Annotated in this window: 31 protein-coding genes (1 of these 31 only partly in view); 17 read left to right on the top strand and 14 right to left on the bottom strand. The window is 47.7% G+C overall.

Annotation, left to right across the window (positions count from 1 at the left end; genetic code table 11):
* Positions 1-144: 144 nt before the first annotated feature.
* The 3 genes from B4E62_RS18420 to B4E62_RS18410 form a co-directional block, all read right to left on the bottom strand.
* Positions 145-1,857, bottom strand: a complete 1,713-nt coding sequence (locus tag B4E62_RS18420; RefSeq protein WP_331353087.1) for a hypothetical protein — start codon at positions 1,855-1,857, stop codon at positions 145-147.
* Between the two features lie 484 nt (positions 1,858-2,341).
* Entirely contained in the window at positions 2,342-3,070 is a 729-nt protein-coding gene (locus tag B4E62_RS18415; protein ID WP_331353086.1) for a nucleotide-binding protein, read from the bottom strand.
* Between the two features lie 49 nt (positions 3,071-3,119).
* Positions 3,120-3,818: a hypothetical protein gene (locus B4E62_RS18410; protein WP_331353085.1), complete on the bottom strand. Its 699-nt coding sequence runs from the start codon at positions 3,816-3,818 to the stop codon at positions 3,120-3,122.
* 788 nt (positions 3,819-4,606) lie between these two features.
* Here B4E62_RS18410 and B4E62_RS18405 point away from each other — a divergent pair.
* The gene (locus B4E62_RS18405) at positions 4,607-4,924 is read left to right on the top strand and encodes a hypothetical protein (protein ID WP_331353084.1); all 318 of its coding nucleotides are present in this window, start codon (positions 4,607-4,609) and stop codon (positions 4,922-4,924) included.
* 83 nt (positions 4,925-5,007) lie between these two features.
* On the opposite strand, the gene B4E62_RS18400 is transcribed toward B4E62_RS18405, so the two are convergent.
* Positions 5,008-5,934, bottom strand: a complete 927-nt coding sequence (locus B4E62_RS18400) for a LysR family transcriptional regulator (protein WP_331353083.1) — start codon at positions 5,932-5,934, stop codon at positions 5,008-5,010.
* Between the two features lie 151 nt (positions 5,935-6,085).
* On the opposite strand from B4E62_RS18400, the gene B4E62_RS18395 reads away from it, so the two are divergent.
* The gene (locus B4E62_RS18395) at positions 6,086-6,343 is read left to right on the top strand and encodes a DUF2798 domain-containing protein (RefSeq protein WP_331353082.1); all 258 of its coding nucleotides are present in this window, start codon (positions 6,086-6,088) and stop codon (positions 6,341-6,343) included.
* A 75-nt stretch (positions 6,344-6,418) separates the two neighbouring features.
* Positions 6,419-7,081: an SDR family oxidoreductase gene (locus tag B4E62_RS18390; RefSeq protein ID WP_414633271.1), complete on the top strand. Its 663-nt coding sequence runs from the start codon at positions 6,419-6,421 to the stop codon at positions 7,079-7,081.
* Positions 7,082-7,137: 56 nt separating this feature from the next.
* Here the strand turns inward: B4E62_RS18390 and B4E62_RS18385 are convergent, their stop codons facing one another.
* Positions 7,138-7,701, bottom strand: a complete 564-nt coding sequence (locus B4E62_RS18385; RefSeq protein ID WP_331353080.1) for a RebB family R body protein — start codon at positions 7,699-7,701, stop codon at positions 7,138-7,140.
* Positions 7,702-7,957: 256 nt separating this feature from the next.
* Between B4E62_RS18385 and B4E62_RS18380 the strand changes: the two genes are divergently transcribed.
* The 5 genes from B4E62_RS18380 (at position 7,958) to B4E62_RS18360 (ending at position 15,213) form a co-directional block, all read left to right on the top strand.
* Positions 7,958-8,950, top strand: a complete 993-nt coding sequence (locus B4E62_RS18380) for a Gfo/Idh/MocA family oxidoreductase (RefSeq protein ID WP_331353079.1) — start codon at positions 7,958-7,960, stop codon at positions 8,948-8,950.
* A gap of 132 nt (positions 8,951-9,082) precedes the next feature.
* On the top strand, positions 9,083-11,332 hold the full coding sequence (locus B4E62_RS18375) for a DUF3857 domain-containing protein (RefSeq protein WP_331353078.1): 2,250 nt from the start codon (positions 9,083-9,085) through the stop codon (positions 11,330-11,332).
* Positions 11,333-11,342: 10 nt separating this feature from the next.
* Positions 11,343-12,800, top strand: a complete 1,458-nt coding sequence (locus B4E62_RS18370) for a hypothetical protein (protein WP_331353077.1) — start codon at positions 11,343-11,345, stop codon at positions 12,798-12,800.
* A 59-nt stretch (positions 12,801-12,859) separates the two neighbouring features.
* Positions 12,860-14,176, top strand: a complete 1,317-nt coding sequence (locus tag B4E62_RS18365) for an NAD(P)/FAD-dependent oxidoreductase (RefSeq protein WP_331353076.1) — start codon at positions 12,860-12,862, stop codon at positions 14,174-14,176.
* A 107-nt stretch (positions 14,177-14,283) separates the two neighbouring features.
* Complete coding sequence (locus B4E62_RS18360; RefSeq protein ID WP_331353075.1) at positions 14,284-15,213, top strand: prolipoprotein diacylglyceryl transferase; 930 nt, start codon at positions 14,284-14,286, stop codon at positions 15,211-15,213.
* 54 nt (positions 15,214-15,267) lie between these two features.
* On the opposite strand, the gene B4E62_RS18355 is transcribed toward B4E62_RS18360, so the two are convergent.
* From B4E62_RS18355 to B4E62_RS18335, 5 genes are all read right to left on the bottom strand, one after another.
* A complete protein-coding gene (locus tag B4E62_RS18355; RefSeq protein ID WP_331353074.1) occupies positions 15,268-15,783 on the bottom strand; it encodes a GNAT family N-acetyltransferase in 516 nt (171 codons plus the stop codon).
* A gap of 190 nt (positions 15,784-15,973) precedes the next feature.
* Positions 15,974-17,554: a S41 family peptidase gene (locus tag B4E62_RS18350; protein WP_331353073.1), complete on the bottom strand. Its 1,581-nt coding sequence runs from the start codon at positions 17,552-17,554 to the stop codon at positions 15,974-15,976.
* 126 nt (positions 17,555-17,680) lie between these two features.
* Positions 17,681-20,140 (bottom strand): glycoside hydrolase family 3 N-terminal domain-containing protein, encoded by a 2,460-nt coding sequence (locus B4E62_RS18345; RefSeq protein ID WP_331353072.1) that lies wholly within the window; start codon positions 20,138-20,140, stop codon positions 17,681-17,683.
* Between the two features lie 223 nt (positions 20,141-20,363).
* Positions 20,364-21,695, bottom strand: coding sequence for a xylose isomerase (gene xylA, locus B4E62_RS18340; protein ID WP_310067235.1), 1,332 nt, complete (start codon positions 21,693-21,695; stop codon positions 20,364-20,366).
* Positions 21,696-21,767: 72 nt separating this feature from the next.
* Complete coding sequence (locus tag B4E62_RS18335; protein WP_331353071.1) at positions 21,768-23,252, bottom strand: xylulokinase; 1,485 nt, start codon at positions 23,250-23,252, stop codon at positions 21,768-21,770.
* Positions 23,253-23,653: 401 nt separating this feature from the next.
* On the opposite strand from B4E62_RS18335, the gene B4E62_RS18330 reads away from it, so the two are divergent.
* The 8 genes from B4E62_RS18330 to B4E62_RS18295 all read left to right on the top strand — a co-directional run bounded on the left by B4E62_RS18330 (position 23,654) and on the right by B4E62_RS18295 (position 35,924).
* Positions 23,654-24,385: an NUDIX hydrolase gene (locus B4E62_RS18330; protein ID WP_310067238.1), complete on the top strand. Its 732-nt coding sequence runs from the start codon at positions 23,654-23,656 to the stop codon at positions 24,383-24,385.
* A gap of 249 nt (positions 24,386-24,634) precedes the next feature.
* Positions 24,635-26,050, top strand: a complete 1,416-nt coding sequence (locus tag B4E62_RS18325; protein ID WP_310067240.1) for a sugar porter family MFS transporter — start codon at positions 24,635-24,637, stop codon at positions 26,048-26,050.
* A gap of 176 nt (positions 26,051-26,226) precedes the next feature.
* Complete coding sequence (locus B4E62_RS18320; protein WP_331353070.1) at positions 26,227-28,071, top strand: endo-1,4-beta-xylanase; 1,845 nt, start codon at positions 26,227-26,229, stop codon at positions 28,069-28,071.
* 81 nt (positions 28,072-28,152) lie between these two features.
* Positions 28,153-29,811 (top strand): glycoside hydrolase family 43 protein, encoded by a 1,659-nt coding sequence (locus B4E62_RS18315; RefSeq protein WP_331353069.1) that lies wholly within the window; start codon positions 28,153-28,155, stop codon positions 29,809-29,811.
* Positions 29,811-32,663, top strand: coding sequence for a glycosyl hydrolase 115 family protein (locus B4E62_RS18310; RefSeq protein WP_331353068.1), 2,853 nt, complete (start codon positions 29,811-29,813; stop codon positions 32,661-32,663). Before B4E62_RS18315 ends, B4E62_RS18310 begins: the two co-directional genes overlap by 1 nt.
* Positions 32,664-32,701: 38 nt before the next feature.
* Complete coding sequence (gene manD / locus B4E62_RS18305) at positions 32,702-33,910, top strand: D-mannonate dehydratase ManD (RefSeq protein WP_310067252.1); 1,209 nt, start codon at positions 32,702-32,704, stop codon at positions 33,908-33,910.
* A 51-nt stretch (positions 33,911-33,961) separates the two neighbouring features.
* The gene (locus B4E62_RS18300) at positions 33,962-35,092 is read left to right on the top strand and encodes a glycoside hydrolase family 43 protein (protein WP_331353067.1); all 1,131 of its coding nucleotides are present in this window, start codon (positions 33,962-33,964) and stop codon (positions 35,090-35,092) included.
* A 181-nt stretch (positions 35,093-35,273) separates the two neighbouring features.
* Positions 35,274-35,924, top strand: a complete 651-nt coding sequence (locus B4E62_RS18295) for a putative glycoside hydrolase (protein WP_331353066.1) — start codon at positions 35,274-35,276, stop codon at positions 35,922-35,924.
* Between the two features lie 22 nt (positions 35,925-35,946).
* On the opposite strand, the gene lipA is transcribed toward B4E62_RS18295, so the two are convergent.
* From lipA to B4E62_RS18275, 4 genes are all read right to left on the bottom strand, one after another.
* The gene (lipA, locus tag B4E62_RS18290) at positions 35,947-36,978 is read right to left on the bottom strand and encodes a lipoyl synthase (RefSeq protein WP_310067260.1); all 1,032 of its coding nucleotides are present in this window, start codon (positions 36,976-36,978) and stop codon (positions 35,947-35,949) included.
* Positions 36,979-37,103: 125 nt separating this feature from the next.
* Positions 37,104-37,709 (bottom strand): lipoyl(octanoyl) transferase LipB, encoded by a 606-nt coding sequence (lipB, locus tag B4E62_RS18285; protein ID WP_374725247.1) that lies wholly within the window; start codon positions 37,707-37,709, stop codon positions 37,104-37,106.
* Positions 37,710-37,779: 70 nt separating this feature from the next.
* On the bottom strand, positions 37,780-38,052 hold the full coding sequence (locus B4E62_RS18280) for a DUF493 domain-containing protein (RefSeq protein ID WP_310067263.1): 273 nt from the start codon (positions 38,050-38,052) through the stop codon (positions 37,780-37,782).
* A 104-nt stretch (positions 38,053-38,156) separates the two neighbouring features.
* Positions 38,157-40,058: a PKD domain-containing protein gene (locus B4E62_RS18275; protein WP_331353065.1), complete on the bottom strand. Its 1,902-nt coding sequence runs from the start codon at positions 40,056-40,058 to the stop codon at positions 38,157-38,159.
* 338 nt (positions 40,059-40,396) lie between these two features.
* Between B4E62_RS18275 and B4E62_RS18270 the strand changes: the two genes are divergently transcribed.
* Positions 40,397-40,453, top strand: partial view of an RDD family protein gene (locus B4E62_RS18270; RefSeq protein ID WP_331353064.1) — the 5' portion only. Its footprint extends 621 nt past the window's final position; 57 of the gene's 678 nt are visible here — the first part of the coding sequence; it begins with the start codon at positions 40,397-40,399; its stop codon lies off the right edge, out of view.

Raw genomic sequence — 40,453 nt, 5'->3', positions numbered from 1 at the left:
GAGTTTTTCTACAATTTCAACGCCTCGATAAGCAGTGGCTTTTAATTTTCGCTTATACCAACAACAGAAGTTAGTAGCAGAAGGTTTAAGTCAAGTACATAATTTTAACGACAGTCTTGTCTACTTCATTACCACAATCACATGTTATTTTGCTAAGTGATCTAAAATACTTTTTTGTAAGCTTTCTGTATATTGACGCTGATTTACTAGGACTTTAGCAACTGTTCTTGAAACTTGAACAAAATCATTGTCTTCAATAATAGCTTCGACATCAAAATGTTCTCCTTCTACTGGCAGCCAAATTAAGCATTTAATCCAGACATAAAAGGCGTGCAAGTCTTTGAACTGTTTTATTCCCTTACAAAAAACATCTACCGTTACGATCGGAATATCCTCTTGAGGTGATGAAGTTCCTGCATAACCTTGAATAAGGACAACTCCCTTCACCTTCCACTCAGATGGTTGTGATATGTCAATATGATCACCAAAACTTCGAACTATAATTTCTGAAAAATTATCCTTAACAAAGTCTATCTTTCTCGACAGCTGATCAACTTTTGATAAGACTGATTTGATTTTATTGTATACTTCCCGGGCATCTCCAGGTTGCAAGATCCAACGGAGTTCCATCAAAAGAATAGTTTTATTGATCTCATCTAGTATAAATCCGTCTATTTCTTCTTTCTTTTCACCAAACTTGAACTCTTTGTTAAGATTTTTATATTTCCACTCATTTAATGAATTTTCAATTTTTGATGTCATATCTTTTTCAAATAATGAGCTTTGAGAATCAAAATTATTGGGGTTAATTTTAGCTAAAAGTGTTAGTAGATTTCTTTGAATGTTGGTATTCAATACCTGGTAACAGGGAATCATAAAAAATCCAGATTTGGATAAAAACAACGGTTGCAATGCAATATCTGGAGTTTTTGTGTTACGACCATAAGTCAACATGTTAATAAATTCGTAGACTTCTTTATCTGCGAAATCTGCAAGTTCTTGTATATCTGCACACAGCTGCTGTTTAGTAACAATTAGTAGCAAACTAGATTCAGCACCGCCTTTTATACCAAATTTTCTTGCAGCAATCTCAATAGCTAAAACATGATAGAAACAGCGTATTAGTAAAGAGTTTATCAAAGCATGGGTTTTATAATCTTTACCCCACGAAAATGAAAATTCATCCGGTATTATTTTATCTCTTTGCGGGATTCTCCTAGACACTTCATAAGCAACTTGCCCTTGGTAATAATAAGTTACTCTTCCTTTGCTTAACCTTACCGAATCATAAATTGAAGAAGCTATAAGCCGCTCCTCTTCCAATGAAGAGTTATTGGTTAACCAATAATGCAAAACTCCTGTTATATCTGGCGTTGGATCAGCACCATGACCAAGTCCTTCAAGCACACTATACCTAATGTCAACAAATTCACTATTCTCTAGCTTGTAACCATCATTAACTTTTACAAAAGTTCCTCTCTGGTTATAGGTTGAGGCGATTAATCTACTAATGCTCTCGTACTTTTCAGAAGCTGCGAGCAGGAGAGCTGCTTTTTTGTAAGCATCAGGAATAGTTTTTTGGGGTAAGGTTATTTTTTCATGGATCGATTTCTTATAAACATGAGTTATCGAATGTTTTAATGAATATTTAAAACCGTCAACAATATGGAAAAATGCCTTTTCATCAATCTCAATCCAACCAGCAAAAATCATCCTCACTTGATCTTCAGCGACTGTTAACAAATGCCATACAGAAATATCCAATAGAGCATGAGGGGCGACAATGCTATCAAGGGCTTTATCAGCTAGAGCATCAATATTTGATCTATTTTCCTCAAACTCTTTGGTCATTTTCATTCAACTCATTCGTCTGAATTTTACTTCATTTGTCATCGATATTTATTTATATAGAAGACACCTCATCTCTATGGGTAACAGAAGGAAAATATTAATAGTTCGTTTTTTACACTAGTACTTCTCTTTAAATACTTAAATATTATTGGTTATCGATGCCTGCCAAATTACGAGGCATTCTTTTATTTCAGTCGTTTTTTAACAAAGAAAATTACTGATTTTTCCTTGGTAAGAGTTTGCATAAGTAGTTAGATGATTTCACCATTGTAACTTTAAGTATTGAAATTTCCGCTTTAGGTATACGACGACCTCTTCCAAATGCCCGCTTTGGGCACAACTGAGTCGGTATGGATATGTAAAATTGTGGATCGAGTCAATTACATCGCATAACGGCCAAAAGCGGAAGTTGCTCACGGCTCTGCCGACTTGGCAACTGGAGGTGGTTGCATAAGGGGATTTTTTTACCGCAGTCGCTTGTTATAAATATTTAGCCCCAATTTCTGTCTACGTAAAACTTAAATACATTACCGCCTGAAATGTTCATTTTATATGTAGAATTTCGTTGAAAGACTCTCGGCAGAAGCTCTTTCGTAGAACCCAACTCCAATCGTAATATATTGTCGACTTCTGTGTATTTGATGGCAACGTTCTCGGTGGCTTCGTTAGTTAGCCATGCTTCTAATACCGCAATTTTATCGTTTTCATCGTAATTGTCGTGTTCGTTGATCGGTATTTTTTTAAGAGATGCGGTTGATTCGTTATATAGACCCTGTAATTTCATTGCTTGACGGATTTCATGACATGCGGGTCCTAAAGCAGCTGCCGCCTCCGATTTAGCTCGGGTTCCTGAATACTTAGCCGGTGAAACACCAACTAAATCTGTAGGAATATGTAATTCAATATTATCGGGCATTACTATAAAGCAACGCCTTTTTCCAAGTTTGCCAATGAATAGACCAAGTTCGAAGATAACATTGTCGCGAACGGTATCACTAACATTACCGCGCATTCGAGTCTCATCATCTCCACTAAAAACAAATATGCCAAAATCAGATGCTCTCAAAGCTTCAGTGATAGAATCTAAAGGCGTTATCGACAACGAAAAAACACCTTGGCTCCAGACCGTTATATCAGCATCATGTTGTAAATTCACTTGAAGTGGATAGGCGATATCTAAACCTTCTACAGATGACGCTACAAATACTTTTGGCTTCAACTTCCACCTCGCTTATGCAACTTAAAATACCACCCGTTTGATTGCTTCGTTACGCTGCTTTTAGCGCTTTTAACATTATTTTTCCGTCTGGCTTACCATATGCACCGAATAAAACATCTTCTTCTATATCTTCAAAATGCTCTATATAAGAGAAATGCTCAAACCCAAGCTCTTTTGCTAAGAGTAATATTTCATTCACTGTGTTTTTTGGCAGATTTTCTGCAATAGCTACGATCAAATTTTCAGGCTCACCACCATTTACTCCAAATGTTCTAATTGCCGGAACGCCAAGCTCTGCTAATTTTGATTCAATTTTATTCTGATTATTAATGTTGGCATTAACAGCATACGAAAGAGTGGAGAGAGATGAATTTTCTTCATCGTTATTATTTATTTTACTAAGTTTGTTTTCTAATAACTGAATTTTTGAGTTTAACTGGTCATGAAGAATGTCTATTTTTGAAACCTTCATTATTTCGTTAGTACGGCTATTTAGGTAAGTTGAATAGTAAGAATCTTCTTGCAACTCAGGACGAAACTTAGTTTGCAGAAGAAAAAGGGCACCAATAAAAATAGGAACATTTAATATTGCAGCTATTGTGAGTGCCCCTGACTGCCAGGAATTCAAATCCATTTTTGCAGCCGCCATTAAAAATGCCGTATCAATGGTTAGCAGACCCACAAGCCACGCGCCTAGTAATTGAATAGGCTTAGTGATCCGGTCGGGTGAAATGTTGTGTTTTTCCATTGCGATAATTCATCCTTCGCTTAAAAGTTTATTCAACGCCCCAATGCCTTATGGGCAGATTAACCCTACCCCTTTCAAAATACTAGATGCAGTAATATCTTAGCAATCAACACAAATAAAGTTGGAAGTGTACGGTTTAATAAATTAGGAGATATACGGCCTCTATTTTTAAACTTCCGCTTTGGGCACCTTACTGACCTTAAATCCGTTGCGGTTCGTAACCTCACCAGCAACCTACATTATTCACAACTCAGAAATGAGTTCTCAGATTACTTTGGGCACGTTGTTGCCCTTCAATCTGTTGCGGCTCGTAAACACATTGACCCGCACCAAACTACCGGTGCACAGCCACTCTTCAAAAATAAAATGAATCAAGAAAACGCATTCCATTTATCCATGTTGAGAAGGGAAAACACCCAGTACACCTGAGCCGATGTGGCTCACCTTGGCAATAGAAACATTAAAGACTATTGCAGCATTTAACGCCAATTTGAATTACAGCCCATTACTGCGCGCGCGTTGACAGCACTACCCTCATCCTCTAACCTGCCCCCGCTGCGGTAAATCCCGCAGCCGGGACTACGACCCCCGCAGTAGATCGGCACAAAATGTGTGAACATTTTGTGCCCTGCCACAGCTTTGCCTGTTTGTTATGGCGGCTGGGCGGGGCCACCTTCGGGTGGGCCGGTGTGATCTGCTGCCGGTGGTCGTAACCCTGTCCAGTCCGCCTCCATGAACTACGACTTCATGCGGCGGTTACATAACAGCAGATTAGCGAGATTTTTATTATGGATAATGCAACCTCTTCCCCCACTTTCCCCAATTCCTGCGCTATCAAACTCGACCGAACCCAATACGCGTTTTTTCAACAATCCCGACTTGAAATTCATTCACCCGAAGGCAAAGTTCTTACCGTGATTAGTAAGCCTCTGCCGAATAAAACCGATGCCGATGCGGTTTATCGGCTGTGGTGTCAGGCGTGTCTGTTGGAAGTATTGTTTGACGATGTAGTGGACAAGATAAAATTACCGCAGACCGCAATTAATTGTATTGCGCATGTGGTTGAGAGGATTGATTTGCATCTTAGTAAACAGTCGCGCATGTAAAAAAATAAAGGCGGTTTTTTTGACCGCCTTTATTTATTGTTATCGTTTTTAGAATCACACACAGGCTTACCCAGTGACGACGATTACCCCACCCGCCATTCCGCAGGCAGCGCCTCCACCAAATAATCCATAAACGCGCGTACTTTCGGCGTTAATTGGTGGCGGTCGCGCACGCAGGCATAAAAATCCAGAGGTTCAATTTCTGCATTAAAACCGGTGCACTCGTCGCAGGTAAATAATTCCTTCAATTCTCCACTGCGCAAATAGTCGTTGGCGACAAATGCAGCCAAACGGGTAATGCCGCCGCCCGCGAGTGCGAGGCGGGCGAGCACATCTATGTCGTCGCTGATAATCGCCGCGCGCACTTCTGCATCAAAACGCAAACCGTTTTCGACAAATCCCCAGCGCAAAAATCGGCCGTCGGCTGCGAGGCGAAACACCAAACAATCGTGCTCGCGCAAATCCGCCGGGGTTGATGGCCGACCTGCGCGCGCAATGTAGGCAGGTGATGCGCAAAAAATGGTGGGGACGGTCGCGATCTTGCGCGCGACCATTCCGTCATCCAGCTGCTGTTTAATGCGGATGCTGACATCTACCGATTCCTGCACGTGGTCCACACGCCGGTCAGTTGAGGTGAGTTCAATTTCCAAACGGGGGTAGCGCTGGTTAAACGCGGGAATGAGCGGCGCCAGCACATGGCGACTAAAGGCGGCGGTGGAGGCGATACACAAGCGCCCCTGCAATTCTTGCTCTGTATCCGTCACCGCCGAACGCGCCAGCTCCAACTCGTGGATCAGGAGTGCGACTTTGTCGTAATAGACTTTGCCTGCATCGGTTGTAGCGAGGCTGCGCGTTGTACGCGTGAGCAAGCGCACGCCCAAATAGGATTCCAAACGGGCGATATTCTGGCTGGTCGCCGCCGCGCTGATTCCCACTCGCCGCGCTGCTGCCGCAATACTGCCACCTTCAACAGCCCTTACAAAACACTCAATACCGCGCAGAGTATCCATAGCCTTAGCTTCCGAATAGTTGATGAGATTATCAAGCTTTGCTTAATACAGCATATACCGCCAAGCGTCTACCGAAGCGGAGGGCTGCGCTTTAGAGTGCACCCTGTCAGGTCGGGTTAGCCCGGCTAAAATCATCCTGAAGGTATCAATCATGCAAGAGCTCACGGTTCAATCCGGCAGCAAAAAACTGCCCGCCAAATTCACGCCCTTTGTGTTCGCATTTTATATGTCAGCGATCATGGCATTCCTGATGTCACTGATTATCGTGGCGGCCAACAGCGGCATTGCCGACCACTATCTGGCACAGGTGATTCATGCCTATAGTATCGCCATGCCTTCGGCCTTCTTTTGTATTTTGCTGGTGCGCCCGCTGGTGATGCAGTTGGTCAAACACACGGTAAAAAATTAGCCAGCAACGGCCGCAAATCAGTTACGCTCTCGCCCATAAATGACTGGCGCAATTTCAACAATGGAGCGAACCACTATGAAAACAGCATTGATTACCGGCGCGAATCGCGGCATTGGCCTGGCTTTGTGCAAAACCTATCTGGCGCAAGGCTGGAAAGTGATCGGACTGTGCCGGACGGCATCACCAGAATTAACCGAATCGGGCGCGCGCGTCATTGCCGGTGTGGATGTAAGTGATGCGCATGCGCTCGCGCAACTCGCCGATACATTGGAGGGTAAATCGATTGATTTGCTGATCAACAACGCGGGAATTTTCCAGCATGAAATGTTGGGAAATATTGATTACAACTCCATCCAGCAACAATTTTTGATCAACGCTGAAGCACCTTTGCGTGTGACTGAAGCGCTGCTCGGTAATTTAACTGCGGGGGCAAAAATCGCGTTTATTACCAGCCGTATGGGTTCAATTGCCGATAACAGTTCCGGCGGTTATTACGGTTACCGCATGTCCAAGGCTGCACTGAACGCGGCAGCTATGTCACTCGCGCGGGATTTAAAACCGCGCAGTATTGCCGTGGCAATACTGCACCCAGGTTATGTGCAAACGGCGATGGTGAATTTTGGTGGCGATATTTCTGCGGATGAAGCTGCCCAGCGATTAAACCAGCGCATCGCTGGATTGACGCTGGAAAACAGCGGCACATTCTGGCATTCCAATGGTGAGGTATTGCCCTGGTAATGGCGCACGCGGGCATCGTTTTTTAACAGATGCCCGCGCAGCCGATGGCACAACATTTACATTCGTTTTATTAACTCCAACACTTTTTCGTAGTTGCCTGCATTTTCCGGAGACTTAATCATCGCAGCCAAGGTGGTTGCAGTGGCAGCAGCACGAATCACATCCATTGAAGTGCGGTGGGTGTTAGCCGACAACTGCGCTAATGACGATGCAAAAGCATCCATCACTGCGCGTGTGCCATAGCTAAAGTCGCCCGCTGAACCCAGCACATTTTGCAAAGCCGCGTGCACTGCTTCATCAACCCGCTCCGTGACATTCGCAGCCGCCAAGGTTTGGTCAAGGCTCGCTTTTGCGTTGTCGAGATTGGCTTTGATGCCATCGGCACTGCGATCCGTATCCACAGAACAAATTAACGCAACACACATGGTGGTTGCAGCCTGCACCGTTACCGCGAACTGCTGCTGCGCATAGGTCGCATTGAACGCTGCACTGGCAAGTGCTTGCGAGGTTGATTGAAAGAGATTGCCCATCGCAATAGCGGGCGACTCACCGATAGTTTTGGTGTTGGCTTGGGTCACTGCATCGGTGATTTGAGAATTAACTGCTGTTGGAAAAGCCATATCAGGCTCCTGTTGAATGTGAAAAAACATACCTTGTAATAAAGCCCGCCCGGATAATTACAGGCGGACCAGTGTAGCCTAGCCAAACACAGGGCTATCGCCAAGTTACACGCCATAACAGCGGAGGTACACGCTATAACAGCGCAGGTAAAAGACAAATCAATACCGCATTTACAGCCAAATAACAGGCAAAATCATCTACACTGGGCTTCTGTTATCCATCCGGCCACTCAGGCTTTTACGCACAGGATCATCCATGAAAAAACTCCGTTGGGGCGTGCTCAGCACCGCCAAAATCGGCCGTGAAAAAGTCATTCCCGCTCTGCAAAAATCTGCCCACAACCAAGTGCTCGCCATTTGCTCGCGCGATGAACAAAGTGCACGCAGGGTAGCCGATGAATTACATATCGAGCGCGCTTACGGCACCTACGAGGAAATGCTGGCTGATCCGGATATCGATGCGATTTACAACCCGCTGCCCAACCACTTGCACGTGGACTGGTCGATCAAAGCACTGCAAGCGGGCAAACATGTTCTCTGCGAAAAACCCCTGGGTTTGAATACTGCCGACGCACAGCGTCTGGTCGATGCTGCCAGCGCCCATCCACAACTGAAAGTGATGGAGGCGTTTATGTATCGTTTTCATCCGCAATGGCAACTCGCCAAACAACTGGTTGATGAAGGCCGGATCGGCAAATTGCATGCGGTGCATTCGCACTTTTCTTACAACAACCGCGAGCCGGATAACATTCGCAATAAAGCTGAATGGGGCGGTGGTGCTCTGCTGGATATTGGTTGCTATTCCATTTCACTGTCGCGCTGGTTATTTAACGAAGAGCCAACACAAGTGCTCGGCCACATCACACCTATGCCCGGTGAAGAAGTGGATTGTTTGACCTCCGGTTTGATGGAATTTTCTGCTGGTAGCGCGAGCTTTACTGCCGCCACCAAAATTGAACCGATTCAATATGCCGAGGCAATTGGCGATGAAGGCAGCTTGTACCTTGAGCGCCCCTTTTACAACGATAGCAGCGAGCCAGTGCAGCGCGTACGCATTACCCGCAACCGCGTGCAGGAAGTGATTGAAGTTCCTGATAGCAATCATTACGGCACTATGGGCGATGCCTTAGCACTCAGCGTTTTCAACAACAGCCCTGTACCAACATCGCTGGATGATGCTATCGCCAATATGCGCGCGATCGATGCAATTTTTAAAAGTGCCGCCGAGCGCAAATGGATTGCACTGTAATTTAAGCGCCCTCAAGTTAGAGTAGTAATAGATAAAAAGTAGCGATGGGACTACAACAAAATGTACTACAGCCAATCACAATAAAAACAATCGCTACTGTTTTTTAAATTCGTATCGTTTTGGAGAGAATGCGTGTCAGATTTTTTAAGCAAGATGTGTTGCCTGCGTTATCTGTTGGCATTTAGCCTGCTAATCACTGGCGGGCAAGTATTGGCGGACGATCACAAAATTGAACCTAAAAAAATTGAGCGCATCGCCCCTGCATTAAAAACGCTGGCACGCAGTGTCAAGGCAGATGACAAGAGTGAAGCGCAAGTCCTCTTGCGCAAAACCCAGGTGCATATCGACGAACAATTGATGAGCCATGCCACTTCTTATGTGGCGGTCTACATTAACAGCGATGAAGCCGTGCGCGACTACAGCCAGATCAGCGTAAGCTTCAACAGCTTTTACGAAGACATAGCACTTGAGTTCGCCAATGTGCGCACACCGGACGGCAAGATGGATAGCATCAAAGCCGATGCCACCCAAATCCAAAGCCCGACTGACGAAAATTTTTATCACGACCGCAAGGAATTATTATTTTCGCTACCTAATGTGCGCAAGGGTTCGATTATCGAATTCCAGTATCGCTATACCGACACCAAAAAAATGGTTCCCGACCAATGGTTTGACAGTTTTAGTTTCCACTGGTGGGAAGATCGTGCTGCGGGGCAAGGCTCACGTGCCGATGCGATTGTGATGAGCGAATTACACATTACTGCACCGATCAATATTAATCTTGTCAGCAGCGATACCAGCCGCTATCAGATTAGCGAGAAGCGTAGCACCAAGGGCGCGCAGCAGACCATTATCTGGACAGGAAAAAATCTCGCCAAAATTGAATTGCAAAACGCCATGACGCGCGAACACAACTACGCGCCCTACTTGCGCGTATCCACCACCGCAAAATGGAATGACGTTGCACGCTGGGCCGACAATTTGGTCGAACCACACTTGGTGAGCGACGCCAAACTCGATGCATTAATTGCAGAGATTAAAAAAACTGCACTGACACCGGAAGCAAAAACCAAAGCGGTTTACCGCGCAATACAGGATCGCGTGCGCTATGTATTTGCGCATGTAGGGCGCGGAGGCTATGAACCGCACGATGCATTTGAAGTGCTTAAAAATGGTTACGGCGATTGCAAAGACCAAACCGTACTAGCAGTGATGTTATTACGCAAATTAGGTATAGCAGCTGACCCCGCATTAATTATCACGCGTGGGCGCGGCATTCCGGACATGCAAGTACCTGGGGTGAGTTTTGACCATATGATTGTGCATATCCCCGCACAAAATGGCCTGCCAGAAATCTGGATGGATACCACCGGCGAAACCAGTTTGTACCCAGGGTTTTCAGTGGGCATAGAAGGTCAACCCGCACTGGTTGTAAATAACGAAACACAAGCAATCAGCGTGTTGCCCTCACTGCCAGCCAAAGACCATTTTGCTGAACTGGAACTAGTGTTTGATAAATTTAGTGGCCGCGATGCGCAGGCGAGCTTCAAATTACATTTTGGTGGATTGTACGAACAGCGCCTGCGCAGCATGTGGCAGTATTCCAGTGAGCGCGACAAATATTTCCGCGAATTGATCGGCCAAATTTACAACTCCGCTGAGGTCACTGAACTCACAGCAAGCAATGCCGATAATTTGTGGCAGCCATTCACTATTAGCGGCCGCTTTAACTTTACCAATGTGTGGGGCGGCGAAAAAGATCCCATCAATTACAGTTTCAGCATTACCCAACTCACCAATTTATTCGCCGATTTACGCAACCTGCACAAAGTGCAAGACCGCAAGCAACCCTACGTGGTGGATCCGGGTTACAGCCTGCGCTCGCGCGTGGTATTTACCAGCCCCGATGGCGATCACCATTTGCGTTTGAAAACCCAGGGCGAAAATATTGATAACACCTATTACACCCTGACCCAAACCGGCAAGCAGGAAAACAATCGCTATATCGTCACTCAGAATCTCACCGTAAAAGCGGTAAACGTTGCGCTGAAAGATTATGGCGATTTTTATCAAAAAACCAACGAGCTGAACGAATCCAATGATTGGACGCTGAGTTATGAATACAATAAAACTGCAGCAGAATTAATCGCACTGGAAAGTAATGGCAAAACGGATGTAGCCAGTTTAATTGCACTGACTAAATTGCACATTAAAAACGGCGCCTATGAAAAATCCTTGGCGACCGCACAGCAAGCGGTAAAAGCATCACCCCAAACAGCGGAGGCCTATTATGTGTTGGGGCTGGCGCAGGGTTACAACCAACTGCTGCCGGAATCCGATGCCTCATTTAAAAAAGCAGAAGCCTTAGGCTACACACTCTGAGACTGATGCAATGAATTTTTTTCAACCAACACAACAAAAATCTACACAGCGGCAACGCCCGCAGTTACTCAGCGCAGGATTATTAGCAGCAATGCTGCTGGTTAGCGGCTGTAGCCAACAGCCGCACACTGGGCAGGCAGCAACCACAAAATCCACCATTACCGCAGGCGCCAGCGCATCAACAGAAATTGCCGCTCTCGAAGCAGACGTAGAACGAACACCCAACAATGCTGAGCTGTACTATAAACTCGGCCTTGCGTATATCGTCGACGCCGAAAAAAATAAATCGGCGCGCAGCCGCGAGCTGGCGATAAAAAATTTCCGGAAAGTATTAAAACTGGTGCCCGGCAACCCCGCCACACTCAAACTGCTCTATAACATTTATTACGAGGATGTTGTTGCAGGCAATGAAAAGGCCTTTATCAAAGCCAGCAATATTTTTAACCAGTTGTCCGCAGCCACCCAAACAGAAGTCAATGCGCCTTCGCTGGGAGTTTTCCTACATCGCTACGTAGCGCAAAATAAATCCGGCAAAAAAAATCTGCCCGAACTCTATAGCGCACTACTCGCCGCCATTCACGAACAACCCGCGAGCGATAAAGCCTATATCCAACTCGCCAAAATGTATCGTGAGGGAAATTACTTCCCTCTGGCGCTCGCCACTTTGAAACTCGGCGCAGAACAGATTGCTGGCTCAGGCGATTTATACGAGGCCATCGCCAACACCTATGAAGCGCGCGCCGAAGCCAGTGGCTGCAGGTACGAAGCAGCTGATTATGTAGGCGATGCAATTCACTTTTACCAACAGGCAGTACCTCTGGCACCTGAGAGCGCTGAACTTCACTACGCTCTGGCGCGCTTGTATCTGGATAAAAATCTGTACCAACTGGCGCTGCATGAAGCCAGCATTCTGGTCGAGTTGGAACCTACTGCCGAGAATATCGCGTTTAGCGCGCAAAACTATTCCATGTTGGGCAAAGAGCCAAGAGCGCAGCAGCTGCTCGAGCAAGCCAAAGCCCAGGGACTCACCACAAGCGATTCGGCCTATCACGAAATTTATATGAACTCGGGTGAATGGATGAAAGCAGCCTTGAGTTTTACAGACTATTTACAAGCCAAAAAAAAAATCAGTGTTTATGATGCCATCAAGGCAGACATTATCGGACAGCAAGCTGATTTAGACTTTTCCGCGCTGATCCAAAAGAAGCAACTGGCTTTCAATAGCGAATGGGAAGCGGCCGTTTATGCGTTTTGGACCGGCAAATTAACACGCACTCAATTTGGGCAAACCGCGCAGAACCGCTGCGAGCGTACTGAATACTTTTTTTATTCCGGTTATCGCGACTATCGCGCAGGAAACATATCGGCAGCCAGAAAAAATTTTTCTGCTGCACTACAACAAAACACTTACCGCTTTATCGAGCGGCCGCTCGCGCGCCATTTTTTAACCGGTTTGGGAGCAAAATAATCCCACAGTTGCGCGCCGGACATTGAGAGAGATTTATCAACTTACCTGCAGGTATCGCTATGCAAACACAACCCCCAAGTAATCCGCCGCGCATTGTTGTTGTCGGCGGCGGCGCGGGCGGCCTTGAGCTCGCCACCAAACTGGGCGACAAACTCGGGCGCAAAAAGAAAGCAGAAATTACGTTGATCGACCGCAACACTACGCACTTATGGAAACCCTTGCTGCATGAAATTGCAGTGGGCACTATGGATGAAGATGTCGATGCAGTGAGCTACCGTGGCCACGCCAACGCCCATCATTTTTTCTTTCGCGTCGGCAGTATGATCGACCTAGATCGCGAACAACGTGAAGTGGTATTGGCGCCGATGCAGGATGAAGACGGCGTAGAGTTTTTACCATCAACGCGCATCCCCTACGATTACTTGATCCTTGCGCTAGGCTCCATATCTAACGATTTCAATACGCCCGGCATTAAAGAAAACTGCATTTTTCTCGACAGCCCGGCACAAGCACATAGATTCCACACCAAATTGCTCAACCGTTTTTTACGCATCCAACGCTTAACCGGTGCAGATGATTATGTACGTATTGCGATTGTTGGTGCAGGCGCAACCGGTGTCGAACTCTCCGCTGAATTGCACCACGCCGTACACGAAATTCACAACTACGGTTTTAATGCAATCTCCAATGATCACCTGAAAGTTACCATAGTAGAAGCCGGCCCCAGAATTTTGCCTGCACTACCCGAGCGTATTTCCGGTGCCGCACACAGCGAACTGATTAAAATTGGTGTCGATATAAAACTCAACACCATGATCACCTCTGCCACCAAAGAAGGTTTACACACTAAAGATGGGCAATTGATTGAAGCGGATTTAATGGTCTGGGCAGCGGGAATTAAAGTGCCGGATTTTATGGCCAACCTTGCAGGGCTTGAGAGCAATCGCATCAACCAATTGCATGTAAATGAATTTTTGCAAACCACCCGCGACGCCAACATTTTTGCCATTGGCGACTGCGCCCAATTCACCAACGCCGACGGCACCCGTGTACCACCGCGCGCGCAATCCGCACACCAAATGGCGAGCGCCTGTTACACAAACATTGTTGCACTGCTCAACAACAAACCACTCAAAGCCTACAAATACACCGACTACGGTTCACTCGTTTCACTCGCAAGTTACTCCACCGTCGGCAACCTGATGGGTAACCTGAGCAGTGGCAGCGTCTTCATCGAAGGCCGCCTCGCGCGTTTGGTTTACATCTCACTCTACCGCATGCACCAAATCGCCATTCACGGCTTAATTAAAACCGGATTAGTGATGCTGGGTGGAAGATTGAATAAATGGTTAAGACCAAGATTGAAGCTGCATTGATTTATTATTGTTAACTGTAGTGTGGAGTCGCGCAGCACTCCACCATAACTAACACCACCTAGCTCCCAAGCTCCGCTTGGGAATTCATCAATAGGGAAATTAACCCCATGTCCTACCCTTATCTAAGTGATCTAATTAATCACCTGTTCGGCACCAACATCCAACTTCCCATCGCAATGTTCGGCGCATTTGTTGCGCTAGCAATTATTACTGCGGCCTGGGTTGGCAAAAAAGAAGTAATGCGCTTTGAGCGATTAGGTAAGCTCCCCTCAACAGTCATATCGGGCAACAAAAGCATAACTACTCACTTGCTCGTTTCTGATCTTGCAATGATATGCGCAATATTCGGCGTAATTGGCGCACATATTTTTCATCTGCTCGAATATCCACGCGAATTGCTCCAAGATCCAATCGCGATGATTTTTTCACTGGACGGCCTTTCTATTTACGGCGGACTTATTTTAGGTGCTATCGCTGGCGCAATATTTTTAAATAAACGTGCCGTGCCCATTATCCCCATGCTGGATGCATTAGCACCTTCAATTATTTTAGGCTATGGCATAGGCCGTTTGGGCTGCCAAGTATCAGGCGATGGCGATTGGGGCACAGCGGCCAACATGGCTATCAAACCCAACTGGTTGCCCGATTGGTTCTGGACGCAAACTTACGAAAATAATGTAGTAGGCACAATCATCCCCGCACCCGGCGTCTACCCAACACCACTCTATGAAGCATTGGCTGCTTTTTTAATTTTTGCGTTCTTATGGAGCATCCGCAAAACACATTACAAAACCGGTTTTCTTTTTTCCGTGTATCTTTTACTGAGTGGTTTTGAGCGTTTACTGATAGAAAAAATTCGCATCAATAGCGAATACCATTTATGGGGAATGAATTTTACGCAGGCAGAGTTTATTTCTACGGCGTTAATTATTGCGGGGGTTGTGGGAATTATTAAAACTACAAATGCAAGGCTGCTACCTAGAATTGTGTTTTCAGTTGTGGTGTTTGGGGCTCTGTCGGCTTGTGCACAGCTTTAACACATACAGCTGAAAGCTAACACTGCTTCCTTAACTTTTCAAACGAATGGGATACTACAGCCCCACCCGCATCACATTAACCGACCTACCACCCAACTTTGTACGGCGCACAATTTCCCAGCCGCGTTTTTGGTAGTAATCCGTGTAATCAGTAGCGGACAACCAAAGCTCTTCCAACTCCAAAGTCTGCGCGTAATTTTTTGCCGCATCAATCAATGCGTTGCCGATACCTTGGTGGCGCACGTTTCCCAGTACAAATAAATTGCTTAGCCAGACAGGGCTTTCGCTTGCGACTTTGGGCATGCGTTCGCTGCTGCGGTAGGTGTAGTTGACGAGGCTGACGCAGCCGACCAATTGGTTGCCGCGCAACGCAATGAGGGTTTTGGGAATGAGATTTTGTTGCACATGCAACACCAACCGTTGCTGACGCAGCGCGACAGAAGATTTCAACCCCTGACGCTCGCACTCCTGATGATGCCAGTGTGCGACCTGCGCAAAAAATTCCGGTTTGGATTCCAGGGTGACAATTTCAATTGGAACAACAGTGGGACGAGCTAGATTCACAATCATTTAACACAACAGCAGATGGATGGGGATATACGTTGGATTTTGCTTGGTTGCCGAGGCTAATCCTGCGGCGTAACAGGCGCAGCCACTATACCGTTTTCATGGCATGGCCGCCACGAGCGAAGGTTTGATGTATTTGCACTAGAAAATAAATGGCTCCAGCCGAGGAGCCATTTAACCCAAATACCGCGATTTAGCGATCAAGAATCAGCAATTTGCGGGTTTCGGGTTGCATAAGCTCCCCCGTATATTGCTCCGCTGATAACTTTTGCTGACGCCCACTCGCCACGGCAGGACAGGCACCCGTTGCACGCAACTGCAAGGCCGCGGCAAGCAATGCCTCATTGGGATCACCTAACTCGTGTTGCAAATCATCCGCGACCGTACAGCCTTTTACTTTATCCAGTCCGTTATCGGTGGTAGATGGAATAAAACCATCACTGTATTCACCAAAGCCTTTTGCGTTAATTGCTTTAAACTGGATCGTATAATAAGTCGTTCCACAATTAGGTTGCGGAAGGAAACCGTAGGGTTTACCGCAAGTGGTGTCGCCGATCAAATACACACTCACACCAATGCCGCGCAAACTATTGATAACCAACTCACTCGCAGAGCAAGTTCCACTTGTTGCCAACACATAAACTCGTTGTAAATTGAGTGTAGGTAAGGCTAGGGATTTATTTAAACCGTACAGCCCTGTATCCACAAATCCCCAGGGTTGCTCTTTAGGCATTTTTGAATTGGCGACATCTTGATAAAACACTTTGTTAGTAGTGTTACTACCTGCGATCATATAACCCACTTGGGCCGCGACAGAGATGTAACCCCCGCCGTTGTAGCGCAAATCCAATATTAAATCACTTACACCTGCCGCTTTAAGCGAGTTGATAGCCTCCACCCATTGATCTTGCGCATCGGGAATAAAGGTATTGAATTGCATATAAGCAGCCTTGCTGCCGTTATGGGTAATTGCTTTGGCCAGCGAGACAGCTGCAGTCGGTAAAGAGACCGACTCGAGGGTCACTTTGCGTGTATTGGTTGTGCCCAAATCCTGAATTTCGAATTCATGCACATCATTAATTCTGCTGGGATAAAACCACTCCCTTAATTTGGTATCACTGGCATTTGCAACACTCTGCCCATCAACAGCAATAATTTTTGCGCCGCGCTTAATATTTTTTGCAGCAGCAGGTGAATATTGATCAACATAAGCAACCTGAATACTAAATGGAGCATCCCACTTAATTTTTATATGCAGGCCGTAGCTGTAACTTATACCTGCGCTCCATGCCTCCTCCTCTTCCGTCGATTCATACCAATGAAAATTATCTTTATAGGAACCTGAGGCAGTTTTTTTATCGGATACGAGACGATTGAAATAGGCTTGTGGGGTATCGCTATTACTTGGATTTACGTCAGGTAAATCTTCAAACCACAAATAGGTTTCATAACTCCAGGAGCGCAAAAAATTCTTTTCCTGGAGTGCGCTGCCTTTTTTATCGGGAAAGGGAATGCCGGTAATTTTACTGGCGCCCGAGCGAGGAGCAGCGCAATAATTACCAAAGTTGTCGGACGATCGATAGACACCCGCCTTCCAAACATTGGAGTCACCACCGCCAATCAACGAGCCACCGCCATCTCCCCCGCCGCCGCAGGCAGTAAGCATCAGCGCTGTAGCGCTAAGGAAAACACCCAAGATAGACGGTTTTAACAATGAGCTACAACTGGGAAATAAAATCTTGGCTTGTATACAGGAGAGGTATGATTTATCCACAATAGACGTCCTTAAATATCCTATCAACAGCCAGCGATATGCTGACTGGGATGCCAAGAGTAAAAGAAAGTCGGCGCAAAAACCACGACGGACTTATCGTCCGCCGTCTTTTTCAGCACAAGGTATTTACATCAGTTTAACTGTAACCGGTGTCAGATAGCCCTTATTTTTGCTGATATCTATTGTTTTACCCACCACATCCAGCTCGCCCTTGAGCCGAATATCCGCCGATGATGCTCCCAACAATAAATTGATCTTGCCCGGCTCCAACACGAAATCCATTTGGCGATCATAGAATCCCAATTGATTGGCAGAGAGGGTAAAGGTAACGCGCGCAGATTGCTGCGGAGCGAGACTGACGCGCTTGAAGCCGCGCAATTGTTTTACTGGTTGGGTTACGCTCGCAACCGGGTCACTCGTGTAGAGCTGCACAATCTCATCACCAGCGCGCTTGCCGGTATTGGTGATAGTTACACTGATATCAACTGTGTCATTTGCACCAAGTTTGGTTTTGCTCCACTGCATATCTGCGTAAGCAAATTGGGTGTAACTCAATCCAAAACCGAATGGATAAAGTGCATCGGTTTTATCAAACGCATAGCCGCGCTTGGCAGAGGGCTTGTGATTGTAATAGACAGGTAAATGGCCTGCAGAGCGTGGGACGCTCACCGGTAATTTGCCCCCGGGATTAACATCGCCAAATAAAACGCGCGCAACGGCATGGCCAGTTTCTTGCCCCAAATACCAACCCTGTAAAATAGCTGGCGCTGTTTCGGCAAGTTTAGTGATGGCAAGTGGACGACCACCAATTAACACCACCACCGTGGGCTTACCTGTCGCAAGCACAGCATCAACCAGCTCTTGTTGCTCGCCGAGCAATTCAAGGCTGGTGCGATCACCTAAATGGCTATCAGCCCAAGCTTCACGCGAGGTCGCTTCGCTGTCACCGACAACGACAATCGCCACATCGCTTTTTAGTGCAGCGGCAACGGCTTTCGCAATCATGCCTTTAGTATCGGCTTTGGTGGCCAACACAACTTCATCGGTATGCCAGCGCTGTTTGGAACGGGTATTGGCTGCGGCTGAGTCCACATCGGATGCCCATTTTTCAATTGTCAGCAGAGTGCCTTTTTCATAATTAAGTACAACATCATCACCCAGATATTCTTGCAAGCCTTGCAAGATACTGACGGTTTTTTTGGGCACATCGCTATAGCCGCCAATTAATGTTTCATTTACATGCGGGCCGATAAGGGCAACCGATTTAATCGCAGCCTTATTCAGCGGCAAAATGTTTTTGTCGTTCTTGAGCAGCACCATGGATTTTTCTGCCGCTTGCAGTGCAACAGCGACATGCTGGTCATTACCAACAAATGCATCTATATCAGTGACATTGGTGTAGGGATTATCAAATAATCCCAATGCAAACTTTTCATGCAATACGCGCGCTACCGCCTGATCAATTTTTTTCACACTGATTTTTTTATCGTTGACTAACTGGATAATTGTTTTATAGGCATCACCATCCGGTGTTTCTACATCGACACCGGCAGCCAGCGCCAACTGCGCCGCTTCGGATTTATCCGCTGCGAGATGATGACGATTGATCAATTCTGCAATCGCAAAATAATCGCTGACGACAACGCCATCAAATCCCCACTCACCGCGCAAAATATTTTGTAGCAAATCCACATTGGAGTGCGAGGGAATACCATCAATTTCATTGTAAGACGCCATTACACTGCGCGCACGTGCTAACTTCACTGCTGCTTCAAATGGTGGCAAAAAGTTTTCGCGCAAACTGCGCTCACCAATAGGTGCCGGTGCGGTATTGAGACCACCGGTAGGCTCGCCATGGCCAGCAAGATGTTTTAGCGTAGCGATTACTCTATCTTTACCAATCCCATCTCCCCGCCCCTGAAAACCATTGACCGCCGCCACACCCAACTCAGACACCAAATAAGGATCTTCACCGAGTGTTTCCTCAATGCGCCCCCAGCGTGGATCGCGAGCAACATCAAGCACTGGCGCTAACGCCTGGTGCGTACCTATCGCACGCATTTCCTGTGCTGCAATGGTATAAACCTGTTCGATTAATTGTGGATCCCAGCTGCTTGCAAGACCAATCGCCTGCGGAAAACTGGTGGCATTGCGTCCGGCATGGCCGTGCAATGCTTCTTCATGAAAAATCGCCGGAATACCCAAGCGGGTATTTTCTACCAAATATTTTTGTACCGCGTTGGTAAAGGCCAGTGTTTGCGCGGGTGTTTTATTGGGCGTAATGACCGCTTTGTTTTCAGCAGGGCGCGCGACTTGGCCGATCCCCAAACCTAACACCTCTATTGCGTGTTCGGCCGTGAATTCACCTTTGTCTGTTTCAAGCTTCTGCCGTGCAACCCAAACGGTTTGCAACTGCGCAACCTTTTCCTCCAAAGTCATCCGCTTTACCAAATCGTTTACGCGTTTCTCTATGGGCTTATCGGAATTTTTATACAGCGGCTCGGCAGCCATGCTTGCCGTGCAAACTGACACCAGACTCGCGACCACAAGCCAGATGTTTAGACGATTAGATCGCGGAAATTGCATTGTGTTTTACCCCTTAGTGGATTGGTTTTTATTATGAAACTTAGAAGATTGTTTTCCGTACAGATCACTCTAGCCGATTGAAAAAGGTTCGGCAGAGGTTTTACATTTTTTTTGTGAGAGATAGAGCGGAAATAAAAAAGCCGCCAAGCATCTCGTCATAAACGATTTGATGATTGGCGGCTAAGGCTTTGCTAGAAAAAATTGGTTAATTCAAATAAGAGAATTAACGGATATAACGGTTAATTACATTTTCGTAGAGTTCTTGACGACCGCTTTGCAGAGTGATTTCGCCACCCTTGTTACCTAAATCAGCCAATTGTTGCAGAGTCAATTTGCCTTGCTCGTACGCAGCGCCGTTACCTGAATCGAATGATGAGTAACGCTCTTTGCGCATACCTTCCAGCGGTGATTTTTGCAACAGACTGTCAGCGATCAACAATGAACGGGCAAAGGTATCCATGCCGCCGATATGACCGTAGAACAAATCGATAAAGTCAGGTGAATTGCGACGCGCTTTTGCATCGAAGTTCACACCGCCACCCTGCAAACCACCACTGCGCAACAACACCAACATCATCTCAACAGTTTCGTTGATGTTGTACGGGAACTGGTCGGTGTCCCATGCGTTTTGGTAATCGCCACGGTTAGCATCCAGTGAGCCTAACATGCCGGCGTTTGCTGCTGCTTGCATATCGTGGCACATGGTGTGACCAGCCAAGGTTGCGTGGTTGGTTTCCAGATTCAATTTAAAATCTTTATCCAAACCGTGATGACGCAAGAAGCCAATTACAGTTTCAGCATCGAAATCGTATTGGTGCTTTGAAGGCTCCATTGGTTTTGGCTCAATGAAGAAATAACCTTTAAAACCTTGTGCACGTGCGTAATCGCGAGCCATAGTCAGGAAGCGCGCCATATGCTCTTGTTCGCGTTTCATATCGGTATTGAGCAAGCTCATGTAACCTTCACGACCGCCCCAGAACACATAGTTCTCGCCGTTCAAAGCGATAGTTGCGTCGATTGCGTCTTTCAATTGCGCACCGGCGTAAGCCACTACATTGAAATCAGGATTGGTAGAAGCGCCGTTCATGTAACGTGGGTTAGAGAACAGGTTTGCAGTCCCCCACAACAATTTCACACCAGAAGCCGCTTGCTTCTGTTTCGCGTATTCAACGATGGTTTGCAACCGCTTGGATGTTTCAGCGCGAGTCGCACCTTCATCGATCAGATCGATATCGTGGAAGCAGTAGTAAGGTGTGCCGAGTTTGGTAATGAACTCAAACGCTGCATCCATTTTTTCGTGGGCGCGCGCGACTGCATCAGCAGTAGATGACCAAGGGAATACTTTGGTGCCTGGACCAAAAGGATCGTGACCAGCGCCGCAGAAAGAGTGCCAATAGCAGGTGGCAAACTTGAAATGCTCTTTCATGGTTTTGCCAGCAACAACACGATTTTCATCGTAGTATTTAAATGCTAATGGATTATCTGAATCAGGACCTTCGTAGCCAATTTTGCCTACGCCGGGAAAGTATTCTTTGCTACCAATAACAATACTCATAATTTTCACCTTGGGATTTTCACTAAAACGCTATTCAAAAAAACTGTTTATCGCAACGCGAATTGTTTTGCCTTAACGGGGCAAAAGTGCAACCCAGGTTTGATAAGCATCCTGATACTGCGCAAACAACGCCGCCTGAGGCTCAACCACACTCAAGCGGGTCAAACCGGTAAAGGCTTCTGTTGCCGACGCGTAATAACCACTGCCCAACGCCGCCGCGCGCGCTGCACCTTCGGCGCCGTCGGTTTCAAACATTTCTACTGCCGCTTGCGTGGTATTGGCGAAGGTTTGTGCGAACACTTCGCTTAAAAACATATTCCCTTTACCGGCACGCACCACTTCGCAACTGCCACCCAAGGATTTCAAAACATCAAAACCCTGGTAGAGCGAAAACACTATACCTTCTTGCGCGGCGCGCACCATATGGCCTAAGCCGTGACGATTAAAATCAAGATTGCGCAACTGCGCACCCAAATTTTTATTTTGGAAAATACGTTCAGCACCATTGCCAAACGGGTGGAACAATAAACCTTCGCTGCCCACTGGCATAGCTTGCGCCAGCGCATTCAACTGTGGATAGGACGGAGTTGCTCCCGCCTCACCCAATGTTTGGCGCAGCCAGGAGTACAAACGACCACAGCCGTTCACGCAGACTAAAACACCATTGCGCTTTTTTTCTTCAGTGCTGGTGACATGCAAGAAAGTATTTACACGCGATTCCACATCCGCAGCGGGTTGATCAGTCACACCGTAAATCACGCCCGATGTACCTGCTGTTGCCGCCACTTCGCCCGGCTCCAACACATTCAAACTAAATGCATTGTTAGGCTGATCGCCAGCGCGGTAACAAATTTTTACACCGTCGCGCAAACCTAACTCAGCCGCAATGCCTGCACTTACATGTGATTGCACACCAAAACTTGGAACGATATCGGGAATCAAACTACTATCAATTCCCCAGTGCGCCAATAATTCGGTAGCGACACGATTTTCTTTGAAATCCCACAGCGTACCTTCTGACAATCCGGACGCGGTGGTGTTAATTACGCCGGACAATTTCATCGCAATAAAATCACCAGGCAACATAATTTTGTGGATGCGCGAAAAAATGTCCGGTTGGTTTTGTTGCACCCAGCGCAATTTCGCCGCAGTGAAATTACCGGGCGAATTCAGCAGGTGACCAAAACAATAATCGGTACCCAATTCTGCTAAAGCGGCATTACCCAATGGCACAGCGCGGCTGTCGCACCAAATAATCGAAGGGCGCAATACCTTTTGGTCTTTATCGACCACCACCAAACCGTGCATTTGATAGGAAATACCAATTGCGTCGATTTGCTGCGGATTAAAACTGCCACGCGCAACCAAACGCGCAAAACCCTGACGCACACAATCCCACCAAGTATCAGGGTGCTGCTCGGCAAAACCCACCGCAGGGCTATCAATAGATAATTCAGAATCAGGATAAGACAGCGCGCCCAGACTCTTACCCGTGTGGCCATCCAACACCGATAACTTGACTGAAGAACTACCGACATCAATACCAAGAAACAACATAGAAGCTCGCTAATCCAAAGAATAAATGCATCCGGTTACATGCGCCGGCCCAGGGCTTATAGGGTCTGGCACATTTTTATGTTTAAAAAGTATGCACCACTACAGAACATGCTGATAGCATAGCTTATTGTCCATCTGACAACAAGATAAAAGAGTGTAAATTTTTAGGGCGAAAGTCACACTGGCACCAGAAGCTGGCAGCAGATGACGGGCAAATCATCACCCAACCGCTATAGTGCAAAGGCAACTGGCAGGCAGCGCACTTCAAAAAGGCGCTCGCATGCCCCCTCTCGACCATTGTTTGACGGGCTTATACAATGCCGATTAAATGAGCCTATCGGTTAACGCTCTATCAACCAACAGAAACAATCACTCCAGCGCAAGCTCTGAGGACATTGCACGTGCCCAACACCCATATTCCCGGCAGCCAACACTCTCCCAATGCATTAAGCCTAGCGGAGAATGTCATCAAAGCACTTTCTATCGACAACCTTGTTTTTGGGTTGGACGACGACGACCTTAAAATCCTGTTGGTCAAACAAACTGACCCGCTGCATCAGGGCAAATGGGCGCTGCCCGGGGGTTGGATTCGCTACGACGAAAACCTGCGCGATGCCGCCTATCGCCTGCTGGAGGAATTGACCGGTGTGCGCGACCTGTATCTGGAGCAGCTCAAAACGTTTGGGCGCGTCGATCGCTTTCCGAGTGAGCGCGTGGTGACCATCGCCTATTACGCGCTGGTAAGCGCGGATAAGTTTTCGCTGGTGGCTGGCCAAAGCGCGGCCGATGTGAGTTGGCAAAGCGTGAATAAACTGCCGGAATTGGTGTACGACCACGCCGAAATTATCGAGCACGGCCTGAAGGTGTTACGTCATCAGGTCTGCCATCAACCGATTGGTTTTAATTTATTGCCGGAGAAATTCACCCTGCTGCAGTTGCAAGCGCTGTACGAGGCAATCCTCAATACCACGCTGGATAAGCCCAACTTTCGCCGCAAAATCATGAAGATGAATCTGCTCAGCCCCTGCAATGAAAAACAGCAGGGAGTGCCGCATCGCGCCGCCAGCCTGTATCGTTTTGATGCGGAAGCCTATAAGCATTTGAGCGAATCGGGTTTTGCCTTCGAGATTTAAGGAAATAGATTTAACTGGCAGTTTACGAGATGCCATATAGTCAATAGAACCATATTGCTTTAGTATTCTCTCCACCCTGAAACGCCGGTTCACGAGACCGGCGTTTTGCTTGTTCCAAGACCTCCAGCACCTTTCTACAACTGCCCGCAACCCGGCAACTGTGATATGGTCGCGCCGTCGAACCAGCGGCAATAACAAAGCTGGCCGCAAGGCTAGCGCATAAAGATAATTTCAATAATAGGTATCACCATGAACGAGACCTCAAGCACAACCCAGGCAAACATGTCGTTTGTCATTTTGATTAGTTTGATCGCCACTATCGGTGGCTTCCTCTTCGGTTATGACAGCGGCGTAATTAACGGCACTGTCGATGGACTACAAAAAGCCTTCAACTCAGACTCCATGGGCACAGGTTTCAGCGTGTCATCCATGTTGCTCGGCTGTGCTGTCGGCGCCTTCTTTGCTGGCCAATGGGCTGACAAATACGGCCGCTGGTGGGTACTAATGGTGTCCTCCATCCTCTTTATTATTTCCGCGTGGGGCTCAGGCATTGCGACCGGCTCGGTCGAATTTATTATCTACCGTGTAATTGGCGGTTTGGCAGTGGGAGCAGCTAGTATTATTTGTCCCGCTTACATTAGCGAAGTGGCGCCAGCTAAATACCGCGGTAAACTCAGCTCCATCCAGCAGATCGCCATTATCAGCGGCCTGTTTTTCTCCTTCCTCAGCAACTACCAACTGGCTGAAACTGCTGGTGGTTCTACCGCAATTCTGTGGTGGGGCTATGAGACTTGGCGCTGGATGTTCTGGATGGAATTAATTCCTGCTGGCGTGTTTTTCCTCGCACTCTTCCTAATCCCCGAAAGCCCACGCTTTCTGGTGGCAAATGGTAAAAATGACAAGGCCAGAGTGGTATTGGCAAAGCTTTATGGTGAAAAAGGCGCCGATGCAAAAGTGAGCGAGATTTACGGCACCTTGGCGCACGACCACAAACCCAGCTTTGCTGACCTGCTCGACAAAACTACGCGCAAAATCCGCCCGATTGTCTGGGTCGGTTTTGGTTTGGCAGTGCTACAACAATTTGTCGGCATTAACGTAGTGTTCTACTACGGCTCGGTTCTCTGGCAAGCTGCTGGCTTTTCGGAAAGCGATGCACTCTTCACCAACGTTATTTCAGGTGCAGTCAGTATTGGCGCCTGCTTTATCACCTTTTTCCTGGTCGATAAAATCGGCCGCAAGCCCCTGCTGTGGTTCGGCTCAGTGGGCATGACCATCACTCTGGCGCTGGTAGCCTACGCATTTGCCAATGCCCCTGTTGATGAAGCTGGCAAACTGCAACTGTCTTCCAGCGATGGCTTACTGGCGCTGATCGCCGCCAACGTTTACGTGGTGTTCTTCAATATGTCGTGGGGCCCCGTCGTGTGGATCATGCTGGGCGAGATGTTCCCCAACCAAATGCGCGGCTCGGCGCTGGCGATTGCCGGTTTGGCGCAGTGGGGCGCGAATTTCCTGATTACTTGGACCTTCCCGATGCTGCTTGCCTCGGCGATTGGTTTAGCGGGCGCTTACAGCATCTACACCTTCTTCTCACTCTTCTCCGTGTTCTTTGTTATGTGGTACATCAAAGAAACCAAGGGCAAGGAATTGGAGCAAATGGAGGGGTGAGCACCCAGCAAAGCAAGTAGCTTTATCGGCTAAAACAAAAAGGCGAATCCATAGTGATTCGCTTTTTTGTTTAGCGGCAAGCCGTTTACATTTCTAAATGCGGGCATTGGTGTACAACCCCTTCATCTTATGGTGTAATTGACTACAACAATAAACCATAATGATGAGACCACACCATGAGACATTTTCAACGCGCCGTTTATCTGTCGCTAATTGCTATCGGGCTTACTGCATGCGGCGGAGGCGGAGGCGGCAAATCAACACCTGCGTCATCGACACCTGCATCGTCAATGGCACCTGGCTCAGTTGCGGCATCCTCTGTCGCTGTATCATCAACACCAGCATCGTCCACGCCTGCATCATCTGTAGCGCCAAGCTCCGTCGCTGCCTCCTCGATTACGCCTTCGTCTACCCCGGTATCATCTATCGCTGCCAGCAGTTCCAGCTCAGCCGCAAACACCGTTATTACGTTAGGCATGACCAGCGGTTGGCGTGGCAACGGTAACGGCAATACCGGTATTACCTACAACAGCGATGGTGTCAGCTTTAATGCAAGTGGTGACGACATAGGTGCAGTGACCGACATCCCCGCACCAATCCAGCTGGAAGATGCCATCATCACTATGGTGGTTAATGTGAGTAGCGAATTCAAAGCCAGCGGCGCCAACCTGCAACCTTTCGCACAAATAAAAGGCGGAAGCTGGGCGGGTGAGTGGAATTGTTGGGCAGGTAACGAATTGTTCACTGCCGGCACCGATGTCACGATTACCTGTACCGTTGCAGAAGCCGACAAAAAATTCGACCAAACCGCAAGTGATGTGCAAATCGGCGTACAAGCCAAAACTTCAACGACAGGTGTCGTTACCATCAAAAGCGTCACTGTCACACTCAAACAAAGTGCAAGTAGTAGTTCCAGTGTTGCTTCATCCAGCGCGACCAGCGTTTACTCAGCGAATGTAAACAGTTTGCGCGAATTGGCAACTTTTCCAATAGGCGCAGCAGTGTCTAATACGGATTCACCTACCTACAACATTTTGACGAATGCGTCTGAAAAAACTGTGGTGGAAAAACATTTTGACCAGATGACTGCTGGCAACATTATGAAAATGAGTTACCTGCAACCAACACAAGGTAATTTTTCATTCACCAATGCTGATGCATTTGTCGATTATGCTGTGAGTAAAAATATCAATATCCACGGCCATGCCTTGCTGTGGCATTCGGATTACCAAGTGCCCGGCTTTATGAAAAACTGGAGCGGTTCTGCTGCCGATTTCATCACTGCCGTAGAGACCCATGTCACTACCATCGTTGATCACTATGAAGCTAAAGGCGGTGTAGTGAGTTGGGATGTAGTGAACGAAGCACTCAATGACAACAGCCCATCCAACTTCCGCACTGACTCGGCGTTTTATACCAAGAGTGGCAATAGTGCCGTCTATATCGAAAAAGCGTTTCAAGCAGCGCGCGCTGCTAACCCCAACGTAACGCTCTACTACAACGACTACAACATCGACCAAAACAATGCCAAAACCACCAAGCTGGTAGAAATGCTGACCGACTTCCAGGCGCGCAGTATTCCAATTGATGGCGTGGGCTTCCAGATGCATGTGTTTATGGATTACCCGAGCATTGCCAGCATCAGCGCCGCGATGAAAAAAGTGGTTGATAAAGGCCTCAAGGTAAAAATTACTGAATTGGATGTTGCCGTTAACAATCCTTACAGCGGTGGCTGGCCGGGCAGTAAAATCAGTACCTTTACCCAGGACGTTGCGCTTACTCAGAAAAAACGTTATTGCGAAATTGTAAAAGCCTACTTGGACACAGTGCCCGCCAATTTGCGTGGTGGTATCACCGTGTGGGGCACAACCGATGCAAGCACCTGGTTAACAACCGCAACCTCACAATACAACGGTGAGGCCATTGCATGGCCCTTGTTATTCGATAATAACTACAATGACAAACCTGCACTGCGCGGTTTTGCCGATGCCCTGCAAGGCAACACTTGCACCAATCTGTAAGCGCTTGTAGTAAACACAGACCAACACTATGGGTAGCTACGCAAGTAGCTACCCATTTTAATTTTAAGAGTGAGGAAAAAAATGAAAGCCACCCAATCAATCGCACTTTTATTCGCAAGCTGCTTAACGATCAGCAACACCAACGCAACAAGCGTCGATTTTTATCAGTTTACTTATGAAGGCAAAGATGCAGTCTTTGCACAAAAACCTGCGCAAGGCCAATTCCAAAACCCAATCATTGCAGGGTTTTATCCTGACCCGAGTATTACCCGCGCAGGTGATGATTACTATTTGGTGACCTCTTCTTTTTCCTATTCACCCGGTGTACCGATTTTTCACAGCAAGGATTTGGTCAACTGGAAATCTCTCGGCCATGTATTGGTTACCCCCAAACAATTGCCGCTATATAAGCAACAAACATCGCGAGGCATTTACGCACCGACTATTCGCTACCACGATGGAACATTTTATTTGATCACCACACTGGTGGATGTGCGCGGCAATTTTATTGTCACAGCCAAGAATCCCGCTGGCCCCTGGTCTGACCCGATTTTATTGCCGGAAGTGGGCGGCATAGATCCGGATATTTTTTTCGATGACGATGGGCGCGTGTATATCGTCCACAATGATGCACCTGTCGGTGAGCCCCTCTATGAAGGTCATCGCGCGATTTGGCTGTGGGAATTTGATCCTAAAACAAAAAAAGTGATCAAAGAATCGCGCCGATTGATTGTGAATGGCGGCACCGATCTGGCCAAAAAGCCGGTATGGATTGAAGCACCGCATATCTACAAAATTAACGGTTGGTATTACTTGCTCTGTGCAGAAGGCGGTACGGGTTACGAGCATAGTCAGGTTGCGTTTCGCACCAAAGATTTAACCAAACCTTTTGAGCCCTACACAGGCAATCCGATCCTGACCCAACGCGATTTGGATATTAATCGCCCCAACCCCATCACCACCGCTGGTCATGCCGATTTAATCCAAACCAAAGAAGGTGAATGGTGGGCAGTATTTTTAGCGACGCGTGCTTACGATAAAACTGCCTACAATACTGGACGCGAAACTTTTTTATTGCCGGTTAGCTGGAAAAATGAATGGCCGATTATTTTAGAGCAAGGCAAAGAAATACCCTACCAACTTAATTCACCAAAAATATCAGCCATTACCAAAAACGCAGAACCTACTACAGGCAATTTTATCTGGCAGGATAATTTTTCAGGCAAAGCGTTACAACATCAGTGGGTCAGCTTGCGCACTGCAGACTCGCCATTTTATACATTGAAAAATAACCGCATCCAATTGCAGGCATTAAATGTAGGTCTGGACGAACTGGAACAGCCCGCATTTCTTGGGCGTCGCCAGCAACATACACGTTTTAGTGCAAGTACCCAATTGGATATACCAGCAGAAAAAACTTCCGCTGGCATAGTCGCCCTACAAAGCGAGACAGCACATTATTATTTCGGAGCAACGACCATTAATGGCAAAACTCAATTGTTTATTGAGCAAGCCAATAAAGGCGTGCCGAAAATTATCCATACAGTTTCTCCCGCTGACATTGGCAAGCGATTAACCTTTGTTATCGAAGGCAATGCAGGAAAGATCAGCTTTTATTACGTAAATAAAGACAGCAATAAAAAAGCAGTGCTTGAAAATGCTGATGCAAAAATCCTGAGCACTGAAGTCGCGGGCGGTTTTGTCGGGACATTGTTAGGGATCCACGCGAGGGCAGAATAATGCACAGACTTTTTTTCTTCTGGGCTTTTTTATTGCTTGCACCCACCTGCCTCGCACTGGGCGAGGCATCCTGGCTCGTGAAAAGTGCCAGCAAAAACCTGATATTAGTCGATAAAAATACCAGCGCCGATTTGATTATCGATGCCGGTGAATTCCCAGGTGTCTTGCGCGCCGCTAAAAACCTGCAAATGGATATTGAAAAAGTCAGCGGTAAGAAACTGACACTCAGCAACGCGATTAGCAACAACAATAATCCACTAGTAATTGTTGGCACCCTGGGAAAAAGCAAAATTCTTGATCAACTTATCGCTGCTAAAAAAATCGACGTAAGCAAAATACGCGATCAATGGGATGCCTACCAGGTAGCTGTTATCGAGGAGCCCTTTCCACAGGTAAAGCGCGCACTGGTCATAGTCGGAGCCAATAAACGCGGCACTATGTATGGCATTTACAGCCTAAGCGAACAGATAGGCGTATCGCCCTGGTACTGGTGGGCCGATGTGCCAGTGAAAAAACAATCTGCTTTATATATCGATAAGAAACTGCAGCTTACCGAAATCCCCAAAGTGAAATATCGCGGGATGTTCCTGAATGATGAAGCCCCGGCACTTACCAATTGGGTCATCGAAAAATACGGCAACTACAACGCCCAATTTTATGAAAAAGTATTTGAATTACTCCTGCGTCTGAAAGCCAATTTTTTATGGCCAGCGATGTGGAACAACGCCTTTGCCGATGATGATCCGCACAATATGATCCTTGCCGATGAATATGGAATCGTGATGAGTACCTCGCACCACGAGCCGATGATGCGCGCCGATAAGGAATGGAATCGCTATGGCAAAGGCCCTTGGGAGTATTCAAAAAATCCGGAAAATTTATATAACTTCTGGGTCGATGGCGCCAAGCGCAATAAACCCTACGAAAGTATTTACACCCTTGGTATGCGCGGCCAGCAAGATGAGCCCATGAGCGAAGGTGAAAATATCGATTTACTCGAAAAAATTGTTAACGACCAACGCAAAATTCTCGGTGATGTTTTTGGTAAAAACCAGCTCACACAAGTGCCACAAGTGTGGGCACTGTATAAAGAGGTGCAAGGGTTTTATGAGCGTGGTATGCGCGTACCTGACGATGTAATTTTGCTCTGGTGCGATGACAACTGGGGCAATATCCGCAGACTGCCCACACCCGAAGAGCGAAAGCGCGCGGGCGGTGCAGGTGTTTATTATCACTTTGATTATGTCGGCGGGCCGCGTTCCTATCGCTGGATTAATACCGTTTCCATCGCCAAAATTTGGGAGCAGATGCACTTGGCTTACACTTATGAAGCCAACCAGATCTGGATTGTAAATGTGGGCGATTTAAAACCCATGGAATATCCAATTGAGTTCTTCCTCAATATGGCCTGGAATCCGGAAGCCTGGCCGAAAGAACGTATTCCTGAATTTGCAACTCTCTGGGCTGAGCGCGAATTTGGTAAAGAGCACGCTCAGGAAATTGCCGCGATTATGACGGGCTACACACGCCACAATTTGCGCCGCAAACCCGAGCTGCAAGAAGCCAATATTTACAGCCAATTAAATTACGACGAAGCAAATCGTGTGGCCGCGGAAATAAAATCCTACGCTGCGCGTGCTGAAAAAATTTATGCTCAATTGCCCACAGAAAAACGCGATGCGTTTTATCAACTGGTGCTATTCCCTGCAAAGGCGAGTGCGATTATTACCGGGCTGTACGATGCACAGGCAAAGAACCATCTTTATGCACAACAAGCGCGCGCCAACACCAATGACTACGCCGATAAAGTGCGCGAATTATTTGCCGCAGATGCAGCGCTCGAACAGGAATACCACCAGTTAAATAGCGGCAAGTGGAATCATTTTATGTCACAGCCCCATATCGGCTACAGCAACTGGAATAACCCGCCGGAGGATACATTGCCGGTGACCCATCACTATGAACCGCATAAAGGTGCCGAAATGGGGATAGCAGTTGAAGGTATAGCGGCTGCATGGCCAAGCCCGGGTAACTATCAATTGGGGCGTTTTGATCCGCTCGGCAAACAACAAAGAACCATTGAAGTGTTCAATAAAGGTAAAGAATCGTTCACAGCTACTGCCAAAGTGAGTGCACCTTGGATTATACTAAATCATACTAGTGTACAAGTTGATGTTGCTGCTGCATTTTTGGTTTCCATCGATTGGGACAAAGTCCCTGATGTTAAGGGCGAGGTGACCGGGTCGGTACAGATAATCGGAACTGGCTGGGGTGGCGCAAGCATTGCAGTAAAGGCAATAAAACCGCAACTGGATAAGCGCGCGCTGAAAGGTTTTGTGGAGGCCGATGGCTATATCGCCATTGAAGCCGAGCACTTCCAACGCCAGGGTAACAACCGTGAATTGCGCTGGGAAAAAATCCCCGAACACGGGCGCACCTTGTCATCCATGTCGGTTTACCCGATTACCGACAAAAGCTTTAGCAATGTAACGAGAGCACCCTATCTTGAATACGATTTTTATAGCCAGAGCAGCGGCGAGCTCAAGATAGAGGGATTATTCGCACCCAGCTGGCCATTAATGCCCGGGCGCGGTTTGCGTTACGCAGTTGCGATTGATAGCGAGCCTGCGCAAATTGTGGACCTGACCGCTGATATGAGCGCACCGGCATGGGAAGAAAGTGTGCGCAGTGACGTACGCCGCAGCATTACCAAACATAGGATCGATAAATCCGGCGCACATAGATTGCGAATTTACAGCCTTGACCCCGGCGTAACCTTGCAAAAAATTCTGATTGATACCGGCGGACTTTTGCCCAGCTATTTGGGGCCAGAGGAGAGCCGACGATATTAAAACTTTTTAATAACCACCAGCAGTAGAGATGCCGTTGAATGAAAATTGTTGATGCGAAAGTGATTGTCACCTGCCCCGGCAGAAATTTTGTCACACTCAAGATTACTACTGATCAAGGAATTTATGGCATCGGCGATGCGACTCTCAACGGCCGCGAAAAAAGTGTGGTCTCTTATCTGGAGGATTATTTAATCCCCGCGCTTATTGGTCGCGACCCGCAACAAATTGAAGACATCTGGCAATTTTTTTATCGCGGCGCCTATTGGCGTCGCGGGCCAGTGGGCATGACGGCACTTGCAGCAATTGATGTAGCACTCTGGGACATTAAAGCCAAACTGGCGAATATGCCACTCTATCAATTGCTCGGCGGAAAAAGCCGCGAGCGCATCCTGACTTACACCCACGCCAACGGCAAAGATCTGGATTCCACGTTGGATGCGGTGCGCAAAGCGAAAGAAAAAGGCTATCAAGCGATTCGCGTACAGTGCGGTATTCCGGGCATCGAAAAAACCTACGGCGTTGCCAAAAGCGAAAAAAGTTATGAGCCTGCGGATTCGGATTTGCCGTCCACAGAAGTTTGGTCAACCGAAAAATATTTGAATTTTATCCCCGAAGTATTTGCACAAGTGCGCAAAGAATTTGGCAGCGAGATTCATCTGCTGCACGATGTGCATCATCGCTTAACACCGATTGAAGCCGCGCGCTTGGGTAAAGATTTGGAACCCTATCGCCTGTTCTGGATGGAAGATGCAGTACCTGCAGAAAATCAGGAATCGTTTAAATTAATTCGCCAGCACACCACTACGCCCCTCGCGGTGGGCGAAGTATTTAATTCAATTCACGACTGCCGCGAACTTATTCAGAACCAACTGATTGATTACATCCGCACCACGATTGTTCACGCTGGCGGTATTAGCCACGTGCGACGCATCGCCGATTTTGCCAGCCTGTTTCATGTGCGCACCGGCTTCCACGGCGCAACGGATTTATCGCCTGTATGCATGGGCGCCGCACTGCATTTTGATTATTGGGTCCCCAACTTTGGTATTCAGGAACATATGGCGCACAGCGCGCAAATGGATGAAGTTTTCCCACACGCCTATCAATTCGAGCGCGGCTTTTTTACACCGGGTGACACACCCGGTCACGGTGTAGACATCGATGAAAAACTCGCCGCGAAATATCCCTACAAGCGTGCGTGCCTGCCTGTGAATCGGTTGGAAGACGGAACCCTCTGGCACTGGTAAGATCCGGGTTGGCAAGATAACAACGACACAACCCATAACGAGACAATAACTATGACAAACCAACACCAATTCCTGACCGCCAGTGTTATCGCTGGCAGCCTGCTAATCGCAGGCTGCCAGGACAAATCCGCTCCGGCCGATACCGCAGCAACATCGACAGCCGCAAGCTCAATCGCAGCTGCGCCTGCGCCTACACCGGCTGACCCAGCGTTATTTATCAGCCAGCCGCTGGTCACCGACATCTACACGGCCGACCCATCAGCGCGCGTGTTCAACGGCAAAATTTATATTTATCCATCGCATGATATTGAAACCGGTGTCACCACCGATGGCGAGGGCGATAAATTCGATATGAAAGACTATCGCGTGCTGTCCTATGATCCGGCCACAGGCGCAACTATCGACCACGGCGAAGCGCTGAATCTAAAAGACGTACCCTGGGCCAGCCGCCAACTCTGGGCACCCGACGCAGCAGAAAAAGACGGTAAATTCTTTTTGTATTTCCCGGCGAAAAACAAAGAAGGAATATTCCAAATGGGTGTCGCCACCAGCGATTCACCCACCGGCCCGTTCAAAGCAGAACCAGAACCTATCAAAGGCAGCTTTAGTATCGACCCAACTGTATTTAAAGATGACGACGGCGCTCACTACATGGTTTTCGGCGGCATCTGGGGCGGACAATTGCAGCGCTGGGCGAGCGGCAGTTACGTCGCTGAAGACAAATACCCCGCCAGCAATGAGCCGGCACTCAGCCCTAAAATCGCCAAGTTGAGCGATGACATGTTGCAATTCTCAGAGCCACCCAAGGATATTCAAATCCTCGATGGCGCTGGCGTCCCCCTGCTCGGCACCGACACCAATCGCCGCTTTTTTGAAGGCGCCTGGGTTCACAAATTCAACGGCAAATATTATTTGTCCTACTCCACCGGCGACACCCACTTTATCGCCTACGCCATTGCCGACAACCTCTACGGCCCCTACACCCACAAAGGCATAGTGCTCACCCCCGTATTCGGCTGGACCAACCACCACTCCATAGTGCAACACAACGACAAGTGGTATTTGTTCTACCACGACTCACAACTCTCTGGCGGTCAAACCCATTTGCGCAATGTGAAAGTGACAGAACTAACGCACAATGACGATGGCACAATCAACACCATTGACACTTACCTCGACTAGACCTGCATGTAATAACGGTAAAATTAAAAAAGCCCCGGTCAGCGCACAGCTCTCGGGGGCTTTTATTTTCATAGGGAAATTGACTTTTATCTGGCTTGAGTGAATATTGTTTGCGCGCCATTAATCATTTTATTCGTGGTGTATTAAACCCCAATAATAACTATCCCGCGAGATCACCCCCATGCACAACTTCATCACCAAGCTGCTGAAACTATTGCCCGCAATCACCAGCATCTGCCTGATTGCACCGCTGAACAGCCATGCGCAAAACACACTAAATCCCAATTATTTTTATCTGGTTAAAGGTGAATTAATCGGTCGTAGTATTTCACTGGGCGACCCCAGCAACTGGTCTACGATGATACAAGGGCGAGAAGGCCAATCAGCCGGAGAGAAAATCAAAGTTGCCCCCATCGACTTCAAAGCTTCTGGTGACGCCATCCAACTTACCTGGGCGCCGCGCAAAAAAGTTGTCGGTAATTTCGGTCTCTATGGCAACGCCATCGACTTATCTAAATTTAAAGATGCAGCTTCACTGACAATCGATATGCGTGTCGATGTAAAACCAGACAAAGACGTGAAAATTGGACTGGATTGTGGCTACCCCTGCCGCGCGGATATCACCATTAATGGCATGATAAAAAAAATGCCCAAGGGCGAGTGGTTCTCGTTGCCGCTACCGCTCAATTGTTTCAAAAGTGACAACTTTGATTTAAGCAAAATTACCGGCCCTTTTACCATTGCAACTGATGGCAAATTCACCGTGAGTATCACCAATATTCGTTTGGAAAAATTACCGGAAGGGGACAAGGGTTGCGCGGTGCAACCCTGATTCTTTTAGCAGGATGAAATGATTAAGCCTTGGCGAAGTTGTTGATATTAAACTCTTCGCCGTGCGCCTGCTTGTCAGCGTGATAAGACGACCTAACAAGCGGGCCACAGGCAGCGTGTTTGAAACCCATTTCTTCAGCGAGTTTGGTGTACTCGGCAAATTCATCGGGGTGCACGTAGCGCTCTACGGGCAAGTGATCTTTGGATGGCTGCAAATATTGGCCGATGGTGAGCATGTCGATATCGTGCTCACGCATGTGCTTCATCACTTCGATAATTTCTTCTTTTGTTTCGCCAAGGCCAACCATCAAACCCGATTTGGTCAATACATCGGGGCGACGCGCCTTGTATTGCTTGAGCAATTGCAGCGACCATTCGTAGTTCGCACCGGGACGCGCCTGACGATATAAACGCGAGACAGTTTCCATATTGTGGTTGAATACATCGGGCGCTTCTTTTTCAAGAATATCCAATGCGATTTCCATGCGACCGCGGAAATCCGGCACCAAGACTTCTACTTGTAATTTAGGGCTGAGTTCGCGCGCTTCGCGGATACAGTCGGCAAAATGTTGTGCACCACCGTCGCGCAGGTCATCGCGGTCTACTGACGTGATCACCACATATTTCAAACGCATTTCGGCAATGGCTTCAGCGAGTTTGCGCGGCTCCTGCTCGTCGAGCGGATTGGGTTTGCCGTGGCCAACATCGCAGAAGGGGCAGCGACGGGTGCAGATATCGCCCATGATCATAAAGGTCGCGGTGCCACCACTGAAACATTCACCCAAATTCGGGCAGTTAGCTTCTTCACACACGGACGATAATTTATTTTTGCGCAAAATCGATTTAATGCGATCCACTTCAGGCGATGCGGGAATACGCACGCGAATCCAATCGGGTTTACGTTGGATTTCTTCGCGGTCGCTGGCGATAACTTTTACCGGAATGCGCTCGACCTTGTCGGCATCGCGCAGTTTTTCGCCCTGCTTGTAACGCTCGGTGCGTTTGACCGGTTGCAGTTCGGGTACGAAGGTAGATACGGGTGGCAGATCAGACATAAGAAGCTCTTTGCTTTTTCGACCTCATTGGAGGCACAGAGGGAGTCGGGTAAGGGATTGTGCGACCGTGCGCCACCATGGATGGTGGTGCCGAGCCTCCAGGGATGGATTTACGGCGTGTCGCACTAGCCCTTGCCCGGCTCCCGACCAGATTCGATGGCGCGCATTGTACAGGTTTCATAGCCCAATTTCCGCGCAAATTCTGCGACAAGTTGGGTTTGTACATCCTCCAGAGCGGGGGGATTGGGCAATAAGTCTTTCATCTGCGTCATCGCCAAGCCTTGATAACCACAGGGATTAATCCGCTGAAAGGGGGCAAGATCCATCGCCACGTTCAGCGCCAAGCCATGAAAACTGCAGCCACGGCGCACGCGCAACCCGAGCGAGGCGATCTTGTCGCCATTGACGTAAACGCCGGGAGCATCCGGCTTGGCCGCCGACTCAATCCCGTAATGCGTTAAGGTCGCGACAATAGTTTGCTCGATTGAAGTCACCAGCTCGCGCACCCCGATCTTCAAGCGGCGCAAATCGAGAAGTGGATAAGCCACCAACTGACCAGGCCCGTGGTAAGTCACCTGCCCACCGCGATCACTTTGCACTACTGGAATATCGCCGGGGAACAACAAGTGCTCCGCCTTGCCCGCCTGCCCTTGGGTAAAGACGGGAGGATGCTCAACCAACCACAGTTGGTCGATGGTCTCGGGCGTACGCTGGTTGGTGAAGTCGGTCATAGCTTGCCAGCTGGTTTGGTAATCCTGCAGGCCGAGGTTGATCACCTCCAAAACGCGAGCTGACGACAATTTACATCACCATCTTGATATTGGTATTAACACGCAAATCCTCGTGGATTGCGGTCAACTGTTCAACACCGGTAGCGGTGATCCACACAGTCACTGAGTGATACCGACCTTTGCTGCTTTCGCGCACAGTGATGCGCTCTTGATCGAAACCCGGCGCATGGCGCTCCATGATCTCAACCACGTAGGTATGCAATTCAGGCCCGGCTTCACCCAATACTTTGATGGGATAGTTTTCGCAGGGGAATTCGATTTTGGGGGGTTGTTGTTGGGACATAAATCAGTACTCGCTGTAGATAAACGCCAGTATAAAGCTTTAACAGCTCAAATAAAAAACGCCCCCTAGGGGGGCGTTTTGAAACGACATTAATTCATTCTCCGCTACTTATTACTTAGCTGAATTTTATTGCCGGTAACAGGATCTACGACGTATACAACTGGGCCGCCATTTAAATCCTCAACCAAGTAAAGAAGCCCCTTGGTATCATCAAAGGCGATTCGTGTTGATCCCGTAAAAATCGCCAATCGGGTGCGATAACCGGTAGTTAGGTCAACCGTGAATAAATCATCGTTCCCATCGACCAGATAGATTGAGTTGCGTGCAGAATCTACAACCATTCCTTTGAGCATGTTTTTAATACCAGTGCCCTGAAAAAAATCAAAACTGTTAGACAACAATGAAGAACTCGGGGTGACGCTTAATAAAGTATCTACAACGACATTATCGCCAACGAGGTTAGGCGCCCAATAAAGACGTCCAGAGGACTGGGAATTACCCGGGAGGTAGGCAATTGTTGCGGGAGCATCAACCGGAACCGTCTGCAAACTAGCATCGGCAACTGTAGACCGATTTCCGTTGGCAACAGTGACTTCAACCAGACGACTTGCGTTAACATCAGCGACATAGAGCGAATCAGAGTTGCGCCCCAACGCAAGCGAAGTGGGGTACTGTATGGTCGCACCTGATCCACGTGTGTTGTCGGACACTAATCGACGCGTGCCGTTTACCGGGTGAATACTGATAATTTTGGGAGTTCCAACTGCCGGTGCAGTCGCTGCATACACCATCTTACCTATTGGATCGTAAGCCATAGTGGTTAACGCAGAGTCATTCAATCCTTGTGAGGTTTTATCAAAACTCGATATAGGCTGACTACGATTGCCATTACTCAAGTCGACGGAAAGCAGCGTCACATCCTCCAGAAGGAAGCCGGAAGTCAACACGTACAATTTATTTAATGCACTATCAATACCTATACCGACAGTTTCATCCCAGTCATCTCCACTACCCACGCTAAAGCCTGTCTGATTGAGCGTACGAGATTGGGAGGTTTTACGCCCGAAACTATCTAACGCCTCCACTGTTACCGTAAAAGTGTCGCCAGCAGAGACTGTGATATTTTCAAGGCGCCAATTACCAACCGCATCAACAACTGCATTGAGTGGTCCGGTGCCAGCGTCAACGGTAACGCTCGCAAGAGTGCCATCTACTGCGCTCGCGCTACCAAAGGCAGAAATTGTGTTTTTTCCGTAAATGCCAAATGCGCTTGGAAAATGAATAGCCAGTCGAGGAGCACCTCCAGCCGCTACAGACACAGTTATCTGATCCTTGGCGACTGCACCGTCATTATCTTCGACCGTCAGTTCAAATATCAGCGCCACAGATACGTCAGTAGTCGGCGCGACAAAATTTGCTTCTGCAGACGATGCATTATTGATTGTTACTGTCGGCCCCGATATCTGCTTCCATTGATATTTCACTACCTGCCCATCTTCATCCGATGCAACCCCCGTCAGAGTTAAAGGTAGATCGGCATTACTCGATATATCAGCACCTGCATCAACAACAGGTTTTTTATTAAGCCTGTTAACCGTTATGGTAAGGGTGTCCTCAGCAGTTTTCCCCGCTGCATTGGTTATTTTTAATTGATAAACAATTTTTACATTAGCCTCAATGCCAACGTCAGGGGCGATAAAAAAAGCCTTACCAGAGGTAGTATCGTTAGTTGAAAGCGCAACGCTCGCGCCTTCCATTTTAGTCCACTGAATCTTTACAACATCGGTAGAGACCGTTGATGTCCCAGTTACCTCCAAGGCACCATTACCCAAACTAAATCCGTTGGCACCAACCAAGGTAACTCCTGGATCCAGCTCAACCCTGTCACCTGCATTGACAGTGCGATCTGGACCGGCGTTGGCCGTCAGTTGCGCACCTATTGAAGAACTACTTGCTGCTGGTGGAGTTCCACCGCCACCGCCCCCGCCACATGCTGACAACAGCATAAACGTCGCCATCACCACAATCCCTTTGGATATCGTCCGGGATCCACATCCGTTAAACACTCCTAACATCTTACTTTCCTCAGTATTAAGTTAATTTTACTGTTACATAGGTCACACAAAATGGCGCGAAATAATACATGGCTTAAGCAAGAGGGTAGAAATACTTTTCTGGAATATCATTTGACGAACTTCAAGCAGCATCTCCGATAGGAAAATTTTCTATTCATAAATAGCCTTATCCGCTATTCTCGCCAATTACCAAACACCCCAGAAAATATAATTTAAGCGACATAATCCGGCATCACGCCAGACTCGTCGCAGCATAAGGACAGTTGGATTTGTTACTCGATACCCGCCAATCACTTGAAACCCCGGAAGGCGCCCTGCTCCCACTG

Source organism: Cellvibrio sp. UBA7671, assembly GCA_002483145.1.
GTDB lineage: Bacteria > Pseudomonadota > Gammaproteobacteria > Pseudomonadales > Cellvibrionaceae > Cellvibrio > Cellvibrio fibrivorans.
This window is presented reverse-complemented; position numbering and strand designations above follow the sequence as displayed.

Coding starts and splice junctions, on each gene's coding strand:
- B4E62_RS18345 (WP_331353072.1), bottom strand. CDS start 20,140: ATGCAATTTCCGCGATCTAATCGTCTAAACATCTGGCTTGTGGTCGCG.
- B4E62_RS18390 (WP_414633271.1), top strand. CDS start 6,419: ATGAAAACAGCATTGATTACCGGCGCGAATCGCGGCATTGGCCTGGCT.
- lipB (WP_374725247.1), bottom strand. CDS start 37,709: ATGACCGACTTCACCAACCAGCGTACGCCCGAGACCATCGACCAACTG.
- B4E62_RS18275 (WP_331353065.1), bottom strand. CDS start 40,058: ATGCTGTTGTCAGCATGTGGCGGGGGCGGTGGCGGTGGAACTCCACCA.
- B4E62_RS18395 (WP_331353082.1), top strand. CDS start 6,086: ATGCAAGAGCTCACGGTTCAATCCGGCAGCAAAAAACTGCCCGCCAAA.
- B4E62_RS18335 (WP_331353071.1), bottom strand. CDS start 23,252: ATGTTGTTTCTTGGTATTGATGTCGGTAGTTCTTCAGTCAAGTTATCG.
- lipA (WP_310067260.1), bottom strand. CDS start 36,978: ATGTCTGATCTGCCACCCGTATCTACCTTCGTACCCGAACTGCAACCG.
- B4E62_RS18315 (WP_331353069.1), top strand. CDS start 28,153: ATGAAAGCCACCCAATCAATCGCACTTTTATTCGCAAGCTGCTTAACG.
- B4E62_RS18400 (WP_331353083.1), bottom strand. CDS start 5,934: ATGGATACTCTGCGCGGTATTGAGTGTTTTGTAAGGGCTGTTGAAGGT.
- manD (WP_310067252.1), top strand. CDS start 32,702: ATGAAAATTGTTGATGCGAAAGTGATTGTCACCTGCCCCGGCAGAAAT.
- B4E62_RS18355 (WP_331353074.1), bottom strand. CDS start 15,783: ATGATTGTGAATCTAGCTCGTCCCACTGTTGTTCCAATTGAAATTGTC.
- B4E62_RS18420 (WP_331353087.1), bottom strand. CDS start 1,857: ATGAAAATGACCAAAGAGTTTGAGGAAAATAGATCAAATATTGATGCT.
- B4E62_RS18405 (WP_331353084.1), top strand. CDS start 4,607: ATGGATAATGCAACCTCTTCCCCCACTTTCCCCAATTCCTGCGCTATC.
- B4E62_RS18300 (WP_331353067.1), top strand. CDS start 33,962: ATGACAAACCAACACCAATTCCTGACCGCCAGTGTTATCGCTGGCAGC.
- B4E62_RS18360 (WP_331353075.1), top strand. CDS start 14,284: ATGTCCTACCCTTATCTAAGTGATCTAATTAATCACCTGTTCGGCACC.
- B4E62_RS18385 (WP_331353080.1), bottom strand. CDS start 7,701: ATGGCTTTTCCAACAGCAGTTAATTCTCAAATCACCGATGCAGTGACC.
- B4E62_RS18370 (WP_331353077.1), top strand. CDS start 11,343: ATGAATTTTTTTCAACCAACACAACAAAAATCTACACAGCGGCAACGC.
- xylA (WP_310067235.1), bottom strand. CDS start 21,695: ATGAGTATTGTTATTGGTAGCAAAGAATACTTTCCCGGCGTAGGCAAA.
- B4E62_RS18280 (WP_310067263.1), bottom strand. CDS start 38,052: ATGTCCCAACAACAACCCCCCAAAATCGAATTCCCCTGCGAAAACTAT.
- B4E62_RS18325 (WP_310067240.1), top strand. CDS start 24,635: ATGAACGAGACCTCAAGCACAACCCAGGCAAACATGTCGTTTGTCATT.
- B4E62_RS18380 (WP_331353079.1), top strand. CDS start 7,958: ATGAAAAAACTCCGTTGGGGCGTGCTCAGCACCGCCAAAATCGGCCGT.
- B4E62_RS18310 (WP_331353068.1), top strand. CDS start 29,811: ATGCACAGACTTTTTTTCTTCTGGGCTTTTTTATTGCTTGCACCCACC.
- B4E62_RS18410 (WP_331353085.1), bottom strand. CDS start 3,818: ATGGAAAAACACAACATTTCACCCGACCGGATCACTAAGCCTATTCAA.
- B4E62_RS18295 (WP_331353066.1), top strand. CDS start 35,274: ATGCACAACTTCATCACCAAGCTGCTGAAACTATTGCCCGCAATCACC.
- B4E62_RS18365 (WP_331353076.1), top strand. CDS start 12,860: ATGCAAACACAACCCCCAAGTAATCCGCCGCGCATTGTTGTTGTCGGC.
- B4E62_RS18320 (WP_331353070.1), top strand. CDS start 26,227: ATGAGACATTTTCAACGCGCCGTTTATCTGTCGCTAATTGCTATCGGG.